The organism is Kutzneria sp. NPDC051319 (genome assembly GCF_040682195.1).
GTDB lineage: Bacteria > Actinomycetota > Actinomycetes > Mycobacteriales > Pseudonocardiaceae > Kutzneria.
Genome location: NZ_JBFBAM010000019.1, coordinates 1 through 57671 on the forward strand (window position 1 = coordinate 1; position 57671 = coordinate 57671).

Consider the following 57671-nt stretch of genomic DNA (forward strand, 5'->3'; position numbering starts at 1 on the left):
GGGAAGGACGCCTTACCCGCGTTCAACGAGGGTAAGGCGTCCTTCCCTGCATCAAGGTTAGTCGGGCAGGGACTGCTTGCTCTGGCTGTCGATGAGCAGCTGGCCGTCCTGCACCACCAGCGTGAAGACGTCGGCTTCCTTGGTGGTGTTGCCGGCCTTGTCCTTGTACGTGACCACCGCGCTGACCTTGTCCTTGCCGGCCGCGGTCACCTTCGTGGCCTTGACCTCGTCGACGCCGGCCCAGAACTGGCGGTAACCGTCGGCCCCGCCGGAGGCCTGCTGCATGTTCGGCGTCAGGTGCTGGAACGCCTCGGCCGAGTTGTCCGGCAGCAGCTGGTAGTAGCCCTGGACGGCGTGCACCAGATCCGTGGGCGACGGGCCGTCCGGGGTGGTCGTGGTGTCTGTCGTCGTGGTGGTGGTGGTGGTGGTGGTCGTCTTTTTCGTCGACGTCGGCGCCGTGGAGACCTCGGTCGTCTGGTTGTCCGTGGTCAGCGAGGGCTGCGCGGGCGGGTTCTGCCCGTTGGTGTCGGCCCGGCTGTTGCCGCCGCCGGAGAGGGCGTTGGCCACGAGGATGCCGACGACAGCCGCCGCCACGACGGCCAGCGCGGCCAGCAGCACGGGGCGCTTGCTGGTCTTGCGCGGCGTGGGCGGCATGGACTGCTCACCCGGTCTGAGACCGGGCGGCCGCGTGTTCGGGCCGGAGCCGTTCATCCCGGCGCCCATGGGGCCGCCGCCGACACGGGTCGGCTGCCGGTCGAACGGGCGGGCGTCGAGGCGGGTCGGGCCGGGGCCCATCGGACCGGCGCCCATCGGCGCGGCGACGGTCGGCGGCGCGATCTGCCGGGTGGTGCCGGGCGCGGGCGGCGGGTTGACCCGCCACGTCGGCGCGCCCGGGGAGGCCAGCAGCGCCTGCGGCACCGGGCGGCCTGCCGCGACCGCTGACAGGCCCTCGTGGGCCTGCCGCATGGTCGGGCGCTCCTTGGGGTCGGCGGCCAGCAGGCGCATCAGCAGCGCGTGCAGGGGGCCGGCCTGCCGGGGCGGGTTGACCACGCCGGCCGCCACGAGGTGCAGCAGGGCCAGCGTGTTCTCGTTCAGGCCGAACGGCGGCTCGCCCTCGACGGCGGCGTACACCGTGGAGCCGAGCGAGAAGACGTCCGAGGGCGGCCCGGGGTCGTAGCCCTTGGCCACCTCGGGCGCGAGGTAGGCGGGGGTGCCGGCCAACATGCCGGTGGCCGTCACCGTCACGTCGCCGGTGGCCCGGGAGATGCCGAAGTCGGTGATCTTCACGACCCCGTCGTTGCCGATCAGGATGTTGCCGGGCTTGATGTCCCGGTGCACGATGCCGGCGGCGTGCGCGGCGTCCAGCGCCATCGCGGCCTGGGCCAGCACGCGGGCGGTCTCCTGGGGCGGCATGGTGCCCCGCTCGGCCAGGACGGCCGACAGGCTCCTGGACGGCAGGTACTCCATGATCAGCCAGGGATTGCCGTCTTCCTCGGCCACGTCGTACACGGCGATCGCGTGCGGGTGCTGCAGGCGGGCGGCGATCCGGCCCTCGCGCATCGCGCGCTGCTTGGCCTCGTGCGACTCCGCCGCGCTCATGCTGCTGTTGAGCAGCAGCTGCTTGACCGCGACCGTGCGCTGGAGCCGCTCGTCGCGGGCGGTCCACACCACGCCCATCGCGCCGCTGCCGATCCGGTTGGTCAGCCGGTACCGGCCAGCGACCAGACGACCGTCGTCAGTCACGGGTGCAGTCTCTCCTCGGTGCGCTGGTCGCGGCTGGCGTGCGCGGCCCGCCGTCCATCCGGCAGGACAGGTACCCAGGTTAGGGGGTGACCCTGTCAGTCCCCGGTCAATGCGACCGTGCGCTGTGACACGCCACTCAACTCGTCGGCCAGTATTCCACGGCTTCCGCGACGGTCACCCATGTGGAGGAACACCCGCTGGTCAGCCGCCGAGAAGGCCCGTGATCGGGTTGAGCAGGCCGCCGATGAGACCGGAGTCCGACGTCTGGGTGGGCGGGGCGCTGCTGTTCGGCTGCGACGACGAGGGCGACGGGTTGTTCGGCGTCTGCGAGGGCGGCGGCGGGTTCGTCGTCGGCGGGTCGCTCGGCGGGGTGTTCGACGGGCTGCTCGGCGGCGGGGTGCTCGTGGTCGTCGGCGTGGCCGAGGAGGACGAGGTGGCGCCGCCGTGCTGCTGCGCCTGCTGGCTGGCCGTCACGTACGGGGCGACACGCGGCGGCTTGGCCTGCTTGTCGGTCGTCGCGGACTTGCCGGCGGTGCTGTTGTCCGGGGTCACCTGCTCGGTGCCGCGGGGCGCCAGCGGGGCGTCGAGGGCCTGGCCGCGCGGGCCGCCGCCGTCGACGACGGTCAGCGGCACGCCGCTGCCGGAGGCGGTGTTCTGGTTGGTGTCCGCCTGCTGCACGTGGACGATGCTCGCGGCCACGGCGCCGCACAGGGCGGCCACACCGGCTGCCGCGGCGGCGATCTTCGGGGCCTGCTTGCGGCGCTGCTCACGGGGCAGCTTGCCCTCGCGGCGCAGCAGCTCGCGGATGTAGATCTCACGGCTGGGCGTGTCGTCGCAGGACGCCGACACGGTGGGCGCCTGGACCGTGGGGGCCTCCGCCGCGATCGCCTCGGCGGCCGCGCGCTCGGCGTCCATGGCCTCGACGTCGATCGGGGCGAGCAGCGTCTGCTCCTCCGGGGCGTGCGGGTTGTCCAGCACCGGCATCGGGAACTGGTCGGTGTCCGCGCTCACCGCCACGAACGGCCGCTCGTCCTCGGCGCGCTCCTCGACGTACTCGTACGCCTCGGAATAACCGGTGGAGGGATACGGCTCGTCCAGGTAATAGTCGTCCTGCACGGCCGGGATGACGTCCGTGGTCTCGCAGGGGGAGGGCTCCTCCCAGACCTGCCGGGTCGGGAACTGCTCGCCTCGATGGCGAGCGAGGAGCTCGGAAACGGGGATCTGCCGGGTGGCGGTGGTCGTGCCCACCCGTGTTGAGTCCTCGTACACCGTCGCGTCACCTCTCCGTCGGATCACTGACCGTGGTTTTGATACCGGATCAGAGGAGAGGCGTCACCAGTTTGGGTTAGAAGGTGCGCAGATTTGAGCTACTTAGTGCAGCCTTGATCCGCCGAATGGCCCAACGGTATGCGGGCGGTTGCCGTTTCGACGCTCACCTGTGACCTCAGGGCTGAAACGCCGGCACAGCCGCCGGACGCACGTGCACCTGTTGTCCCAGCGGCCTGGTTCAGTCGGCCGTTCGCCCTGGCCGCCATCCGCAGCAACGGCGTCTTCCGGACGGCGTCGCGAGCCCTTCGTACGGCTCGACCGGAGCGAAGTGGTCACCGCTGTCGTCGGTCAGCCCTGCTGGGCCGACAGCACCTGGGCTCCGATGATCTTGGGCTGGTTGCCGCCGTCGACCCGCAGCAGCTGCTCCACGTGCAGCCAGCTGCCATCGGCCTGCTGGATGCCGATCACGCCGAGCACCGTGCCGTCGGACATCGCCTCGACGCGTTCCGGCCGCACGGCCCGCACCGACGACCAGGACCGGACGAATCCGGTCGGGTCGAGGTCGGCAAGCGAGCCGCCCATCATGGCCAGCGCGTCCCGCGGGTTCTGCGCCACTGTGTTGTAGAAGTCGCGCACCACCTCGACCGGGTCCGCCGCCGCGTTGGCCGTCAGCGCCCGCTGGGCGGGGCCGGCGGAGCTCGTGGGCGTGGCGGCCGTGGCCGAGGGCCCGGTGGTCGTGGTGGCGGCGCTCAGCGGCTCGGCGGCGTTCTTCTTGCCGGCCACCTCGGTGGCCAGCACGTCCGGCCGCAGCGCGTCGGCCCCGGTGAGGGCCTGCGGCTGCGGGGAGGTCACCATCGCCGCCTTGGCCGGCTTGGGGTCGCCGGTGATCATGGACGCCGCCGCGATGGTGGCGGCCAGCGTGACCGCCCCCATGAGCACGCCCAACAGCTTCAGTGCCGTGCTGGTGCGCGGGTCGCTGTCGTCCGGCAGGCCCTTGCCACCCAGCAGATCGCCCAGCAGGCCGTCGGTGGCGGCCTCCTCGGGCGTCGGGATGCGCACGGAGCCCGGCTGCCGCCGGATCAGGTCGGCCACGCTGACCGAACCGCCTCGACTGTGCCGCCTGCCGCCAGCAGGACGCTCCACGGGCGTTCTCCTCGCCAGTGCCGTTCTTGGACGTGGGGTACCGGTGCACTCGTACCGGGATCGACCCGGTGCGGGCCAGTTCTGGCGCAGAGTTCACCGCTTCGAGGTCGCCCTGGCTAGACACCTTCACTCGAAGGAATGAATCTCGGTGCAGAGGTTTCAGACCGTCACCCGGCGACCGGGGTGTCCTCGCTGATCAGCGGCAACACCCCCGGCGTGAACGCCAGCACGTGCTGCTCGGTCGTCGTGGTGCCGTCCTTGCGGGTGACCAGCACCGTGTTGATGGTGATGCCCTTGCCCGGGTCGATCGTGATGCCCTGCACCTGCACCGAGGACACGTCCTGGTAGCGCTGCTGCAGCGCCGCCTCGCCGTCGGCCTTGAGCGTCCCGGAGGTCAGCTGGTAGGCCTCGCCGACATTGGACGCGACGGCGGCGAAGAAGTGCTGTGTCTGCTGCGCCACCTTGCCCGGGTCCACCACCGGGCTCGTCACGCCGGTGACGGTCGTGATGGTCGGCTGCGTGGTGTGCGTGGGCGCGCCGCCGCCGTGGGTGCCGCCCGACGATGAGCCGGTCGTCTCCGGCCGGGGGTCGGCGTCGGCGGGGCCCGTCTTGGCCACGGCGCTCGGCGCCCCCGGAGGCAACGGCCGCGGCGAAGCCGTGGTCGTCGGCAGCGGCACCTGGAGCGCGTTGCCCGGGAACGACTCGATCTGCGTGCGCATCCTCGACGGGCCGACCAGCAGCGCGCCGATGACCAGCAGCGCCACCAGCGCCGCCACCGAGGACCCCACGGAGAACCACGCCGCCCGGCGCCAGGTGCGCGGCGGCGTCACCGAGGCCGGGACCGTGCCGATGTCGAACTTGCGCAGCCCCACCGGATCCGTGTCCAGCACCGGGTCGATGTCGATGGGCGGCACCGCGGGCAGTCGCACGGTCGGCTCGTCGCACTGTCGCACCAGCACCGGCCGGGCGTGAGCCGGACGCAGGCCCGCGCGGGCAGCAGGCCCCGGCAGCGCCCCGGGTCCGGACGACGCCCGCCTGTGCCTGCCGTGGTCCGCCGGCCCCGCCTCGCTGCTCATACTTCCAAGACCCTCCCGGGGCTCCACCCTGACGCGGAATTCCGAGCTGGACCGCTCCAGTGGGCTTCACCCGTCAGAAGACCTCAGGGTAGGGCGTGAAACCGCGGCCGGGGCCGCCGATGCCACTGCCGGGCCGGGTTACACCCGGTCGAGTGAGAGCCGGCTACGGGTTGCTGCCGCTGTTCAGCTGCTTGCGCGCGTCCTGCAGCCCACGCAGCGCCGTGCCGCCCGCGCCCACCGCGACGATGATCGCGATGATCTCGAAGAACACGTTGCCGCTGGCCATCAGCAGCGCCAGCAGCGCCGCCACGGTGGTGATGCCGGCCTGCGGCCAGCGCGACCGCACCCACTGGGCGATCGTCTCGCCGCCCGCCCTGCGGCTGGCGGCCGACCCGAGCACGAACAGGTATCCGTCGTAGCCGACCGCGGCCACGAGACCGGCCAGGGCGATGATGACGGCGATGAACTCCATGTTCCCAGTGTGCGCGGTTCCTGGCCGTGGGGCATCGGTGACATCCCGGATGACCCCCGGGGGTGTCACCTTCCGAGCGGACCGCGACCCATCCTGAGCAGGATCAGTGCGATGTCCTTGCCCTCCGGGCCGAGGCCCTCGCGGTAGCGGGCCAGGATGTCGATCTCCCGGTTGTGCACGATCTTCGTGCCGCCGTTGGCCATCCGCGTCTTGCCGACGATGCCGGACACCTCGGCCCGCCGCCCGATCAGCCGGATGATCTCGGCGTCGAGGTGGTCGATCTCCTCACGCAGCGAGGGGATGTCCGGGGTGGGCTGGTCGCTGACTGGCGTGCTCACTGATCTGTCCTCCGTGCTCGGGTCGGAGATCCGGTGGCCCCGGCAGCACAGAAGCCCCGGGTCCGAGGACTCCGGGGCTTCTGCGGTGGTCGTCTGGCGCTACGCGACCACGGGAGCCGGAGTCCGGATCCCGTAGAAAAACTCGTAGTGGCGCGCGCGCATGCCGGGAGTCTCGCACAGCGGGCGGAGTCCAGTCGAGCCCAGGGCCCCGCCGACCCGGCGTGACGGAACTGTCGGTGCCGCCGGGTAGCGTGGTGGGCGATGAGCGCTCTGTTCGATCTGCCCACGAATCCCCCGGCGCGGGCGACCGGTCCCGACGCGTTGCTGGAGGGCCTCAACCCGCAGCAGCGCGACGCGGTCGTGCACGCGGGGTCCCCGCTGTTGGTCGTGGCCGGCGCCGGCTCCGGCAAGACCAAGGTGCTGACCAGCCGCATCGCCTATCTCCTGGCGGCGCGCGGCGTGCACCCCGGCGAGATCATGGCCATCACCTTCACCAACAAGGCCGCGGCCGAGATGAAGGAGCGGGTCTCCGGGCTGGTCGGGCGGCGCGCCAACGCGATGTGGGTGTCGACCTTCCACTCCATGTGCGTGCGGCTGCTGCGCCGCGAGGCCAAGACCCTGGGCATGTCGTCCAACTTCACCATCTACGACAGCGACGACTCGCGTCGGCTGATCACGTTGGTGGCGCGGGATCTCGACCTCGACCCCAAGCGCTATCCGGCGCGCACGCTGGCCGTGCACATCTCCAACCTCAAGAACGAGTTGGTGGACGCGGAGACGGCCAAGGACCGCGCGGCCAACGACCTGGAGCGCCGGGTCGCCGAGGTCTACGAGTCCTACCAGCAGCGGCTGGGGCTGGCCAACGCCATGGACTTCGACGACCTGATCATGCGCACGGTCGAGCTGCTGCAGGTGTTTCCGGCCGTGGCCGAGCACTACCGGCGGCGGTTCCGGCACGTGATGGTGGACGAGTACCAGGACACCAACCACGCCCAGTACACCCTGGTGCGCGAGCTGGTCGGCACCGGCGAGGACGGCGTCGCCCCGGGCGAGCTGTGCGTGGTCGGCGACGCGGACCAGTCCATCTACGCCTTCCGCGGCGCGACGATCCGCAACATCGTCGAGTTCGAGCGGGACTACCCGCAGGCGCGCACCATTCTGCTGGAGCAGAACTACCGCTCCACCCAGACCATTCTCAGCGCCGCCAACGCCGTCATCGCGCGCAACCCCGACCGCCGGGACAAGCGGCTGTGGACCGACTCCGGCGAGGGCGAGAAGATCGTCGGCTACGTCGGCGACAACGAGCACGACGAGGCCGGCTTCGTGGCCGGCGAGATCGACCGGCTGGTCGACGCCGGCACCTTCACCAACGGCGACATCGCGGTCTTCTACCGCACCAACAACCAGTCCCGGGTGTTCGAGGAGATCTTCATCCGGCTCGGGCTGCCGTACAAGGTCGTCGGCGGCGTGCGGTTCTACGAGCGCCGCGAGGTCCGGGATGCCTTGGCGTACCTGCGGGTGCTGGCCAATCCCGACGACGCCGTGAGCCTGCGACGGATCCTCAACGTGCCCAAGCGCGGCATCGGCGACCGGGCCGAGGCCTGCGTGTCGGCCCACGCCGAGCAGCAGCGCATCGGCTTCGCCACCGCGCTGCGTGACGCCGCCGCCGGCAAGGTCGCGCTGCTCAATCCGCGCTCCCGCAACGCCATCTCCGGTTTTGTCATCATGCTGGACGAGCTGCACAAGGCCGTCGAGCGCGGCGACGACGTCGGCGACATCCTGGACCAGGTGCTCGACGTCACCGGCTATCGCGGCGAGCTCGAGGCCAGCGACGACCCGCAGGACGCCTCCCGGCTGGACAACCTGACCGAGCTCATCACCGTGGCTCGGGAGTTCACCCAGTTCAACCTGCCCGAGCAGGAAGAGGACGACCCGGTCCCGGTCAACAGCCTCGACGCCTTCCTGGAGCGCGTCTCCCTGGTGGCCGACTCCGACTCCGTGCCCGAGTCCGACGACGGCGTGGTCACCCTGATGACCTTGCACACCGCCAAGGGCCTCGAGTTCCCCGTTGTGTTCTCCACCGGCTGGGAGGACGGCGTCTTCCCGCACTCCCGGGCCCTCGGCGATCCCGCCGAGCTGGCCGAGGAGCGTCGGCTGGCCTACGTCGGCATCACCCGCGCCCGGGAGCGCCTGTACCTGTCGCGGGCCCTCATCCGGTCCGCGTGGGGCCAGCCCGCCGCCAACCCCGAGTCCCGTTTCCTCGGCGAGATCCCCTCCGACCTCGTCGAGTGGCGCCGCGTCGAGCCCGAGCGGGCCGCCCCCACCGTCACCACCACCTGGGGCCGCCGCTCCTCCTCCTTCGGCGAGGGCTCCTCCCGTGGCACCCCCGCCTTCGCCAAGGGCTGGCAGAACGCCCCCGCCCTCGAGCTTGAGGTCGGCGACCGCGTCACCCACGACAAGTACGGCCTCGGCACCGTCGTCGCCGCCGACGGCTCCGGCCCCCGCGCCACCGCCACCATCGACTTCGGCTCCGCCGGCACCGTCCGCCTCATGCTCATCGGCGGCGTCCCCCTGACCAAGCTCTGACGCCCGGGTGATACCGAAGACATCTTCGGTATCACCCACCGCCCCCCGGTGCTACTGAACTATCACTGGATCGAGCGATGTGCTACCTAACTCTCTTTAGGTATCATTGCGATACTGATTTCGGGAGTTGGTATCAATGGATGTCGGTGCGTTCGGTGCCCACCAACGCCAGCACGTGGTGCGCAGCGAGCGCGGCTACCAGTCGTTTGTGCCGCCCCAGCTGCCGCCCGACGTCGTCTACGACACCGCGATGGTGCGGCGGCTGTCCGTCGCCGACCGGGCGCTGGGCCAGCTCGCCGGCGTCGGCAGCACGCTGCCCGATCCGTACCTGTTGGCCCAGACCATGGTCCGGCGCGAGGCCGTGCTGTCGAGCCGGATCGAGGGCACCGTGGCGACCCTGTCCGATCTGGTGCGCTACGAGGTCGAGCCGGCCGCGGTCCAGGCCGACGACGTCGCCGAGGTCTACAACTACGTGTCCGCGATGGAGCATGTGCTCAAGCCGGATCGGCGGTTGCCGTTGAGCCTGCCGCTACTGCGCGAGGCTCACGAGATCCTGCTGTCCGGGGTGCGTGGCGGCTATGCCACGCCGGGCGAGTTCCGCCGTTCCCAGAACTGGATCGGCCCGCCCGGCTGCGTGCTGGACACCGCCACCTATGTGCCGCCGCCACCGGACCGGATGTGGGAGTGCCTCGACGCGTTCGAGAAGCACCTGCACGCCGAGCACGAGTTGCCGCCGCTGATCACCATCGCCTGCCTGCACTACCAGTTCGAGGCCATCCATCCGTTCATCGACGGCAACGGCCGCGTCGGTCGGCTGTTGGTCGTGCTGCTGCTCGTGGAGTGGGGTCTGCTGCCCGCGCCGCTGCTCGACCTGTCCGCCTACCTGGAGCCGCGGCGCGACGAGTACTACGCGCGGCTGCTCGCCGTGAGCATCGACGGTGACTGGTCCGGATGGATCTCCTTCTTCCTCGACGTCGTCGCCAACCAGGCCGCCGACGCCCTGCACCGCGCCAAGGCCTTGCAGACACTGCGCGAGGAGCTCCGCGGGCGGGTCACCAACGTGCGCTCGTCCAGCCTCGCCCCGCGCCTCGTCGACGCCCTCTTCGAGTCGCCCGCCATGACCATCAACCGCGCCGCCGCCATGCTCGGTGTGACCCATCGCGGCGCCACCCTCAACGTCGAGCGGCTCGTCGAGTCCGGCGTGCTGACCGAGGTCTCCAGCACCGGCCGGTCCCGCCTCTTCCTCGCCGACGAGATCCTCCGCGTGCTCGGCGAGGACGTAACGGCGGCCTGATCGCAGTTTGGTGGCGAGTTGCGCCGAAAACTGTGGCAAACCGAGTCTCGATTGCGGGCACGGCGCGGTGGATCGGACCTGGGCTCGAGGTCAGCGCAGGGCGTGGCGGGCGTAGGCGCGGACGTCGGCGTCGGGGTCGGCCAGGGCTTCGGTGAGGAGGGTGACCGACTCGGCCGAGGGGGGTAGCTGGCCCAGGGCGCGGACGGCGGCGCGGCGGACGTTGGGGTGGGGGTCGGCTACGGCGGCGAGGAGCTGGGCGGTGGTGGCTACGGCGGTGGCGGCCTCGCGGACCTGCCAGGCGGGGTCGGCCAGGGCGTCGGCGGCGAGGTGGTGGAGGGTGTCGGCGCCGGAGGCGAGGGCGGCGGCGCGGACGAGGGGTTCGGGGTCCGCGGCCAGCGGCAGCAGGGCGGCCCTGGCGGCCACGTCGGCGATCGACCCCAGGCCCTGGGCCAGCGCCACCCGGACCTCGCGCGACGGGTCGGCGGCGGCGGAGGCCAAGGGGGCGGAGGCGTCGAGGGAGACCAGGCCGTGGACGGCCTCGATGCGGACCTCGGGCTCGGCATCGGCCAACGCGCCGGAGAAGGCGGCCGAGGAGCCGAGGCGCAGGGAGCGCAGGAGGTAGAGCGCGGCGGAGCGGACGGCGGGCTCGGCGTTGTGGACGGCACGGAGAAGACGAGCGGTGAAGGGGGCGGTCGCCGACGTGGCCGGGGCCGGCGGCCGACCGGACGGGGTGGCGTTGTCGGCGGAGCCGTGCGCGGGAGCTGATTCGGCGAGGTCCCGCCGATCGGTGCCTGACACGTCGATTACCTCCACCAATTCCCGCAGACCGGCCGCGGCGGCCTGGCGGACGGCGGGGGCGGGGTCGTCGAAGGACTCGGCGAAGGCCGAGGCGAAGCCGGTGGGGGTGGTCTCGGTAAGCGTGGTGACGGCGGTGAGCCGGACGGCCTCGACGGGGCTCGCGAGGTAGGGGCGGAGGTCGTCGAGGGAGGGGGAAGCCTCCGCGAGGGCCAACAACGCCACGAGGTCGGGGGAGCCGTCGACGGAGGGGGAAGCCTTGGGGGACAACGACACAGTCTCGGCAGCGGTGGGGAAGTAGCGGGCGATGACGGCGGCGGGGCCGCCGGTGGGGGCGGGGAACTCGGGGACGGGGACGAGGTACGGCGCTACGGGGCGGCGGACGAACTCCATGGCGCCGTCGGGGGCGCGGCGGAGGTTGAGGTGGGCGAACCAGGCGGAGTCGTCGCGGTCGGGGTGGTCCATGCGGTCGTGGTAGAGGCCCCAACGCGACTCGGTGCGCACAAGGGAAGACCGGGCGGCCATCTCGGCGCAGTCGCGGATGAAGGAGACCTCGGCGCAGCGCATGAGCTCGTGCGGGGTCCGAGCGCCCATGCCGGCGATCTCGGAGCGCATGCGTTCGAAGTGCTCGACGGCGATCTCGAGACGGTTGGAGCTCTTGGGCGGCGCCACGTAGTCGTTGACGAGGCGGCGGAGCTTGTACTCGACCTGGGGCTGGGGAGGACCGTCCGGATTGGACAGTGGACGGTAGATGAGCTCGTGGGCGGCGGAGATCTGGTCCTCGGGAAGGGAAACCAGAGGCGCGTCAACGGAAGCGGCATGGGTGCCGGCGAGGTCGCCGAAGACGAAGGCGCCGATCATGTAGTTGTGGGGCACGCAAGCGAGGTCGCCGGCGGCGTAGAGGCCGGGAACGGTCGTCTGACCGTGCTCGTCGACCCAGACGCCGGAGGCGGAATGCCCGCCGCACAAGCCGATCTCGGAGATGTGCATCTCCACGTCATGGGTGCGGTAGTCGTGCCCACGCCCGGCATGGAAGGTGCCACGGGTGGGCCGCTCGGTGGTGTGGAGGATACCCTCCAGGGCCCGCACGGACTCCTCGGGCAGGTGGGAAAGCCGGAGGTAGATGGGGCCCCGCTCGGAATGGATCTCCCGCGCGACCTCGGCCATCATCTGACCGGACCAGTAGTCGCAGTCGACGAAACGATCGCCGGCAGCGTTGGACTGGTAGCCTCCGAAGGGATTGGCGACGTAGGCGCAGGCGGGGCCGTTGTAGTCCTTGATGAGCGGGTTGATCTGGAAGCACTCGATGCCGGACAGCTCGGCCCCGGCGTGGTAGGCCATGGAGTAACCGTCGCCGGCGTTGGTGGGATTCTCGTACGTGCCATAGAGATAACCGCTGGCCGGCAGGCCCAACCGTCCACAAGGGCCGGTGGCGAGCACAACAGCCTTGGCCGACACGGTGACGAAGTCGCCGCTGCGGGTGTCGAAGCCGACGGCCCCGACGGCCCGGCCGTCAGAAGTGAGAACCCGCACGGGCATGACCCGGTTGGTGATGGTGACCAGGGACCGCATGCGCTTCTCGCGCAACACCCGGTACAGGACCTTCTTGACGTCCTTGCCCTCGGGCATCGGCAACACGTAGCTGCCGGACCGGTGGACTCGCCGTACCGCGTACTCGCCGTAGGAGTCCTTCTCGAACTTGACGCCGTAGCCCTCCAACCGCCGCACCATGTCGTAGCCACGGGTGGCGGTCTGCATGATGGTGCGCTGGTCGACGATCCCGTCATTGGCCCGGGTGATCTCGGCGACGTAGTCCTCGGGGGTGGCCTTGCCGGGGATCACGGCGTTGTTGACGCCGTCCATGCCCATGGCCAACGCCCCGGAGTGCCGCACATGGGCCTTCTCCAGCAACAGCACGGAGGCCCCGCGCTCGGCGGCGGAGATCGCGGCCATGGTGCCGGCGGTGCCGCCGCCGATCACCAGCACGTCACAGCTCAGCTCACGGCGTTTGGTCACTGCGTGCTCCCCAGTGCGGCAAGGATCTCGGCGCGGGCGGCGGAGTTGTCGCCGTCGCCGCGCGGGAACGGTACGTCCACAATGGACCTGATCGAGGTCGGGCGGCCGCCGAGCACGGCGACCCGGTCGCCGAGGAAGACGGCCTCGTCGACGTCGTGGGTGACAAAAACGATGGTGGTCGGTTGCTGGGACCAGACGTCGACCAGCAGTAACTGCATGGCCCGCCGGGTCTGGGCGTCCAGGGCGCCGAAGGGCTCGTCGGCCAGGATCACCCGAGGTCCGGACGCCAGGGTCCGGGCCAGCTGAACCCGCTGCCGCATGCCGCCGGACAGCTCACGCGGCAGGTGGTCGGCGTAGCCGTCGAGACCGACACGCTCGATCCACGACAGGGCCTGGGAACGGCGGGAAGTCCTTGGCACGCCGCGAATCGCCAGCGGCAGCTCGACATTGCGGCGGACGCTGCGCCAGGGCAGCAGGCCGTCCTCCTGGAACACCAGGGCCCGCTCGGCCGAGGTTCGCACGATTGGTCGGCCGTCCAGGGTGATGGCGCCGCCGGAGGGCCGGTGCAGACCGGCCAGAGTGCGCAGCACGGTCGACTTGCCGCAGCCGGAACCGCCGACCAGCACCAGGATCTCGCCGGCGTCGATCTTGAGGTCGATCCCTTGCAGCACAGAGGTTTCTCGGTAGCCAACGCTGAGGTCCTCGATGAGCATCATCGTGCGATCTCCGCTTCGCGAGGCAGCCAACGGGTCACGCGGCGGCCGACCAGTTCCACCGCGGCGGCGCTGCCGAAGCCCAGTAGGCCGATGCTGAGCATGCCGACGATCACGCCGGGGTAGTCGACCACCGTATACGCCTGCCAGGTCCGGTAGCCGACGCCGTACTGGCCGGAGATCATCTCGGCCGAGATCACGCAGATCCACGCCACGCCCATGCCCACCGACAGCCCGGAGAACACGCCCGGCAGCGCGCCGGGAAGCACGACGCTCCACAGCACCCGCCGCCGGTTGCCGCCCATGGTCAGCACGGCTTCCTCCCAGACCACCGGCAGCGCGGTCACGGCGTGCCGGGTGGACACCATGATCGGGAAGAACGCGGCCAGGAACGTGATGAACACGATTCCCTGCTCGTTGCTGGGAAACAGCAGGATGGCGATCGGCACCATCGCGATGGCCGGGATCGGCCGCAGCACCTCCAGCGGCGGCGACACGATGTCGCCGGTCAGCGCCGACCGCCCCACGGCCACGCCGATCGCCACGCCGGCCAGCGCCGCCAGCGCGAAACCCATCAGGATCCGGCCGAGGCTGTCGCCCAGATCCCGGTAGTACAAAGGAGTCTGTAGCTGGTAGCCCAGATCACGGGCCACGTCCACGACCGTCGGCAGCCGGTCGAAGTGCAGCCAGAAGTCCACGCGCAGGCTCGTCAGCAGTTGCCATAACAACAGGGCGGTGACCAGGGAACCGCCGCGCAGCAGGTGTTTTCTCATGCCAGCCTCACTGCGGTGGGATAGTCGACGATTCGCGAGCCGGGATGGGAGTTCACGTACGACCGCGCCTCGGTCTCGACGTCGAACGGGCGCAGTCCCTTGTCGTACACCCAGTACGACTTGTCGGCGAACCAACGGGTGCCGGTGACGGCGTCGTCGACGTACGCGGCGCGGACCTTCTTACCGCTGTCACGGATCAGCCGCAGCAAGGCATCCGGCGACACGGCGGGCGTGGTCGAAGCATCACCGGCGAACCACACCTCGCCGGCGTTCACCGGCCGCTGAACCGAAGGCACCTTGAGCGAAGCGAGCCGAGATCCGTCCACAAAGGAGGAAAGATCCAGGCCCTTGATGCCGCCGATCGACCGGAGAAACGGAATGTCCTTCTGCAAGGCGGAAATCAGGTCCGGTCGCAGCGTCGGATCGAAGGTGACCAGGCCGTTGGGCCCGTTGTAGAGGTACACCACCTCCGGCGCCAGCCCGGTGGCGGCGGCGACCTTCGACGCCGCCTCCATGGGATGCGCGTTCAGAAAGGACGTGGCGTCCAGCTGGGCCTGGAGAAACGCCTGCACCACATCGGGATTGGCCGCCGCGTACTTCTGGCGCACGACAACTCCGTGCCAGGTGGGCAGATTCAGCGCGGCCCCGTCGTACAGCAGCCGCGCCTGCCCGGCGAACACCAGCTGCCCCGGCCACGCCACGAACTGCCCCAACGCGTCCACGGCCCCGGCTCGCAGCGCCGACGCCCCGACCGACGGGTCCTGGTTGACCATCTGCACGTCGTTGTCGGGATCGATGCCCAGGCCGGACAGGGCCCGCACGGTGGTGCCGTTGCCGGCCGACCCGATGCTCGACGAGATGCGCTTGCCCCGCAGGTCGCTCAGAGAACGAGCCGGCGACGACGGCGGCACGACCACCATGTTCAGGGCCCCGCGCAGGTTGTAGCCGGTGGCCGAGATCAGCGAGGTGCGCCCGTCGCCGAACTCCTGCGTGCGGGATCCGTTGATGAGCATGGGAAAGTCGCCCATCGACCCGATGTCGATCTTCCCTGCCACCATCTGCGCGGTGATCGGCGCGCCGGTGGAGTAGTCCTGCCACTCCACCCGATACGTCCGACCGGTCCGCCGGCCCAGGGCCGAGAGCCGCTGCTCCAGGTAGCCCTGGGCGCGCAGCAGCGTGCCGGCGGTGACGGTGTTGATGGTCTTGGACTGGTAGCCGACGACGAGCGTCACCACAGTGGACGTCGCGCCGGACGCCACCGAGCAGCCGGTCAGAAGGGCCAGCAGCAGTGCCGGCCACGCCCGTCTCATCGGATCAGGAAGGGCATGTTGACGGTGACCGCGCCGGTGGGGCAGCGCGCGGCGCAAGGCCCGCAGTACCAGCACTCGTCCACGTGCATGTAGGCCACGTCGGTCTCGGGGTTGATGGCCAGCGAGTCCAGCGGGCACACGTCGACGCAGAGCCGGCAGCCCTTCACGCACAACGACTCGTCGATCACGACCGGGACGTCCACCCGGTTGGGCACCAAAGCCATGGGAACAGCCCCTCTATCGGTCCAGTACGGCGCGCATGGTGAGCCGGTCCCCACGGAACCGGATGAACTCCAGGTCGACCGGGCGGCCGTCGGCCAGGTGGGTGAGCCGCTCCACGAGCAGCAGCGCCCCGCCGCGCGGCAGGTCGAGCACCGAGGCCACGTGCGGGTCGGCGTTGACGGCCTCCATGCCGACCTCGGCCCGCCCCAGCGGCTGCCCGCAGATGCGCTCCAGCAGCGTGAAGACGTCGTTGTTGACGAGGTCCTCGGCCAGCAGCGGCTCGCCGACATCGGCCGGCAGGTAGGTCAGGTCCAGCGACAGCGGCAGGCCGTTGAGCCGGCGCAGCCGCTCGACGCACACGATTGCCGCGCCGACCTCGACACCGAGCCGCTCGGCCAGCACCCCGGAAGCCGTGACGACTCCCGAGGTCCGCACCTCGTTGCTGACCACGCCGTGCTCGTGCAGCGTCTCGGCCAGCCCCATCAGCCGGTTCAGCCCGTGTGGGTACTTCCGCGCCACGACCACCGTGCCGATGCCCGGCGACCGCTCGATCAGCCCGTCGGCCCGCAGCAGCTCCAGCGCCTCCCGCACGGCGTTGCGGGTGGCGCCGAACTCACGGCCGAGAAGTCGCTCGTCCGGCAGCACGCCGTCCGTGAAGTCGCCGTCGAGCACCTGCCGGCGCAGCGCGTCGGCGATCTGCCTCGCCCGGTCCGCCCGGGGCCGTCGCGGTTGCGGGTCCATGACGCCGAACGGTCCGGAGGAGCCATTTCCGGCGGATGACAGCCGTGTTTCGCCGGCGTTACGCCACCTGGTCAGGGCCCCTGACCGGCGGCCGGTCGGGGTTTTCGCCACTGCGGGCCGTGTAACCCCGGTTCATATATTGGGATGTTTCTGTCGGAGTTCGATGTATGTGCCACCCCCGTCGCTACACGCTGATTGGCCCCCTGACAAGGGGGCATCGGGCAGCACTTCACGGCATGGAGTCACCGTGAAGAGTTCGAGAAGTGGGGCCCGACACACTCAGCGACAGGAGGGATCACGGGGGTCATCCCAGTAGGAGGAGCAACGGTGGAGCGAGTTCGGGTAGGGGTTCACGCGGGAGACCCGATCACCCTGGCGGGAGTGGCCAGCCACCTGCGCGCACGTCCGGAGTTCCAGCTGGTGGGGGAGCGCCAGTTCGGTGAGGCGGCCGTGCTCGTGGTGTGTGCCGACGTGGTCACGTCGGACGTGATGTCGGCGCTGCGCCGGTTCACCGAGAACTCCTCGGCGCGCTGCGTGCTGGTGACCAACGAGCTGCGCCAGGCTGACCTGCTCGCCGCGGTGGAGTGCCGGGTGGTGAGTGTGCTGCCCCGGGCGGACGCGACCGGCGACCGGCTGGCCGGCGCGGTGGTCGCCGCGGCGAGGGGCCGTGGCGACCTGCCGCCGGATCTGCTGGGCGAGCTGCTGTCGCAGGTGGAGCGGTTGCAGCGGGACGTGCTGGGCCCGCGCGGCCTGACCACGTCGGGGCTGGCGCCGCGCGAGGTGGACGTGCTGCGGCTGATGGCCGAGGGCTGGGACACCGCGGAGATCGCGGAGAAGCTGTCCTATTCGGAGCGGACTGTGAAGAATGTCGTGTATGCCGTGATGAGTCGGCTCGGCTTGCGCAACCGTCCGCACGCGGTCGCCTACGCGTTGCGAGCAGGCGTTATCTGAGCGGTTGCTTGGGCCGATCGGTGGTCACCTGATCACGATGTTTGGCCCTGGGGGTGTCCGGCGGCCACAATCGCTGCGTGCCGAGTACCTCGACCACGAGCGAGCCCCTGCGGTTCACGCTGCTCGGACCGGTCCGGGTGTGGCGTGGCGACCGTGAGCTGACGCTGGGTCCGCCGCAGCGCAAGGCCATCCTCGCGACTCTGCTGCTGCGGGCTGACCAGGTGGTTTCCGCATCCGAGCTCGTCGACGCCGTCTGGGGTGAGTCGGCGCCGGCGAGCGTGCATGGGGTCGTGCAGACGCACGTGTCGATGCTCAGGAGCGTGCTGGAGCCGGAGCGGCCCCGCCGCGGCCAGGCCAGCGTGCTCCGTTCGGTCGGCAACGGCTACTCGGTGGCCGTCGGCGCCGCGACCTACGACCTGCGCGAGTTCGAGAAGACCCTGGAACTGGCCCGCCAGCAGCGGGAAGAGGGCAACGCCCGCGACGCCGTGGAGTGGTACGCCAAGGCGCTGGCCATGTGGCAGGGCGAGCCGCTGTCGGCCATCCCGGGCCCGGGCGCGGTGATCGAACGGGCCCGGCTCAACGAGATCGTGCTCGGCGTCCAGGAGGAACGCCTGGAGCTGATGGTCGCGCTCGGCCGGCACACGGCCGCCGTCACGGAGCTGTCCGCCCTGACCTCGGCCCATCCCGTCCGCGAACGTTTGCGGGCCCTGCACATGAAGGCCCTGTCCCGCTCCGGCCGGCGGGCCGACGCGCTCCAGGTCTACACCGACACCCGCCGGGTGATGGTGGACGAGCTGGGCATCGAACCCGGCTCCGAGCTGCGGGAGCTACACCACCGCCTGCTGGCCGTGGACGAGCCGCGGCCCGCACAGCCACAGCCGCCGGCCCAGCCCAGCCGCAGGCCGGTCGTGCCGTTCATGGACGAACCGCTGCCGGCCCCGGTCTCGCCCGCACAGCTCCCGGCCGACGTCGCCGACTTCACGGGGCGCACGGCGCTCGTGAAGAAGCTCACGGCCATGCTGACGCCCCGCACGCACCGAACCGCGCCGCCGCGGGCGCTGGTCGCCGGCATCGGCGGCGTGGGCAAGACGGCGTTAGCGGTGCACGCGGCGCACCAGGTGCGCCAGGACTACCCCGACGGCCAGCTCTACGTGAACCTCCGTGGTGCCGGCCCAGACGCCGCGGACCCGCTCAACGTGCTCAGCGCCTTCCTGCGGGCCTTCGGCGTCTCTCCGAACTCCACACCGGCCGACCTGGACGAGCGGGCCGCCATGTACCGCTCGGTCCTCGCGCAGCGGCGGGTTCTGGTCGTGCTGGACGACGCCGCCGACGCGCGCCAGATCCAGCACCTGCTGCCCGGCTCCGCCACCTGCGCGGTGCTGGTGACCAGCCGTCGCCGCCTGCCCGAGATGCAGTGGGACGAGCAGGCCGAGCTGGAGGGCATGTCCCGCGAGGAAGCCCTGACCCTGTTCAGCCGCACCATCGGCGCGGAGCGGGCCGGCAAGGAGACCGAGGCCGTCGCCGAGGTGGTGGACGCCTGCGGGCGGCTGCCGCTGGCGCTGCGCATCACCGCGGCCAAGCTGGTCGACCGGCCGCAGTGGACGGTTCGTTCGCTGGCCGACAAGCTCGCACGGGAAAGGGGCAGGCTGTCGGAGTTACGGGTGGGGAGCCTTGAGGTCGAGGCCACCTTTCACCTGGGCTACGGGCAGCTCGACGCCACCTCCGCCCGCGCCTTCCGGCTGATGTCGCTGGCCGACGGGCCGGGCCTGTCGCTGCCGGCCGCCGCCGCGGTCGTCGGGGAGCCGGAGCCCAGCGCGGAGCCGGTGGTGGAGCGGCTGGTCGACCTGAACATGGTGGCCAGCCCCGCGCCGGATCACTACGCGTACCACGACCTGCTGCGTCTTTTCGCACGCCAGCGGGCCGCGCAGACCGACTCCACACAGGACCGGATCGACGCCATGGTCCGCCTCGGCGACCACTACCTCGGCACGGCGGCGACCGCGGGCTGGCTGATCCAGGCCCCGGCCCAGCCGCGCGAGAAGTTCTGCGTGAAGCCGTACGCGGGCGGCATTCACCTCGCTGACCTGAAGTCGGCCTTCACGTGGTTCGAGGACCAGCAGCCGGCGCTGTTGGCGTCGGCGCGGCAGTTCCTCACCGACCCCGAACTGCCCTCGGAATACGTGGTCGACCTGATCACGTTCCTTGAGCTGTATCTGGCCAACGGCACGCACTTCGGCGAGATCGGGCAGATCGGCGAGCTGGCCGTGCGGGACGCGGAGCGCACCGGGGACCTCAGGGTGGAGGCGTGGGGACGACGCAAGGTGGGCGAGGCGCACCTGCGGCGGTTCCAGCTGCCCGAGGCCCAGGAGCAGCTGAGCCGGTCCATCGCCGCCGCCGAGAAGGCCGGCGACGCCGTGGCGTTGGCCACAGCGATGGATCTGCTGGGCAGCGTGGAGTTCCGGCTGGGCAATGCCGAGCAGTCGCTGGCGCACCTGGACCAGGCGCTGGCCGTGGCCCACGACGCCGGCGACGTCGTGCGCGAGGCGTACGTGCTGGGCACGATCGGCCGCACCCAGTCCGAGCGCGGCGAGTTCGAGCTGGCCATGATCGCCTGCGAGCGCAGCCGTGAACTGCACGAACAGCTGGGCAACGAGACCGGGCTGGCCCGCACCCTGTTCATGATGGGCCTGGTCTACCAGCGCTTCCGCCGTCTCGTGGAGTCGATCGACCCGCTGGAGGAGTCGCTGGCCGTCTGCCTCGGCATCGAGCAGACCTTCGGCGAGGGCCACAACCTGGTCATGCTGTCGAGGGGCTATCTGGCTGACGGCCGGGCCGAGCAGGCCGCGGCCGCGGCGTCGCGGGCCCGAGAGCTGGGCGAGGCCATCGGCGACGCCCACATGCACGCCATGGCCGTGGCCGAACTGGGCAAGGCCCTGCACGCCCTGGGCAAGCACGAACTGGGCGACGAGCACCTGCAGAGCGCCCAGACCCTCTTGACAGAGCTGAACTCGCCCCAGGCGGCGGCGGTTTCTGCCCTCTTGAACAAGAAGTGACGTACCGCAAGCCACCCAATGGGGTGCCAGATTCCCTCGGATGCGGCAGTGTGACGGTGTGCCGATCAGCGACGGGCCCGATGCGGGGGGCGAAGTCATCGAGTTCGACTGCCGTCAGGTGGGATCCGCGCTCGTCGTGTGCTCCCCCAACGGCGCGAGCAAGGCGGCCCGGGTGCTGGCCAACGCCCTGCCCGGGGACCCCGACCGCACGGTCGTGGTGGCCGACTTCCCGCCCGACTCCGGCCCCGAGGTGTGGACCGCGCTGGTGGCCGCGTTGCGCAAACGCGGGCCGATCCGGCTGGCGGTCTCCCGTGCCGGCAGCGGGGAGCTGGGCTCGCCCGCGCAGTGGCTTTCCGACCAGCTGAAGGTCGAGGTCGTAGCGCCGGACGGCGTGCTGCTGCCGGTGCCCGGCGGCTCCGCCTTCGTGATCGACTCGCACGGCGCCGGATGCTGGTACCGATTCCGGCCCGGACATCCGCCGGACCCGATGGGCAGCCGGTTCCCGGCCCCCGAGTGGGAGCCGATGACGCCGGGCAAACCGTGGGCCTCCGGCCGGGCCGGTGTCGCCGAGCCCATCCCCGCCGGCCTGTGGATGCACGCCATGCCGTCGGTGACCGAGGGCCCGAGCCGTGAGCACGCCCGTCCGGTGTTCGCGCTGCCGTGCCGGCCCGATGTGCTGACGATCGTGCTCGGCGGGCCGGAGGAGCGACCGGTGCCGCCGGAGGAGATCCGCGCGCTGCTGACCGCCCTGCCGATGCCGGCCCGCACCAAGGTCCGCATCGCGCCGTACGGGGTCGCGCCGCTGGGCACCGCCTACGCCGGCGAGCCGATCGGGCAGATCATCGCCGACCTGGTCGGCGAGCGGATCGCCGTCTACTCGGGGCTACCGGTGCTGGGCGCGGACGGCATCGACGTCGTGGCCTACGACTCGGCCGGGCAGCCGTCCTGGCGGCCGTTCACCACCGAGCTCGGCTACTGGCCGCGGACCACGCCGAACGCCATGCCCCCCAGCGTGATCGAGCACCGGCCGCCGGTCGGCGGCCTGGTGGCCCTGCGTCCGGGCGTCTACGAGCTGGCCGAGGGCGCGGTCGTGGAGCTGGTCAACAGCGGCCTGTGGATCCGGGATCCGGCGGAGCCGCCGCAGAACAGCCCCGTCCGCACGCTGCCGATGGACCCGCTGTGGGCGCGGATCACGGTGGGCGTGCCGGGCATGCCGACCTCGCCGGAGCTGTTCGCCGCCGCCACCGAGCTGTACTCGCGGCTGGACCCGGACACCCAGCGGGCCGTGCGCTTCGTCTTCAGCGACGCCTCGCAGCTGGTCGAGGACTCCCCGGCCGAGCCGGCGCCCGCCCCGCGGCCGCTGGCCGTGGTGGCGTCGGCCAAGACCGTGCCGCCGACGATTGAGGACACCGACGTCGAGATGGCGCCGGTCATCGACGACGAGGACCTCGAATACGACGACGAGTACGACGACGAGCACGGCAAGCACTCCGACGACGGGCCGACGGCGATCGTGCCGCAACACCTGGTCGCGATGGCCACGCCGCGGGAGGAACCCGAGACAGAGGTGGAGATCACCGCCGTCATCGAGGAGCACTTCGACACAGCGCATAATCCTTCTGGCGCGCCCTTCGACGAGGTCGACCCGGCCGTGGACCTGGGCGCGCCCGAACCGGTGGCCGAGCCCGAGCCGGAGCCGGAACCCGAGCCGATCTGGCACCTGCGCAGCACCCAGGCCGAGCGGGACTGGGTGCGGCACACCCTGGGCGAGAACTACGAGGGGCACGCGGCCGCGGTGCTCCGCCTGATCGCCAAGCAGCCGGGCCTGCGCACGGCCGAGGACGCGACGCTGGAGGCGGTGGTCACCGATCTCGTTGCGGCGCAGATGTATCTGGTCGCCTCCGACCAGATGCTCAACTCGGCGCTGCGCTCCGGCGAGCTGGGCCAGCTCATGCCGTTCGTGCGCTGCGTGGTCTCCGGGCTGCGCCGGATGCCGCCGTTCGAGGGCGCGGTTCTCTGCTACGGCAAGGAAACCCTGGACATCGGGGACATCTTCACCGAGAAGTCGTTCCTCAACACGGCATCCAAACTGGACGCCGAGCTGCCCGGTCCGGTGGAGTACGTGGTGTGGTCGGTCAACGGCCGCAAGGTCGACGGCATCGGCGATGCCGTCGACCGCGTGGTCTTCCTGCCGGACACCAGGTTCCGCGTGGTGTACGCCAGCAAGACCCGGCTGCTGCTGGTCGAGGACGACGTGGCCGAGCAGTCACTCGGCCGGCTGGAGCGGGCGGTCGCCGACCGGGAAAGCATGTCCACAGTGGACTATCCCGGCGTCGAGTCGCTGGAGTGGCCGCTAGGCTTCGGCGCGTAGCTTGGCGAAGTCCTTGAACACCTGCGCGGCGCTCTCCCGGCCGATCCGGCCGTTCTCGCAGCTCTGCCGCTCGTAGCCGGCGAGCGCGCCGAGCTTGTCCTCGTGGCCGTCGCGCACGGCGATCAGCTTGTCCGCCAACAGTTCCGCGTCGATCACGGCCAGATTGGCGCCGAGGCCGCCGGGCGGCGCGGGGTGCGCGGAGTCGCCGAGCAGCGTGACGGCCCGGGTCGGCCACGGCTCGATCGGGTCGCCCTCCTTGATCGGGGAGACGCCGCTGTTGTTGACGTCGGCGTGGGCGATCAGGGCCTTGAGGTCCGGGTGCCAGTCCGCCATCAGGTCGAGAACCGGTTGCAGGTCAAGGGTTTCCGGCGTGCCCGGCAGCAGTAGCACCCAGCGGATGTAGCTGGGCGTGTCCGGCAGCGTCACGTCCGGGGCCAGCTCGGCCGCCGCCTGCACCGGCGGTCGCTGGAACTTCATCTTGCCCAGCATCAGCTGCACGTTCCTGGCGCTGACCATCGTGCTCCAGCCCGGGATCAGGTGCTCGAAGCCGTCGATCGGGGTGCGGCCGATCGCGCCGTACACCGGGAGATCGTGGATGCCGATGTGTGGCAGCAGTTGCCGGCGAACCGTCGAGCCCGCTCCGTCCGCCCCGACCAGCACGTCGGCGTCGTCCGTGGTGCCGTCGGCGAAGTGGGCCCGGACCCGGCCGTCGGGCAGTTCCTCGTAGCGGTCCAGCTTCATGTCGTACCGCAGGTGCTCTTCGAGGCCGGCGATCAGCAGGTGCCGCAGCACGTTCCGGTCGTACATGCGGCCCTCGTCGTCGTCCCGCTCCTTCTCGCCGAGCACGTTGAGCTGGGAGTCGACCACGCGGCCGGTGTTCTCGACCAGGCCGCTGACCGCCTCCAGCAGCGGGTAGAGCCGGGGCTGGACCGCGCCGTAGAGGGCCTTGAGCCCCTCGGCGCCGAAACCGATCCGGTAGCCCTGGAAGCGGGCCTCGATCGCGCTGTCCCGCTCGTAGACCCGCACGTCGATGCCCGCGTCGAGCAGCCGCTGGGCCAGCGCCAGGCCGCCCAGTCCGGCGCCGATGACCACGACCTTCATGACCGTTCCCCCTCCGAACCATGTGAACTAAGTTCACGTGAACTTAGTTCACGTCGACCGGGATGGCAAGCTGTTCCGCGTGACATCGCGACGGGACGAGGTGCTGGCGGCCGCGCTTGACCTGCTGGACGAGGTGGGTCTGGACGCGCTGACCACGCGCAAGCTGGCCGAGAAGCTCGGCGTGCAGCCCGGTGCGCTGTACCGGCACTTCGACAGCAAGCGCTCGCTGCTGCACGCCATGGTGGCCCGGCTGACGCTCGACGCCGGCATCGAGGGAGATGTGCCCGAGGACTGGGCCGGGATGCTCCGGTACGCGGCCGTCGGCGCACGGGCCACCGTGCTGACCCGTCGCGACGGGGCCCGGCTGATGGCCACCTACCTGGTGCCGGCCGACGAGACCGCGCAGATGTTCTGGCGCCGCCTCGTCGGCGCGCTGTCCGCCGCCGGGTTCGCCGAGTCCGACGCCCTGGTCGCCGTGGACACGACCTTCGCCTACGTAAACGGCTTCGCCATCGAGGAGCAGTCACGCGACGGCCACCCCGCCGAGCCGGGTCAGCGGGCGTTGCGGGACAAGGCTTTCGAGGCCGGCCTCGACCTGATCATCGCCGGCATCACAGCCAGCCGGAGCTGACCGAGGAGGTGCGGCGCACCGCCGCCACCACCGCCTGCCACGGCGGCAGCGGCCTGTGCGGCACCGGTCGGTTGATCCAGCGGGCCGTGCCGAGATTGTCGTTGCACGGCAAGGCGATCAGCGACCCCATCGGGAACAGCCCAACCCCAAGCCGGACCAGGTCGGCCAGCACCGTGTTCGAGGTCGACGTGGCCGACGCCGTCAGGAAGACCCAGCGCTCCGGCGTGCCCGCGTAGGCCACGACCGGCCCGGACAGCATCGCCATCGACAGCATCGAGTTGACCTCCGCGCCCAACCCGGCCCGCATCCCGATCGCCTCGACCGGATCTCCCACGGTCAACACGGATACCGACCAGTCGAGCACAGTCATGGGGTGCGTCCTTCCGCCGAGACGGTACGAGGGCCGGGCAGCACGGTGGGGGGCGTGGAGGAGTCGCACCACCCGGCCGTCGTACCGGCGGTGGATTACCACCGCCCGACCACCACGACGCACTCCGGAACCGTGTGGTTCAGCGTCTTTTGGCGCCGCCTTCGGCGTCGCGGGCTCGGCCCCTTTTGGAGGGCCGAGCCGTTCCTTGGGTTGGCGGCCAACGGACACGATGCGGGGAAGGACGCCTTACCCTCGTCCAACGCGGGTAAGGCGTCCTTCCCTGCATGAGCCGGGAGCTAGGCGAAGGCGACCGGGGGCCGGGTCTGGGCGCGCCCGGGATTGTCGGGGGCACGGCAGAAAACCGGGTTTCGGTGTGACGCTGGGCGGGACTCGCGGGGGTGGGCCTGAAACCGGCGTTCGGTGGGTCTGAGGGTGTGACTCGCGGGGGTCAGGCGGCGAGGAGGGCGGCTATCTCGGTGGCGCGGGGGTCGCCGAGCTGGGCGAAGATGGCGGCGGCGGCCAGATAGGTCTCGCGGGCCGCGGGCAGCTCGCCCCTGGCCTGCAGGGCGGTGCCGCAGACGTGCAGGGCGCAGGCCTCGCCGTGCCGGTCGCCGAGCTCACGGAACACGCTGCACGCCCAGCGGGCGTTGCTGAGGGTCTCGCCGTAGTTGCCCAGATCGAAGTGGATGCGGGCCAGTTCCGACCGCCCGAACGCCTCGCAGCGCCGGTCGCCGAGCTCGTGCACGATCTCCAGCGACTGGCGCAGGTGTTCCAGCGCCTGTTCGACCTCGCCGCGGTTGCGGTGGGTGCGGGCCAGCTTGACCAGGGTCATGCCCTCGTAGCGCCGGTCCCCGAGGCCGCTGAAGATCTCCAGCGCCTGTCTCAGGTGCCGCAGCGACTCGTCGCCGAGCCGGGAGGCGGCGCCGATGTCGTACAGCAGGGTCGCGGTGCCCTGCTGGTCGCCGAGCCGCTGGGTGATGCCCAGGCCCTCCTGGAAGCAGCCGATGGCCTCGTCGTACCGGTTGCGCCGCCAGTACGCGTTGCCCAGGCTGCGCAGCGCCAACGCCTCGATCTCGGCGACGTCGAGCGACCGGGCGGCGGCCACGGCCACCTGCTGGGTGGCGATCCAGTCCTCCCAGTACGAGCGCAGCTCCAGGAAGTACACCAGCGCGGTGGGCAGCTTCCAGCCCGTCTCGTGATCGCCGATGCGGCCGGCCTCCAGGCAGGCGGCGACGAGATTGACCCGTTCCTGCTCCAGCCAGGCCAAAGCGTGGTGGTACGCCTCGAAGGCCAGCGGCTCGCAGTGCTCCAGCACCGGCTCCAGCGGAATCGGCCGGTTCTGCGGCATCAGCACGCGATCGGCGGCGGCCGAAGTGTGCAGGTACCAGGACATCAGCCGCCCGGTCGCCGCCGCACGCTCGGCCGGCGGCTCCTCGGTCAGCGCCCGCTCGGTGGCGTACACGCGCAGCAGGTCGTGCAGCCGGTAGCGGTCGCGACCGATGGCCTCGACGAGGTGACAGCTGCTCAGGCCGTCCAGCATCCGCCGGGTGGCCACCAGCGGGGCCTCGCTCAGGGCGGCCACGGCCGCGGTGCCGATCTCCGGCCCGGGATGCAGGCCCAGCAGCCGGAACGTGCGCGCCGCCTCGGGCTTCAAGGCGTGGTACGACCACGAGAACACCGCTCGCACCGCGGTCGTCTCGTCGTCGGGGGAGGACAGCACGTCGAGCCGGTCCTGCTCGTGGCACAGGGCCTCGGCCAGGTCGTTCACGGTCATGTGCGGCCGGGCCGCGAGGTTGGCGGCGATGATCCGCAGGGCCAGGGGCAGGTGCCCGCAGCGGTCGGCCAGCGTGGCCAGCGCGTCGGGGCAGCCGGTCAGCCGCTCCTCGCCGACGCTGCGCACCAGCAGCTCCCGGGACTCGTCGGCGGACAGCACGTCCAGCGTGATCCGGTACGCCCCGTCCCGCGCCACCAGGCCGCCCAGCCGGTTGCGGCTGGTGACCAGCACCATGCACGTCTGCGAGCCGGGCAGCAGCGAGCGCAGCTGATCGGTGCTGGCCGCATTGTCCAGAACGACCAGAATGCGCTTTCCCGCTATCAGGCTGCGATACATGCTGGCCTGTTCCTCGGCCGCCGACGGCACCTGGTGCGCCTCGACGCCGAGGCCTCGCAGCAGCTGGCCCAGCGCGTCGATGGCCGACAGCGGGGGCTGGTTGGGGTCGAAGCCGCGCAGGTTCACGTACAGCTGGCCGTCGGGGAAACGCCCGGCGATGGTGTGCGCGAAATGCACGGCCAGCGCGGTCTTGCCGATGCCCGCGATGCCGTCGATGGCCGCGATCAGCACGCCGCGCTCAGTGGTGTCCAGATGCCGGCGCAGCAGCGCGAGTTCCGTGTCGCGGCCGGTGAAGGTGTTGATGTCGTGGGGCAGCTGCGCCGGCACGACGGGCCCGCCGAGCGGCGCCGCCGGGGCGGCGGCCGGGCGGGGCGCGCGGTCGGCGAGATCGGGGTCGTTGGCCAGGATTCGGGCGTGCAGACGGCGAAGCTCCGGCCCGGGCTGGACGCCGAGCTCGTCGGCCAGCGTCCGGCGCGTCTCCGCGTACACCTCAAGGGCCTCGGCCTGCCGCCCGCAGCGGTACAGGCCGCTCATCAGCAGCCCGCGCAGCTTCTCCCGCAACGGATGCTCGTGCACCACCCGCGACAGCTCGGCCACCACGTCGGTGGCCCGGCCGGTGTGCAACATGAGCGAGGCTCGGTGCTCCACGGCGGTCAGGTACAGCTCGGCCAGCCGCGTCCGCTCCAGCTCCGAGAACGGGCCGGGAATGCCCGACAGCGGCGCGCCCCGCCACAGCGAGATGGCGCTTTCCACGTGGGACAGCGCGCATTGCGTGTCGGTCCCGGCCTGGCGCATGGCCGCGATGTGCGTCTCGAACGCCGTCAGGTCGACCTGGTCCTCGGACAGCCGCAGCAGGTAGCCGGAGCCGGCGCTGGCCAGCACCTGGGACGGCGCCCGGTTGGTGCGGTCCGGCTCAAGGGCCCGCCGCAGGCCGGCGATGTAGGTGTGGACGCTGCCCTCGGCGCTGGCCGGCGGGTGCTCGCCCCAGACGGAGTCGATCAGCTCGGTGCGGGACACCGCGCGGCCGGCGTTGCTGGCCAGCACCGCGAGCACTGCTCTCTGTCGGGGCGCGCCGAGATCGATCTCCACGTCCCCGCGCCAGGCGCGCACCGGTCCCAGCACCTCGACCCTGATGGTCGAGCCGGGATCGGTCTCGGGGACGGGCATCTGACCTCCTGTTCGCGCGACCAGTGTGGGCTCGGCCGCTCCGCACTGCCAGTTCCGGGGCGGTCAACGCGACGGACGGGGTGTCTTGTTCCCACTTACCGAGGCGTTTCCCCGCTCGTCGTATCACACCGCGCCCCACGGGGGGAACGGGCCGATCGTAGCGACAACAGGATCGCCACAACCAGAACCGTTGGCGGGTCAGGAAAAGGTGAAAGAGATTCGTACCAGTGGGAATGGCGAAGGGGGCTTTTCTCCACGCTGTGGAGAAAAGCCCCCTTCACAGGAAACTCTGAGACAGTCAGGCGGGGATGGTGGGGTACAACGGGAAGCGCTCGGTCAACGCCACCACCCGGGCCCGCAGCGCCGCCGCGTCGAAGTCCGGCGTGAGCGCCCGCGCGACGATGTCGGCCACCTCCCGGAAGGCCTCGTCGTCAAATCCGCGCGCGGCCAGCGCCGGGGTCCCGATCCGCAGACCCGATGTCACCATCGGCGGCCGCGGGTCGAACGGCACCGCGTTGCGGTTGACCGTGATCCCGATGTCGTGCAGGCGGTCCTCGGCCTGCTGCCCGTCCAGTTCGGACTTGCGCAGATCGACCAGCACCAGGTGCACCTGCGTGCCGCCGGTGAGCACGGTCGCGCCCGCCGCCACCACATCGTCACCGAGCAACCGCTCGGCCAGGATGCGAGCGCCGGTCAGGGTGCGCAGCTGCCGCTCCCGGAACGACTCGGACGCCGCCACCTTGAACGCGACCGCTTTCGCGGCGATCACGTGCTCAAGCGGACCGCCCTGCTGGCCGGGAAACACCGCTGAATTGATCTTCTTGGCCAGCGCCTGCTCGCAGAAGATCACGCCGCCGCGCGGGCCGCCCAGCGTCTTGTGCGTGGTCGTGGTGACCACGTGCGCGTGCGGCACGGGGCTCGGGTGCAGTCCGGCGGCCACCAGCCCGGCGAAGTGCGCCATGTCCACCATCAGGTACGCGCCCACGGAGTCGGCGATCCGCCGGAACTCGGCGAAGTCCAGCTGCCGCGGGTACGCCGACCAGCCGGCGATGATCAGCTTGGGGCGGTGCTCCTGCGCCAGGCGCTCCACCTCGGCCATGTCCACGTGGTAGTCGGACTCGCTCACGTGATAGGCCACGACGTTGTACAGCTTGCCGGAGAAGTTCAGCCGCATGCCGTGCGTCAGGTGCCCGCCGTGGGCCAGGTCCAGGCCCAGGATGGTGTCGCCCGGGCTCAGCAGCGCCATCATGGCCGCCGCGTTGGCCTGCGCGCCCGAGTGCGGCTGCACGTTGGCGTGCTCGGCCCCGAACAGCGCCTTCACGCGGTCGATGGCCAGCTGCTCGATGACGTCCACGTGCTCGCAGCCGCCGTAGTAGCGCCGGCCCGGGTAGCCCTCGGCGTACTTGTTGGTCAGCACGGAGCCCTGCGCCTCCAGCACCGCCAGCGGCGCGAAGTTCTCGGAGGCGATCATCTCCAGCGTGCCGCGCTGCCGGCCCAGCTCCGCGTCGACCGCCGCCGCGACCTCCGGGTCGAGCTCGTGCAGCGACGCCGTCAGCTCGACCGGCGTCACTCGCCCTCCTTGATCAGGGCGGCGTAGGCATCGGAGTCCAACAGGTCGTCGGGGTCGCCGTCGACGCGCACGGAGAACAGCCAGCCGTCGCCGTACGGGTCCGAGTTGACGGTCTCCGGGCTTTCCTTGACCGCGTCGTTGACCGCCACGACCTCGCCGCTGACCGGCGAGAACAGGTCACTGACCGACTTGGTGGACTCCAGCTCGCCGCACGGCTCGCCCGCCGTCACGGCGTCACCCTCGTTGGGCAGCTCCGCGTAGACGATGTCGCCGAGCTGCTCGGCGGCGTACTCGGTGATGCCGATGCGGGCGACGCCGTCGGAGACCGCCACCCACTCGTGCTCGGCGCTGTACCTAAGGTGGTCGGGGATGGTGCTCATGTCGAAGCCTTTCAGGATGAACGACGGTAGAAGGGCAGCTCGACGACGTCGACCGGGGTGATCGTGCCCCGGATGTCGACGGCGAGCGCGGAACCGGGAACGGCCCGGTCGGCGTCGACGTAGGCCATCGCGATCGCGTGGCCCAGCGTCGGCGACGGCGCGCCGCTGGTGACCTCGCCGATCCTCGCACCGTCGGCCGGATCCACCACCGGGTACCCATGCCTCGGCCCGCGCCGGCCGTCGGTGACCAGGCCGACCAGCTTGCGGGCCGGCGTCTCGGCCGAGGCCTTGGCCAGCGCGGCGCGGCCGACGAAGTCGCTGGGCTTGTCCAGCTTCACCACGCGGCCGAGGCCCGCGGCGTACGGCGTGAGTTCGGTGGTCAGCTCGTTGCCGTAGAGCGGCATGCCGGCCTCCAGACGCAGCGTGTCGCGGCACGACAGTCCACACGGGAGGATCTCGCCCGAGTCGGCGACCGCCTTCCACACGGCCTCGGCGTCCGCCGGCGCCACGAACAGCTCGAAGCCGTCCTCGCCGGTGTAGCCGGTGCGGGCCAGCAGCGCGGGCCGGTCGGCGACGGTGGTGGGGTAGGAGGCGTAGTACTTCACGGTCGACAGGTCGGTCGGCGTGAGCGGGGCCAGCAGCGACACCGCGCGCGGGCCCTGCACGGCGATCAGCGCGTACTCGGTGGAGGCGTCGCGGACCTCTGTCTCGAAGTCCTCGGCCCGGTCGAGCAGCTCGCCGGCCACCAGGGCGGCGTTGCTGGCGTTGGCGACGACCATGTAGTCCTGCTCGCCGGTGCGGTAGACGATCAGGTCGTCCAGGATGCCGCCGTCGTCGCCGCAGATCATGGTGTACCGGGCGCGGCCGACGCCGATCGCGGAGGCGTTGCCGACCAGGGCGTAGTCGAGGGCCTGGCCCGCCTGCGGGCCGGAGAGCACGATCTCGCCCATGTGCGTGAGATCGAAGAGGCCGGCGCCGGTGCGCACGGCATTGTGCTCGGCGACGTCACCGGTGTAGCGCAGGGGCATCTGCCAGCCCGCGAAATCGGTGAACTTGGCGCCGAGGCGCTCGTGCACGTCGTGCAGCGGCGTGCGGCGTGGATCGGTGCCCATCAGGAGACCCCTCGTGTGGTGGAGTGAGCCTCCCCCTCTGTCATGGGCCTGAGAGTTTCACCGGCGAACCGGCTTTCCCCTTGGGCGAGGCGCGATGGGCACGCCTGCTTTTCAGAGTCGCCTGTCCCGAGCGGTAGGGGTGCCTGAGAGATTCCGGGGAGGATTTGCTCCTTCGGCGCCTGCCCGACCTCGACAGGACTCTCCCGCTCGGTGTGAGCAGCGAAGATGTACTTGTGCCGGCCACCGTATTTGGAGGTGGCCGGCACGGTCAAGATTCAAGCGTCGTACCCCTTCAGATCACACCCGAGCGCATGGCGTACGCGACGGCGTGCGGACGGTTGCGCAGGCCGAGACGGTTCATCACGGCGTAGACGACGTTCTTCACGGTGCGCTCCGAGTAGGAGAGCTTGGTGGCGATCTGGGCGGTGTCCCAGCCCTCGGCCATCAGCCGCAGCACGTCGATCTCCCGCGGGGCGAGCCCGGAGGCGGTGAGGCCGTTGGGCCGCAGCACCTCCTTGTGCAGGCGCTCCACCTGCGCGAGCAGCGAGCCGAGCAGCGTGGGAGGCATGTCCCCCATGCCCCGCTTGGCCGCCAGCACCGCGTGCACGAGACGCTCGCCGCTGGCCGCCGCCTTCGGCAGCACCGCGACCACGCCGCACTCCACGGCCGCCAGCAGGTCGGCGTCGTGGAACCGGTCGGTGACGAGCACGATCTTCACGGGCGTGGACTCGGCGGTCCGCCGCAGCAACCCCATCACATCGGCGTTGACCGCGTCGGCGCACACCACGAACACCTGAGCCTCGGACAGTCTGCGCTCCGGCACAACCTGGAGCTCGGCCCGCGCCCGCAGGCAGCTGATCGCGCCGGCCAGGGTGATCGGATCGCCCGCGTGGACGGCTACCCACACTCTGTCCATGGTGTGTCCTCCTCGCTGTGTACCCCCAGGAACACACTGTGCAACGACCTTCTTCAGAGGATCTTCACGCCGCCTCCATGTCGTAGAGAAAGTCCTGACCAGCGGTTTTGGCGAAGTCCACTCGATCGGGCGATCGCGACAAGGTAAAAACGGGCACCGGAACGTCGTGTTCGGGCACACTCTCGGGCCGATGGCCTGGGAAGTTCCTGGTTGACCTGGGATCGTCTCCAGTAGGCTGACCGCAGTCCCCCGCGCGAGCAGGAGGAGCCTGTTGGTCGTCGAGGATGCCGCCGCCACGCTGTCCCGGACCACCGCCGAACGGGCGCGATTGCCCGAACTCGCCGAGGTTCTCGCCGCCTGCGCCGGCCATCTCACCGATGAACTGCTCACCGCCGCCCGGTTCTGGCTGGCCGAGGGCCGCTGTCTGGACGTGGCCCGAGCAGTCGCCTTCGCCGTTGTCCATCTACACGTTCCGGTGACGGCGCACCATCACCGGACCTTGGTCGACGCCTTGGTGACGGGCGGTCATGATCCTGTCGCAGTCCGTGGCGTGGAGCCGGCCCGGTGGCCGGCCGCGCTGCCCTTCACGTTCGTGGACGGCGGCTGGTCCGGCGACGACCGCATGGACGAGGCCGCCGTCGCCGCCGTGGCCGACTATCCCGGCGGGCACGGCGTCTGGCGGGCGTGGCGGATGCCGCTCGACGGCTCGCCGTGGCCGGCGCCCAAGCGCGTCTATCTCATCCAGGCCGGCGAGCAGGTCGACGTGGTCGCGCTGACCGCCCGGACCCAGCAGTCGCTGGCCGCCGCCGGCGAGCCCGCGCCTCAGGTCGAGGCCTACACGGTCGGGTCGCGGCTGGCCGCATATCAGCTGACGGTGCGGCGCAACGGCACGCTGCTGTGGACCTGTCAGTCGCCAAATGTGGACCAAATCACACCTTGACGCGCTGCGTCTGTTCCTTCTCGCGCGTGTACCAGGAAGAATGACGGCGGGGGTACGACCCCGGTCGGACAACCGCCTGGCCGGGCTGGGGAGGAAGCTGGATGTCCGACAACGATGTCCTTGGTTCTGCCCTCCGGGTCGCCCTCCTGGGCCCGGTGCGGGGCTGGGCCGGGGATCGCGAGTTGGAGTTGGGCGCGCCGATGCAGCGCGCGCTGTTCGGCCTGCTCGCACTCAGCCCGAACCGGATGGTCGGTCGGTCGGAGCTCATCACCGCGCTGTGGGGCGAGGCCGCCCCGGCCAGCGCCGAGGGCAGCGTGCACACCTACGTGGCCGGTCTGCGCCGCGCCCTGGAGCCGAACCGGACGCATCGGGCGCCGTCCACGGTGCTCGTCAACGCCGGCCCCGGTTATCTGCTGCGGATGGAACCCGACAATCTCGATGTCACCGCCCTCAACGGACAGCGTGAGCGGGCTCGGCTGCTGCGCGGCGAAGGACATCCCGAACAGGCCGCGGCCGAGCTGGACTCGGCACTGGCGCTGTTCCGCGGCACCCCGTTCGACGGCCTGTCCTGTCCTTACGTGGAGCAGGAACGGCCGCGGCTGAACGAGCTGCGGCTGCTGGTGATCGAGGAGCGGGCCAGCCTGATGCTGGACCTCGGCCGGCACAACGACCTCGCCGCCGAGCTGCCCGCCCTGGTCCGCGAGCATCCGCTGTGGGAGCGGTTGCGTGGACTGCTCATGATCACCCTCTACCGCTGCGGCCGGCAGGCCGACGCGCTGGAGGCGTACCAGGACGCCCGCCGGGTGCTGGCCGAGGAGCTGGCCATCGAGCCGTCGCCCGAGCTGCGCCGGCTGCACGGCAAGATCCTGCGCAACGACCCCGAGCTGGCCGCGCCGCAGCCCGTCCGCTCGGTCGCCGAACCGCCCGCCGGTCCCGTACCAGCACAACTGCCGCACGACGTGCCCGGCTTCACCGGCCGGGCCGCCGAGATCGCCGAGCTGGACCGCTTCCTCGACGAGACCTGCAACTCCGTGCTGATCTCCGCCATCGACGGCGCCGGCGGCATCGGCAAGACCGCGCTGGCCGTGCACTACGCGCACCGCATCACCGATCGTTTCCCCGACGGGCAGCTGTACGTCAACCTGCGTGGCTTCGACCCCAAGCTGCCGCCGCTGATGCCAGTGGACGCACTGGGTTACCTGCTCCGTGGCCTCGGCGTGCCGGCCCGGCAGGTGCCCGCCGACCTTGACGACCAGGCCGGCATGTACCGCAGCCTCGTGGCGGGAAAGCGCATTCTGGTCGTGCTGGACAACGCCGCGAGCACCGATCAGGTTCGGCCGCTGCTGCCCGGATCCCCGTCCTGCGCCGTGATCGTCACCAGCCGCAACCGGCTGTCCGGTTTGGTCGCCCGGGACGGCGCCCGCCGCATCACCCTGGACGTGTTGAGCACCGACGACGCCGTCCGGCTCATGGTCGGCATGCTCGGTCGTCCGCGCGTCGACGCCGAGCCCCAGGCCGTGCAGGACCTCGTCCGGCTGTGCGGCAACCTGCCGCTGGCGCTGCGCATCGCCGGCGACCGCGCCGCCACCCATCCGCACCTGATGATGTCCGACCTGGCCGGCGACCTGTCCAACGAGCGCGACCGGTTGGACGTGCTCGCGCCCGACGACGACGAGTCCACCGCGGTTCGGGCCGTGTTCTCGTGGTCGTACCACGCCTTGAAGCCCGACGCCGCCCGTGTCTTCCGGCTGCTCGGCCTGCACCCCGGCCCCGAGTTCAGCACCCCGGCTGCCGCTGCCCTCACCGGCCTGCCCGTGCCCATGACCCGGCGGCTGCTCACCGACCTGACCGACCGTCACCTCCTCGGCGAGGTCGACCGCGACCGCTACCGTCTGCACGACCTGCTGCGCGTGTACGCCGCTGAGGAAGTCGAGCAGGGCGAGGACGAGCGGGACCGGTCGTTGGCCATGGAGCGCATGACCGACTGGTACCTCTACACCGCCAGCAACGCCGACAACGGTTTGCGGGGGCAGGCCAACGACATGCCCATCGGCACCCCGCCCCGGGAATGCGCCCCCCTGCCCTTCGCCGGCTACCTCCAGGCTTTGCAGTGGTTCGACACCGAGAACGAGAACCTCGGCGCCCTCGACCGCGTCGCCGGCGAGAACGGCCGCCACCTCACCGCCTGGCGGCTCGGCGTCGTCGTATGGGAGTTCCACCGCCTGCGCCGCGACTTCGACCAGCTCATCGCCTTCTCCCGCGTCTCCGCCCGCGCCGCCCGGGCCATGGCCGACCCCATCGGCGAGGCCCTGTCGCTGAGCTGCATCGCCGCCGCCAGCGCGCATCTGGGCCGCCAGGCCGATGCTGTGGTGGCGTTGCGTCAGATGCCTTCCGTCGAATACGGGCCTGGGGACACTCATCGGGAGATGAGCACCCTGTCCAATCTGGCCGAGGCGTATCGGGGCAGCGGGATGATCGGGGACGCGCTGGCGCACTACCGGCGTGCGCTGGGGTTGGCGCGTATCGCCGGGAGTCGTTGGCACGAAGGCGATCTGCTTCGGGGGCTTGGGGAGACGTACCTGGAGTTGGGGGAGCTCCAGCATGCGTTGGACTGCTGCCGCTCGGCGTTGACGATCTTCCGTCAGCTCGGGGATCTGTACGCGCAGAACACCGTGCTGCAGGATCTCGGTGGGACGCTGTTGGCCATGGGGCGGCAGGATGAGTCCGTCGCCGCCTTTGCCGACGCTGTGGCGATTGCTCGGCGTATCGGGCATCGGCACGCTGTCGACCAAGGGCTGCAAGGGTTGGCTGCCGCAAAGGCCGTCGCGTCCTGAGTGGACGGAACGGCAATCGCCGTGCTCCTAACCGGACCGCTCGGCGTTGGCGACGATGGCGTCGTGGACGTACTGGGACAAGCCCGGAACCATGGCATCGTAGTTCTGGCCACTGCGCTCGTTGTTGCGGTAGTGCACGGCCAGCTCGCGGTGGGTGGCGTGGTCGCAGTCGTGGAACCAACGGGCGGTGTGCTCGCGGTGCTGCTCGGCGAGGTCCATGGCGAGCGGGGACGTCGGCGGGGTGCCGGAGAGCATGGCCTCGGCCCAGGCGCGGTTGATGGCGGCGAGTTCGGCGCGGAGTTTTTCCCAATCCTGCTGGGAATAGCGGGCGGTGCGCTGTTGGCGCTGGACGAACTCCTTGCTGTCGCCCCACTTCTGGACGGCGGACGTGGCATGGGCGACGAAGTCCTGGCCGAAGACGGCGCGGCGCTGCTGGGGTGTCAGGCCGATGCCGGCGGCGCGGGCGGACAGCTCGTGGTCGATGACGGAGACCATGGCGGTGAAATGCGAGATGCGCTCGGTCAAGAGTTTTCGTTGGCGCTGAAGATGATGCTCGTCGGTGATGTCCCTGTCGGCCAACAGCGAGGCGATCTCACCGAGTTCGAGACCGAGCTCGCGGTAGAAGACGACCCGGGTCAAAGCCTGCACGTCGGTGTCGGAATACAGGCGGTAGCCGGCGGTGCTGCGCTTACTGGGCTGAACCAAGCCGATCTGGTCGTAGTGGTGCAGGGTGCGGATGGACACTCCGGCCAACTCCGCCGCCGCGCCCACGGTGTACTTGTCGTCTGCCATGAGATCACTGTGGGCCCTGACGTCACGTGAGGGTCAAATCGTTTGCCACGGGTGCTGACAATGGGCCCATGACCACGCTGACGAAGCCGACGCTGTGCCCCTCCGCTGACGCGGGGCGGGGCCAGCAGCAGCGGCGTGGTCGGGGAGGGTCGACGCCGCCCCGCACGTGAGCGGGGCCCTGGTCGCCGGGCTCGTCGCGGGCTTTGGCATTGCCATACCGGTGGGAGCGGTCGGGACCTACCTCATGGCACTCACGGCCCGGACCTCGCTGCGCACGGGCGCAGCGGCGGCCCTGGGAGTGGCGACGGCGGACGGCCTGTACGCACTGATCTCCACCCTCGGCGGCGCGGTGTTAGTGCCGGTGATCCAACCGATCACGGAGCCGCTGCGCTGGGTCTCGGCGGCGGTCCTGACGGCGCTGGCGCTGCGGGGAGCGGTCAAGGCGGTCCGGGACCACGGAAGGCCGCAGGAAGCCGGCACGGGGGAACTGACGGGGCCGGGCCGGGCCTACGTGGCCCTGCTCGGCATCACGCTGGTGAACCCGATGACCCTGATCTACTTCACCGCGCTGGTGCTCGGCGGCCCGACGGCCACGGACGGACCGGTGTTCGTCCTGGCGGCCTTCGCCGCCTCGGCCAGCTGGCAACTGCTGCTGGCCGGCGGCGGCGCGCTGCTGGGCCGGGCACTGTCGGGGCCGCGAGGGCGGCTGGCGACGGCGCTGGTGTCCAGCGCGGTGATCGTGGGCCTGGCGGTTGGCCTGCTTAAAGGGTGATGCCGCGAGCGTTGAGCCACGGCAGGGGGTTGATCTTCTTGCCGGACGGGTCCCACACCTCGAAGTGCAGGTGCACGCCGGTGGACTCGCCGCGGTCGCCCATCCTGGCGATCTGCTCGCCGGCCTGGACGTGCTGGCCGACGTGGACGGAGAAGGTGTCCATGTGGCCGTAGACGTTGATGCTGCCGTCGGCCAGGCGGACGCGGACCCACAGGCCGAAGCCGGAGGCGGGACCGGCGTCGATGACGACGCCGTCGGCGGCGGCCACGATGGGGGTGTCCATGACGTTGGCGATGTCGATGCCGTAGTGGAACGCGCCCCAACGGCCGCCGAAGCCGGAGCTCAGCACGCCCTGGGCCGGCTTGACGAACAGCGGGCGGTGGTCGGCCTGCCACTTGGCGGCGGCCTGGGCGGCGAGGTCGGCGGTGACCTTCTCGGTCGCGGTGAGCTTCTGCGCCTCGGCGGCGGCGTCGCCACCGCGCTGGATGGGCAGCACCTCGGGGGCGCCGACGGTGTCGCCGCCGATGCCGAAGGCGTTGGCGGCCTCACGGGCGTCGGCGAGCGGCTTGATGCCGTCGGTGGTGTGTTGCGCGGGGGTCAGCGTGCCGCCGTACGCGGCAGCGGTGAACGCGCCGAGTGCGACGGCGGCCACGGCGACGCGGCCACGGAGCGCGGACGGGGGAGGGGGTAGCCGGTGGGAGCCACGGGTACGCGTGGCATCGGCTTGCTCGATGCGCCTCGGGGTTGGCGCGGTGGAACGTTTCGAGCCGCCGGGGGAGCGGTACTGCGTCAAAGCCTGCCCTTCCGCCTCGGGGAGCCGGACCACTGCGAGCCGGGACGGGGTTCCCGGGCCGCCGCATTCGGGGTAGCGGCAGCGTGTCGCGTACGTGATCAGACCGTGACAACGGACCGCGAGAAGGTAACGAAGTCGATCCCCTAGGGGCAAGCCCTGGGAGGGGGCCTCCCTCGAACGGGTTTCAGCTGGAAAGCTCGGACGAGGCGCTATGACCGTGCGTGATCGGTGATGTGCGCAGGGGGTCGTACTGGCTGGTAGCCCGTTCGGACGGACGGTCGTGCCCGCGAACGAGGCAGCCCGCGACGAGCCGTGATGCACGTGAATCCACGGGCAGTGCCCAGTGACCGACATCACGCAGGCAGTGCTCCTCGATGTCCAGGTCCGGGTGGCTCAGCCGGGCGTTGGACTGCGGCAGCACGATCTGGTCGGCGGGCGTCCACACCGACACGAACCGGGTGCGGCAACCCGGCGCGGGCTCGTCCAGCTCGGCCAGCAACTGCGACCCCGGCCGCAGCTGACGCGCGAGCCCGGTGGGCATCAGGTACGCGGCGACGGTGCCCCGGTGCGGCGTGCCCAACGTGACCAGCGTGTCGATCCGCTCGTCGCCGCCGCGGCGCTGCACGTAGTAGCGCGCGATCAGGCCCCCGAGCGAGTGCCCGACCACGTGCACGCGGTCGGCCCCGGTCAGCTCGCAGACCTGCTCGACCTGCTCCCCGAACATCGACGCGGCCGTCCGCACGTCCCCGGTCACGGCGGTCAGCACGCTGTAGTTCACCGCGTGCACCACCCCGAATCCCCGACGGCGCAGCGCGGCTCCCAACACCGCGAACACGGACCGGTTGTCCCCTATTCCGTGCAGCAGCAGGATCGGGGTGCCCGCCGCGTCCATGGCCGAAACCAACAGTCCGCGGGCTCTTGGGGACATGGCGTCGGTCCGGTAGTGGGCGTACGGCCCGTCCGGGTGGAGGCGTTCCGCCGTTGCCCCCCACGGGTAGAGTGCGGCGTGCGCGGCCAGCCATGCCGATTCGACGGCAACACCCCGGAGGGTGCTGGCCAGTCGACCGAGCACGCCGTTACCCATACGAGTGACGGTAAATTAACTGTGCAACTTTTGCGATACGTATCAGTTCACGATTAGTCATCTCCTCGCTACAGCGTGCCCTTCCGTGTCGCGTTGTAGGGTCGCCCCCGTGAGTGAGCGGCCGAGGTCAACACACCCCCGTCTCGCCGATCGGCGGGCCGCCCGGAGCGGCGAGCCCGAAGTCGATCCAGAACCGCTGGACACGAGCCTGCGACCGGCCATCGCCGTCGCGGCGGCCGGGGCCGTGCTGCAGATCGTGGGGCTGGTCGTCGGCGTGGTCGACGCCCCGGCGGGCTACACGTCCTGGCCGCTGGCCGCCGTGCTGGCCCTGCTGCCGCCGATCGCCGCCGCGATCTTCGTGGGCAACCGCAGACCGGCCGCTGCCGGCGCGCTGCTGATGGTGTTCGCCGCCGTGTCGGTGGGCCGCGCCATTGCCGACGTGCAGCTGGCCGTCGATGCCAGCCGCGTGTCGCGGCCGGATCTGGTCGCGGTGGACGGCACGGTCCCGCCCAACGCCTCCTTCGGGTTGTGGCTGCTCATCGTGGGATTTGTCGTCACGGTGGCGGCCGGTGTGCTGGCCCGCGACCGTGATCGCCCGACCGACGAGGAGCCGCGCCGCGGCCTGGTCGTCGGCGTGGCCGGCCTCGGCCTGCTGATCGCGGTCGGCCTGGTGATGGCCCCCTTCGCGTCCGACAACCCGCTGCTGCCGGCCGACGGCGTGTTCGACTCGCCGGCGCTGGCCCTGGTCGGCGGCCTGCTGGTGGCCCTGGTGATGCCGGCGGGAGCAGCCGTCGCGGCGACCTCCGGCGACGCCGACTCGGTCCGTGGCGGCATCGTCGGCGTCGGGCTGGCCGCGCTGGTCGTGGGCCTGCCGCCGGCCGTCGCCGGCTTCGTGATCGACGACCTGCACCCGTCGGCCGGGCCGTGGATCGCCCTGGTCGGCGTCGCGCTGCTGGTGCCGTTCGCCTTCGTCTCGGTGGGGCGGCGGGAGCAGTCCCTCGACGAGGACGTCGACCTGCCGGGGCGGGGCAACCTGCACATCGGGGCCGGCGTCGTCGGCCTGGTCGCCGCCGCGTCCGGTCTGGTCGCCGTGGCGCTGCCGCTGCTGTCCCTGCCGGAAGGGGCCGCGGTGCCGGAGAACTACGCGATCCGGCTGCTCACGCCGGCCAGCGTCCTGGTGGGCGTGCTCGCCGTCGGGCTGCTGGTGCCGGCCTGGGCGGCGCTGGTGCGGCCGGCGTTCACGGTCGCCTGCGCCGGCATCGCGCTGGCCGTGGCCAGCGGCTTCGACAACGTGCTGTCGGCGACCGGCGTGATCACCAGCAAGGCCACCCCCGGCGCCGGCGTGTGGTTCGGGGCGCTGGCCGTGCTGCTGGCCCTGGTCGCCGTGATCATCGCGACGCTGGCCGGCGCGCTGGAGCGGGAGGACGTAGACCTGTCCGAACTGGCGGCTCGTCCCGTGCTCGGCTGGATCGCCGGCGTCGCGTCGCTGCTGGCCATCGGCGCCTTCGGGTTTCCGGCCGTCACCGGGCCGGAGTACGAGTCCGCCGGCCTGTGGACGTTCCGCATCGCCTCGACCGGCGCGGTCGTCGCCGTGCTCGCGGTGATCGCCGCCGCCGCGCTGGCCGCCCGATCCCGGCCCTCACGGGGCGCCGCACTGCTGTTCGGCGCCGCCGGCGTCGCCGTCGTCCGGGCCTTGGAGTTCGTGTTCACGGGCGCTCGCGCCGCCGGCTCCGCCCCGTCGCTGGGCACCTGGCTGGCCGTCGCCTGCGCTCTGGTCCTGGTTGTAGGCGGCGTGTTGGCTGTGTCCGCAAAGGGTGAATCAGCGGGCCTGGACTAGGGAGTCGCGAGGCCGCGCCGGTGCCTGGAGTGGTTGGCGGATTTCGACCGCCGCCACCCGACGCACCCCGCCACCCGAGCCGACGCGGCGGGCTAAATCCGGCAAGCGAAGGCACCGGATCTTCAGCGGCCTCGCCCCGCGCGGAACGCGCGGAGACAAGCACCGTGACTGACCTCACCCTCGTTGTAAGGCACCTCACCGGCCCCAGGGGGCGGAGACGTTCCGCAGGCCGATAGGGTCGGGCGAGGCCGTTGTCCAGTGGTTTTCCTCGGGTGTTACCGCCCCATTGACCTAGCGCGCGGCCACGTCCGACACCGACGTCGCAGGAGACCCGAGTGGACCTGTACGAGTACCAGGCGAAGGATCTCTTCGCCGCCCACGGAGTACCGGTGCTGCCGGGCTCCGTGGCCGCCACCCCCGCCGAAGCCCGCGAGATCGCGGCCCAGCTCGGTCAGACCGTCGTCGTCAAGGCGCAGGTCAAGACCGGCGGCCGCGGCAAGGCCGGCGGCGTGAAGCTCGCCGACACCCCCGATGACGCCGAGGCCAAGGCCGAGGCCATCCTGGGCCTGGACATCAAGGGCCACATCACCCGCAAGGTGCTGGTGACGCCCGCCTCGGACATCGCCGAGGAGTACTACGTCTCCTTCCTGCTCGACCGGGCCAACCGCACCTTCCTGGCGATGGCGTCGGCCGAGGGCGGCATGGAGATCGAGCAGCTCGCCGTCGAGCGCCCCGACGCGCTGGCCAAGATCCCGGTCGACGCCATCAAGGGCGTCGACCGGGCCAAGGCCGACGAGATCGTCGCCGCCGGCAAGTTCCCGGCCGAGGTCGCCGACCAGGTGGCCGACGTGCTGGTGCAGCTGTGGCAGACCTTCGTCGGCGAGGACGCCACCCTCGTCGAGGTCAACCCGCTGGTGCGCGACCCCGAGGGCAAGATCGTCGCCCTCGACGGCAAGGTCACCCTCGACGAGAACGCGGCCTTCCGCCACGGCACCCACGCCGAGCTGGTCGACCACGCGGCCGAGGACCCGCTGGAGGCCAAGGCCAAGGCCAAGCACCTCAACTACGTGAAGCTGGACGGCCAGGTCGGCATCATCGGCAACGGCGCCGGTCTGGTCATGTCCACGCTGGACGTCGTCGCCTACGCGGGCGAGAAGCACAAGGGCGTCAAGCCGGCCAACTTCCTGGACATCGGCGGCGGCGCCTCGGCCGAGGTCATGGCCAACGGCCTGGAGATCATCCTGGGCGACCCGGACGTGCGTTCGGTGTTCGTCAACGTCTTCGGCGGCATCACCGCCTGCGACGCGGTCGCCAACGGCATCGTCAAGGCGCTGGAGATCCTCGGCGACGAGGCCAGCAAGCCGCTGGTCGTCCGGCTGGACGGCAACAACGTGGACGAGGGTCGTCGCATCCTCGCCGAGGCGAACCACCCGCTCGTGACCGTGGTGGACACGATGGACAACGCGGCCGACAAGGCCGCCGAGCTCGCGGCTGCGGGGGTCTGACCGATGGCTATCTTCCTCACCGCGGACAGCAAGGTCATCGTCCAGGGCATGACCGGCTCCGAGGGCATGAAGCACACGCGGCGCATGCTCGCCTCGGGCACCAACATCGTCGGCGGCGTGAACCCGCGCAAGGCCGGCGAGAAGGTCGACTTCGACGGCCAGGTCGTGCCGGTGTTCGGCACCGTCGCCGAGGCCATCGAGGCCACCGGCGCGGACGTCACCGTCGTGTTCGTGCCGCCGGCCTTCACCAAGGCCGCCGTGATCGAGGCGATCGACGCCCAGATCGGCCTGGCCGTGGTCATCACCGAGGGCATCCCGGTGCACGACACCGCCGCGTTCTGGGCGCACGCCGTGGCCACCGGCAACAAGACCCGGGTCATCGGCCCGAACTGCCCGGGCATCATCAGCCCCGGCAAGTCCAACGCCGGCATCATCCCGGCCGACATCGCCGGGCCCGGCAAGATCGGCCTGGTGTCCAAGTCGGGCACGCTGACCTACCAGATGATGTACGAGCTGCGGGAGTTCGGCTTCTCCAGCGCCATCGGCATCGGCGGCGACCCGGTCATCGGCACCACGCACATCGACGCGCTCGAGGCGTTCCAGAACGACCCCGAGACCGCGGCGATCGTGATGATCGGCGAGATCGGCGGCGACGCCGAGGAGCGGGCCGCGGCCTACATCAAGGCCAATGTCACCAAGCCGGTCGTCGGCTACGTGGCCGGCTTCACCGCGCCCGAGGGCAAGACCATGGGCCACGCGGGCGCGATCGTGTCCGGCTCCGCCGGCACCGCGGCCGCCAAGAAGGAGGCCCTCGAGGCCGCGGGCGTCAAGGTCGGCAAGACGCCGTCCGAGACCGCCCAGCTCATGCGGGAGATCATCGCCGCGCTCTGAGTCGTCGTTCGGGTGAGGCGGTCCGCTGCTGGCGGGCCGCCTCGCTGCTTGTCGGGGCTTGTCCTTCCACAGTGTGTTCTCAGCCGATCAGGAGAACCGGGCATGGTCGGCGTACGTCCTACCGAGTGAATCCGATAGCGTTTTCGTCGACGCGCTGTCCAGACCAAGGGAGAGCACACCCATGACCTTCCCCTCCGGTGGTCCGGCACCGACCCCGGCCGCCAGGCCGGCGGCGACCCAGGAGCTCGACAAGCTCCTGCACATGGCCGCCGCGGGGCTGTCGGTGCTCGTCCTCGTGGCCGGCTTCTTCTCGTTCGCCCCGGCGGCGTCCGCATACGCCGTGGGCCTGGGTTGGATCCCGGCGCTCTACCTGATCGCCGGCGGCCTGTCGGCCCAGGTGCTGCTGCCCGGCAAGCCGGCCAAGCCCGGCTTCCTGCCCGGCCTCGTCGCCGTCGCGGTCACGCTGCCGCTGCTGTTCACGGTGTTCACCGCCGGCGCCACGGCGTTCGGCGCCTACCTGGTCCTCATCCTCGGCGTGCTGACCGCCGTCGCGGCCGTCGGCGGCTACCTGGTCGAGGCCGGCATCATCAGCGCCCCGGCGCCCAAGCCGCAGCAGCCGCAGCAGCCCGGCCAGTGGAGCCCGCAGACCGGCGGCTTCCCGCAGCCCCAGCCCGGCCAGCCCGGCGGCCCGTTCGCCCAGCCCGGCTACGGCCAGGCCACCCAGGTCGTGCCGCAGCCCCAGCAGCAGCCCGGCGGCCAGTACGGCGCCCCGCAGCAGCCCCAGCAGCAACAGGCTCCCGCGCCGCAGCCGACCCAGTTCATGTCCCACCCGGGCCAGTTCAGCCAGCCCGCGCCGCCGCCGTCCGCCCCCGGCGGCCAGCAGCCGCAGCAGCCCGGCACCCCGCCCGGCGGCTTCACCGCCCCGCCGCAGGGCTGACGCTCCCTTCTTCATGCAGGGAAGGACGCCTTACCCTCGTTGACCGCGGGTAAGGCGTCCTTCCCTGCATCAGGGGGCACCGCTCTGCGTGGCGCACGCGCGGACGGCTCGAAGGGATGCCAGAGTGTGACCGTGCCGGTCCTCCAGTCCACGCAACGCCGGCCTGCCGCGCCGCCCGCGCGGCGTCCGGCCCGGTCCCGCCAGGCACGGGTGCGCGTGCTGGCCTACGCCGCGATCGCCCCGATCGTCGGCGGCTACGCGATGGTCGCCACGGTGCTCGCGGTGGTCGTTGCCTCGGCGTCCAACATCCAGCTGACGGTGCCGGGCGTGCTGCTGGCGGCGATCCCCGGCTGGCTGGCGGCGCATCACGTGCCGCTCGGCCTGGGCACGCACTCGTTCGCGGTGCTGCCGCTGCTGCCGACGGCGCTGCTGATGGTGCTGGTCGCCCGCTCGGCGTCGCGCGCGGCCGGACGGCTGCACCTGCATGAGCCCTCGCAGGCCCGGCTGGTGGTGTTCCCCATCGCGGGCGCGCACGCCGTCGTGGGCCTGACGATCGCGCTGGTGCTGCGGAGCGGTCCCGTGACGGTGAGCCCGCCGGCGGCGTTCTTCGGCTGTGGGGCGGTGGCCGCGCTGGCGGCCACGATCGGCGTGGTGCGGCGCTGCTGCCTGCTGGACGTGGCGTTCTCGCGGGTGGATCCCGTGGTCGTGCGTGGCCTGCGGGCCGGGGCCATGGGCGTCGCCGGGATGGCCGCGGCCGGCGCGCTGGTGCTGGCCTTCGGCCTGATCACGCACTGGACGACGGCGACCGCGATCTTCGAGCAGAGCGGCTCCGAACTGGGCAGCGAGTTCGGCATGTTCCTGCTGACCGTGGCCTACCTGCCCAACGCCATCGTGGCGGCGCTGTCCTTCGCCATGGGGCCCGGCTTCACCATGGGCACCTTCTCCGTCACCCCGCTGCACCTGGCGATCGCCAAGCTGCCGGCGGTGCCGCTGTTCGCCGCGGTCCCCGCCAACCAGAGCCGCACGCTGCTGGGCCTGATGATCGCGCCGCTGGTCGTGGGCCTGTTCCTGGGCTGGACGTGCCGACGGATCGCGCCCCGGCCGCTGGCCCGGCTGCGCGGCGTCGCCGTCGCGGCGGCCGTGGTCGGGGGGACGGCGTTCCTGCTGGCCGCGCTGACCGGTGGACGGCTCGGCGGCGGCGTGTTCAGCCCCGTCACGGTGCCGGCCGGCCTGGTCGGGGCGGTGGCGCTGGGCTGGGTGCTCATCCCGGCCGGGTTGGTGGCCTTCTTCGCCGGCCCGAAGCAGGCCCGCAACGTGCGCCCGGTGCCGGTGGCCGTCGTACCCGAGGCCGTCGAACCCGAGCCCGTCGCCGAGGCCGAGCCCGTCATCGAGGCCGACGACCTCGAGGCCGACGGGGAGGCCGAGGACATCGAGGCGGACGACCTCGAGGAAGACGTCGAGGACGAGGACTTCGAGGACGAGCCCGAGAGCTACGAGTACGACCCCGGCGAAGAAGACCAAGAAGAGGACGAGCGGGACTACGAGGAGCTCGACGAGGCCGAGGAAGAGGCCGAGTTCGAGGATGACGTGATGGCCGAGCTGGAGGCCGAGGCCGACGCCGAATTGGCCGCCGAGGACGAGGCCGCCGAGAGCACGGTGGACGAGGCCGACGGCGATGAGGATCACTCGACGGCGCGGCCCGACGACAAGTAGCCGGACCTGGGCGTGAGCCCGTGGACCCGACCACTTACGCTGGTCATGACCGTGACCCGGCTCGCCAGGAGTTGACCCTGAGCACTCTGCACCGCGCCCGCGTCGTCGTGTTCGTCTCCGGTTCCGGCACCCTGTTGCAGGCCCTGCTGGACGCCGCCGCGACCGACGGCTACCCGGCGGACATCGTCGCCGTCGTCGCCGACCGGGACGGCATCGAGGGGCTGGCCCGCGCCGAGCGCGCCGGCGTGCCCACGCACGTCGTGAAGCTGCGCGACCACGCCGACCGGGCCGCCTGGGACCAGGCCCTGGCCGACCTGGTCGAGTCGCTGCGCCCGGACCTGATCGTGCTGGCCGGCTTCATGAAGCTGCTCGGCCAGCCGTTCATGGACCGCTTCGGCGACCGGGTGATCAACTCCCACCCCGCGCTGTCGCCCGCCTTCCCCGGCGCGCACGCGGTGCGGGACGCGCTGGCCTACGGCGTGCGGGTCACCGGCTGCACGGTGTTCCTGGTGGACAAGGGCGTGGACACCGGGCCGATCCTGGTCCAGGAGGCCGTGCCGGTCGACGTCGGCGACGACGAGGCCGTGCTGCACGAACGCATCAAAAAGGTGGAGCGGCGACTGCTGGTCGACGTGGTCGCCCGACTGGCCCGCGAGGGCTGGACCCTTCACGGACGAAAGGTGAGCATCCCGTGACCGAGGCAGGAACCGCGGCACGCCGTCCCGTGCGCCGCGCGCTGATCGGCGTTTCGGACAAGGCCGGACTGCTGGAGCTGGCCACCGGGTTGCACGAGGCCGGCGTGGAGATCGTCTCCACCGGCGGCACCGCCAAGGCGATCGCCGACGCGGGCGTGCCTGTGGTGCCGGTCGAGCAGGTCACCGGCTTCCCGGAGTCGCTGGAGGGCCGGGTCAAGACGCTGCACCCGAGCGTGCACGCCGGCCTGCTGGCCGACACCCGCAAGCCCGACCACCTCCGGCAGCTCGACGAGCTCGGCATCGCCGCGTTCGACCTGCTCGTGGTGAACCTGTACCCGTTCACCCAGACCGTGGCCTCGGGCGCGAGCCCGGACGAGTGCGTGGAGCAGATCGACATCGGCGGGCCGGCCATGGTGCGGGCCGCCGCCAAGAACCACCCCAGCGTCGCCGTCGTGGTCGACCCCGCCCGCTACGGGTGGGTGCTGGAGAACGTGCGGGCCGGCGGCTTCACGCTGCCCGACCGCCAGCGGCTGGCCGCCGCCGCGTACCGCCACACCGCGTCGTACGACGTGGCCGTGGCGTCCTGGATGGGCAACGTGCTCGCCTCCGACGATGAGGGTTCGGGCTTCCCCGGCTGGGTCGGCGCCACCTGGGAGCGGTCCAACGTGCTGCGGTACGGCGAGAACCCGCACCAGAAGGCCGCGCTGTACGTCTCCGGCGACGGCCGTGGTGGCCTGGCCACCGCGCAGCAGTTGCACGGCAAGGAGATGTCGTACAACAACTACGTGGACGCCGACGCCGCGTGGCGCGCCGCCCACGACCACACCGCCGCGTGCGTGGCGATCATCAAGCACGCCAACCCGTGCGGCATCGCCGTCTCCGGCGACATCGCCGACGCCCACCGCAAGGCCCATGCCTGTGACCCGGTCAGCGCCTTCGGCGGCGTGATCGCGGCCAACCGCGAGGTCACCGTGGAGATGGCCGAGCAGGTGGCGGAGATCTTCACCGAGGTCATCGTCGCACCGTCCTATGCGGACGGTGCGGTGGACGTGTTGGCGCGCAAGAAGAATGTCCGGATCCTGGTCGCTCAGCCGCCCGTGCGCGGCGGGGCGGAGTTCCGGGCCGTGTCCGGCGGCCTGCTCATGCAGACCGTCGACACCATCGAGGCCGACGGCGACGACCCGGCCAAGTGGACCCTGGCCACCGGCCCGGCCGTGGACGAGGACACCCTGACCGACCTGCACTTCGCGTGGCGGGCCTGCCGGGCCGTGAAGTCCAACGCCATCCTGCTGGCCCACGACGGCGCCACCGTCGGCGCCGGCATGGGCCAGGTCAACCGCGTCGACGCCGCCCGCCTCGCGGTGGCCCGCGCCGGTGACCGCGCCAAGGGCTCGGTGGCCGCCTCCGACGCCTTCTTCCCCTTCCCCGACGGCCTCCAGGTGCTGCTCGACGCCGGCGTGAAGGCCGTCGTCCAGCCCGGCGGCTCCGTGCGCGACGCCGAGGTCATCGCCGCCGCCGAAGCGGCCGGCGTCTCCCTCTACCTGACTGGGACGCGCCACTTCGCCCACTGAGGGCTGCTGTATGCAGGGAAGGACGCCTTACCCTCGTTCAACGCGGGTAAGGCGTCCTTCCCTGCATCAGGGGGTGTCGCGGAGTTCCAGCACGAATTCGGCGGCGCAGGCCGCCGTGCACGGCCACTGCTGGCCGCAGACCACGCAGCCGGCGTCCGTGCACTGGTGTGTGGTGAGCACCTCGGCCGCGTGGCGCCGGTAGCGCGCCAGCGAGTCGTTCCAGGCCTTCCCCGGCGTCGTCGGTGTTGGCTCCATTGCCATCACGACCTCCCACTCAGATGTACTGCGACCAGTGTGCTCCGGGTCACTCCAGGGTGAGTGGATGATCACTCCATAGGCGTGTCCCCGCCGCTTGACGACCTCAGTCGCGGTGGTGTCTACTTAGCCCATCGGTTCGAACGTGAGTTCGAACCAGGAGGTGGACCGGATCGGGGTCCGGCCAGCTCCGAAACCGCCGTCTTCCCCACGGCGGCCCGCAGGTGCAGGGGTGCGCACGCGGCCGTGAAGTGGGTGAGGAGGTGGCTGGTGTCCGGGTCGGCAACGGCGTCGTTGACCGCGCTCAACGGGGTGAGCGCAGCCAACGAGCTGACCCAAACACCAGTAGGGAAGGCGCTGCCGGTCCTCGACGGACTGGCCGGCCTGTTGCCGTGGGGCGGCCTGCGGCGCGGAAGCACCGTGGTGGTGCGCGGGTCCACCACGCTGTTGTTCGCGCTGCTGGCCGCTGCCACGGCCGAAGGTTCCTGGGCGGCCGTGGTGGGCATGCCCGATCTCGGCCTGGTGGCCGCGGACGAGCTGGGTGTGGTGGTGCACCGCCTGGCCCTCGTGCCCGCGCCCGGCCCCGAACTCGTCGCCGTGACCGCGGCCCTGCTGGACGGCCTCGACCTGGTCGCTGTGGCCCGGCAGCCGGCGCCGGCCGAGGCACGACGCCTGTCGGCCCGGGCCCGCAACCGTGGCTCGGTGCTCATCCCCCTCGGCAGCTGGCCCGGCGCGGACCTCGAACTCGACGGCAGCGGCCGTTGGCAGGGCCTCGGCGACGGCCACGGCCGGCTGCGCGGCCGGGAGCTGACCGTGCGATCCCGTGGTCGCGGCGCGGCCGCCCGCGGCAACCAGGTGCGGCTCACGCTGCCCGGCGGCTGGCCGGTCGACCTGCCCACGGACCGGCCGAACGTGGCCGCCGAGCCGGCCCGGCTTCGGTCGGTGACCTCGTGACGGCCGTGCGCACGCTCGTGGCCTGGTGCCCGGACTGGCCGGTGCTGGCCGCGACCAAGTCGGCCGGTCTGGCCCCGCACGTGCCGGCGGCGGTGTTGGCCAACAACCGGGTCGTCGCCTGCTCGGCGGTGGCCCGCACGGAGGGCATCCGGCGCGGCGACCGCAAGCGCAGCGCCCAGGGCCGCTGCCCCGAGCTGGTCGTGTTCGAGGAGGACCTCGACCGTGACGCCCGGGTGTTCGAGCCGGTCGCCGCGGCGGTGGAGAGGCTGGCCACCGGCATCGAGGTGGTGCGCCCCGGCATCGTGGCCCTGCCGGTGCGCGGTCCCGCCCGCTACTACGGCTCCGAGGCGGCCGTCGCCGAGCGTCTGATCGACCAGGTGGCGTCCGAATGCGACCTGGAGTGCCAGATCGGCGTGGCCGACGGCCTGTTCGCCGCCACCCTGGCCGCCCGGCGCGGGCTGGTCGTGCCGCCCGGTGGCAGCGCCGAGTTCCTGGCCCCGCTGAGCGCCATGGAGCTCAGCCCGCCCGGCGGCCCCGACCGCACCGACTTCGTCGACCTGTTGCGCCGGCTGGGGTTGCGCACCCTCGGCGCGTACGCCGCGCTGAGCGAACGCGACGTTGCCTCCCGTTTCGGCGCCGACGCCGTGGCCACCCACCGGCTCGCCCGTGGTCTAGAGGAACGGCCGCCGGCCAGGAGACGAACGCCACCGGAGCTTTCGGTAACGCATTCCCCCGATCCGCCGCTAGACCGCGTGGACGCCGCTGCGTTCGCCGGGCGCGCGCTCGCGGAGCAGCTGCACGAGAAACTCGCGGCTCGGGGGCTGGCCTGCACCCGTCTCGGCGTCCACGCGAGCACGGACAACGGTGAGGAGCTGGGGCGGGTGTGGCGTTGCGCCGAGCCGCTCACCCCCACCGGCATCGCCGACCGGGTGCGCTGGCAGCTCGACGGCTGGCTGCGGGCCGCGCCCGGCAGCAGGCCCAGCGCCGGCATCACCAGGTTGTGGCTCGACCCCGTCGAGGTGGTCGACGCCACCGCGCTGCAGCTCGGGCTGTGGCACGGGGGCAGTGAGGATCCGGGAACCGGGGCCGAGCGGGCCGGCCGGGCCTTGGTCAGGGTGCAGGGGCTGCTCGGTCCCGATGGCGTTGTCACCGGCGTGCTCGGTGGCGGACGCGGGCCATCGGACCGGGTCCGGTTCGTGCCGTGGGGCGAGGAACGCCTCCCCGGCGCCGATCCGGATGCACCGTGGCCGGGCCGGCTGCCGTCGCCGTCCCCGGCGACCGTGCCGGCCGAACCGGTGGCCGCCGTGGTGCTCGACGCCGCGGCGGCCCCGGTCGGCGTCAGCGGGCGGCACCGCCTCACCGGCGTCCCCGCCGCCGTGTCCCTGGCCGGCGGGCCCGCGCGGTCCGTGGTGGCCTGGGCCGGTCCGTGGGCGGCCGAGGAGGCCTGGTGGGAGCCGTCCGGCGGTCGTCGCCGGGCCCGGCTCCAGGTGCTGCTGGACGGAGTCGAACAGACCGCGCTGCTGTTGGTCCGGGAGGGCCGAACGTGGGCGGTGGAAGGGGTGTACGACTAGATGAGCGACGATCAGTGGGAGACCACCGCCTGGGAGTCCCAGGGCGACCCGTGGTTCACCGAGCCCTCATGGCCCACCCGGCAGCCTTCCCTGCCCGCGTGGTCCGCCCTCGAATTCACCCAGCTCATCCCCGCCCCACGCCGCTCGACAGAATACGACCGCCCCTAACCGCCCCCGCGAGTCACGCTCTCCGACACACCGAAATACGGTTTCGGGCAGAGCCGGATGTCAGACGGGACAGGAGGACTGGAAGGCCAGGCGGGCGTCGGCGGTGGCGGCGATGCGGGTGAGCTCGTCGTCCAGCGCCATGAACACCTGCCAGGGCTCACCGGGCAGGCGGGCCACGACCAGCTGCTCCAGGTCCGGCACGCGCTTGGCCTTCCAGGCCTTGTCGGCCAGGCTGACGACCAGGTCCTCGGCGGTGATGTCCGGCGCCGTCCACGAGGCGTGGGTGGCGGCGAAGCGGGCCAGCTCGGCCGGAATTCCTTGCGACAGCAGGAGATCGCGGCCGGCCGGCTCGTGGCGGTGGCCGGGGCCGGACAGCTCGTCGACGTGGATGGTCTTGCCGATGTCGTGGGTGGCCGCTCCAAAGAGGACGGCGTCGGCGTCGAGCGGCAGCCGGCCGTCGAACCAGTCGACGAGCTGAGCCGCGACATCGTGCACGGCGCGAAGGTGGGCGGCCAGTCGGGGCGGGGCATCGAGTCGGAGCAGCAGATCCTCGACGGGGGACGGTAGCGGGCGGAGGTCCGATTCGGTCAGGGCGCGGCGCAGCACACCCTCGAAGATAACCATCCACCCGCCACAATCGGGCGATTGTTCGCGGCGGCGGCGAATGCCAGCCTGGACGCCATGTCGAGCGACTTCCAACGCCGGAAGATCGTCGCCGTCTTCAGCGCCATGGACGTCGACGGTGACGGGTTCCTGACCGAAGGGGACTTCCAGGCCCTGACCGACCGCTGGAACGGGATCCGGGGCTGGCTGCCGGGCACCGAGGGGCACGAGAAGCTGACCGGGATCATGATGGGCTGGTGGCAGACGCTGCTGGCGGCGTCCGACCGCGACCGGGACGGCAAGGTCTCGCTGGACGAGGTGCTGCTCGTGGTGGACGAGCTGCACGAGGAGCCGTCGGCGGTCGGCGGCACCGCCAACGCGATGTTCGACGCCGTCGACGAGAACGGCGACGGCGAGATCTCGGCGGCCGAGTACCGGCAGGCCATCGAGGCCTGGACCGGCCGGGCCACGGACACCGACAACATCTTCCCGATCCTGGACGGAAACGGCGACGGCCACCTGTCCCGCGAGGAGTTCGTGCAGCTGTGGACGGAGTTCTGGGCCGGCAACGACCCGAGCGCCGCCGGCAGCCTGGTGTTCGGCTGGGTCGCCGCCCACTGATCCTTGGCGTGCCAGGGTTTCTACGGCGTGGCCTCTTCGGACAGCGAGGCCGACTGCCAGCCGTAGTCCTGGCGCCATGCCTCACGATGGGCCCAGCTCACGAACAGCGCCGCGACGTCGGCGGGCTCGTCGAGCTCGGTCCACACGTCCTCGCCGTCGCGCCGCTCGATCAGGAACGGGCTGTCCGCCTCGCGCCAGGTCTGGAGGTACACGCCGGGTTCCCGCTCCGCCACCGCGAACCGGTCGCCGACGCCGCCGATCCGCTCCAGCAGGGCGTGCAGCTCGGGCTCGGTGAGACCGGACAGCACGGCGCCGTCCTCGGTGGCCACGGTGATCGGCAGGGGGTCGTTCGCTCGTTCCACCGCCCCATTTTCCCAGCCCTGCGGCCAAAAATCGCCCCTTCCCGGCAAAAAGACCGCTGACCTGCGGTGATCATCCACCGCGCTGGCCCGTCTACTGCACCTGATCGGTCGGGCGCAGCAGGATCTCGTTCACGGAGACGTGGGCGGGCTGGTCTACGGCGTAGAGGACGGCGGCGGCCACGTCGGCGGCGTCGAGGGTGCGCAGGGAGCCGTAGAGGGACGTGGCCATGGAGCGCATGGCGGGGTCGGAGATGTGGGAGGGGAGCTCGGTGTCGACCATGCCGGGCTCGATGGTGACGACGCGGACGCCCCGGGCGGTGACCTCCTGGCGGAGGGACTCGGTGAAGGCGTTGAGGCCGAACTTGGTGGCGGCGTAGACGCCGCCCATGGCCGACGCCGTGCGGCCGGAGGTGGACGAGATCTGCACGAGGGTTCCCTTGCGTGCCAACAGGTGTGGCAGGGCGGCGTGGGTGACGTAGAGGGCGCCGAGCAGGTTGGTTCGCACCATGCGGTCCCACTCGGCGGTGTCGGCGTCGAGGATGGGGCCGGTGAGCATGATGCCGGCGCTGTTGACGACGAGATCCAGTCCGCCGAACTCGGCGACCGTGCGGGAGACGGCGTCCTGAACGGACTCCCGCGAGGTGACGTCGAGCTCCAGCGGGAAGAAGTCGCCGAGGCGGGAAACCCGGCGGGCGCCGGCGGCCACGTGCCAGCCGGCGGCGGAGAGCGCGGCGGCGGTGGCGGCGCCGATGCCCGATGAAGCCCCGGTGACCAGGGCGATCTTGTCTGACATGAAGAGCCTCCGAGAGTAAGCGGACCGAGCGGTCACCTTACGAACCGTAGCAGCTAAGCGGACCGAACGGTCAGGTTATGCTGGTCACATGAGAGCGGACGCGGTGCGCACCCGGAAGCAGCTGCTGGACGCGGCGGCGGAGCTGTTCGCCGCGGGTGGCGCGGAGGTCTCGGTGGCGGAGATCGCGGAGCGGGCCGGCATCGGCAAGGGCACGGTGTTCCGGCACTTCGCCACCAAGGAGGACCTGATCGCGGCGATCGTCGGGGACCTGCTCGACGACCTGGTCGACGCGGCCGAAAAACGGGACAGCCTCAGGGAGTTCATGGTCTACGGCGTCGGGCGGCTGGCCGACAACCGGGCGCTGTGCGAGGTGGCGAGCGGTTCGGTGCGGCACCCGGACGTGCAGGCGGGTATGGAAAGGCTCAACGAAGCGGCGCAGCGGCTCGTCGACCGGGCGGAAACCCGCGAGGGTGTCACCGGTCGGGATGTGGTCCTGCTGATGACCGGTGTGCACCAGGCGGCCGCCCCGCTGCGCGATGCCGAACCCGAGCTGTGGCGGCGCTACCTGGGCTTTCTCCTCGACGGCCTCCTTGACACAGGGAGCTCAGCACCGCATAGTCGAACGTAGGTTCTAAGGAGGTCGGCGCATGGGCTGGAACAATCCACCGATCCGCTGGCGCGACCTCGAACGCACGCTGTCCGGCCGTCCCGGCGTGATCCCGGACGGCGGCGACGCCCCCGGCTACAGCCGCAAGCGCGACGGCTACGAGAAGCCGACGGACATGCCGTCGCAGCTGTCGCCGGAAACCACGGTGTACGGCGAACGCAAGCGCGTGCCGTACGCGGAACTGCACTGCCACTCCAACTTCAGCTTCCTCGACGGCGCGAGCCACCCGGAGGAGCTGATCGAGGCGGCCGGCCGGATGCGGCTGGACGCCATCGCCATCACCGACCACGACGGCATGTACGGCGTGATCCGCTTTGCCGAGGCGGCCAAGGAAGTCGGCATCCGGACCATCTTCGGTTCGGAGCTCAGCCTCGGGCTTTCCATGCCACAGAACGGGATCGCCGACCCGGAGGGCAACCACCTGCTGGTATTGGCCCGCAACCCGGAGGGCTACGCGGCGCTGTGCCGGGCGATCACCAAGGCGCAGCTGGACGGCAAGGAGAAGGGCCGGCCGGTCTACGACCTCGACGAGGTGGCGGCCGAGGCCGACGACAACTGGGCCGTGCTCACCGGCTGCCGCAAGGGAACCGTGCGCACGGCGCTGGCCGCCGAGGGTCCTGAGGGCGCCGAGCGGGAGATTCGAAGACTGATTTCCTTGTTCAGCAAGAGAAACGTGTTCGTGGAGCTGACCGATCACGGCCTGCCGGAGGACACCGACCGCAACGACGTGCTGGTGGAACTGGCCCGCAAGTGCGAAGTCCAGTACGTGGCCACGAACAACGCGCACTTCGCGACGCCGGCCCGCAGCCACCTGGCCGGCGCGCTGGCGGCGGTGCGGGCCCGGCGCAGCCTGGACGAGATGGCCGGCTGGCTGCCGGCGTCGAGCGCGGCGCATCTGCGCACCGGCGAGGAGATGATGCATCGCTTCCATCGCTACCCGGAAGCCGTGCACAACGCGGCCATCCTGGGGGTGCAGTGCGCCTTCGACCTCGACCTGCTGGCGCCGAAGCTGCCGCCGTTCCCGGTGCAGCCCGGGCACAGCGAGGACAGCTACCTGCGGCTGCTGACCATGCGCGGGGCCCGCAAGAAGTACGGGTCGCCCACCACGAACCCCAAGGCGTACAAGCAGATCGAGCACGAGCTCAAGGTGATCAGGGACCTGAAGTTCCCGGGCTACTTCCTGATCGTCTGGCAGATCGTGGAGTTCTGCCGGCAGGCCGACATCCTCTGCCAGGGCAGGGGATCGGCCGCCAATTCGGCGGTCTGCTACGCGCTGGGCATCACCAATGTCGATGCGGTCAAACACAATCTGCTGTTCGAGCGCTTCCTCGCGCCGGCACGGGACGGGCCGCCGGACATCGACCTGGACATCGAGTCCGACCGCCGCGAGGAGGCCATCCAGTTCGTCTACAGGACCTACGGCCGCACCTGCGCGGCGCAGGTGGCCAACGTGATCTCCTACCGGGCCAAGTTCGCCGTCCGCGACATGGCTCGCGCGCTGGGCTACTCCGCCGGCCAGCAGGACGCGTGGACCAAGCAGATCGACCGCTGGGGTCCGTTGAAGACCACGGAGGAGGAGCGCGACCACGACATCCCGGACCTGGTGGTGAACCTGGCCAACCAGCTGGAGGGTTTCCCGCGGCACCTGGGCATCCACTCCGGCGGCATGGTCATCTGCGACCGGCCGGTGAGCGAGGTGTGCCCGGTGGAGTGGGCCCGCATGGAGAACCGGTCGGTGCTCCAGTGGGACAAGGACGACTGCGCGCTGGCCGGCCTGGTCAAGTTCGACCTGCTGGGCCTGGGCATGCTGTCGGCGCTGCACTACGCCGTGGACCTGGTGCAGGACTTCGAGGACGTCACGGTCAATCTGTCCACACTGGACCTGGATGACCAGAAGGTCTACGACATGCTGTGCAAGGCCGACACCGTGGGCGTGTTCCAGGTGGAGAGCCGGGCGCAGATGGCGACGCTGCCCCGGTTGAAGCCGCGCGAGTTCTACGACCTGGTGGTGGAGGTGGCGTTGATCCGCCCCGGCCCGATCCAGGGCGGCTCGGTGCACCCGTACATCCGGCGGCGCAACGGGTTGGAGCCGGTGAAGATCGACCATCCGCTGCTGGAGAAGTCGCTGCGCCGCACCCTTGGCGTGCCGCTGTTCCAGGAGCAGCTGATGCAGATGGCGGTGGACGTGGCCGACTTCAGCCCGGCCGAGGCCGACGAGCTGCGTCGGGCCATGGGGGCCAAGCGGTCCACGCACCGGATGGAGCGGCTGCGGGAGCGCTTCTACGCCGGCACGGCGGCCAACGGCATCACCGGCGAGCTGGCCGACGACATCTTCCGGAAGCTGTTGGCCTTCGCCAACTTCGGCTTTCCGGAGAGTCACGCGCTCAGCTTCGCGCACCTGGTCTTCGCGTCGGCCTACCTGAAGCTGAACCACCCGGCGGCGTTCTGCGCGGCGCTGTTGCGGGCGCAGCCGATGGGCTTCTACTCGCCGCAATCGCTGGTCGCCGACGCCCGCCGGCACGGCGTCACCGTGCACGGGCCGGACATCAACGTCAGCCTGCCGCACGCCACCCTGGAGCTGCCCGGCCCGGCGATCCGGCTCGGCATCGGCACGATCCGCACCATCGGCGACAAGCTGGCCGAGCGGATAGTGGACGAACGTGAGGAGAACGGGCCGTACCGCGGCATGGTCGACCTGGCCGGCCGGATCGGGCTGACCACGCCGCAGCTGGAGGCCTTTGCCACCGCTGGTGCGTTCAAGAGCCTTGGCCTGGAACGCCGCGAGGCGTTGTGGGCCGCCGGTGCCGCCGCGCGGGAACGTGCGGGCCGCCTGCCCGGGACCGTGACCGGCACCGACGCGCCGATGCTGCCCGGCATGGACGAGGTGGAGGTCGCCGCCGCGGACGTGTGGGCTACGGGCATCTCACCCGACAGCTACCCGATCCAGTTCGTACGGGGAAAGCTGCGGCAGATGGGCGCGATCGCGGTGGCCGATCTGTCCAAAGTGGACGACAAGACCCGGGTGCTGGTCGGTGGCGCGATCACCCACCGGCAGCGGCCGGCGACCGCCGGCGGGGTCACGTTCCTCAA

Annotated in this window: 48 protein-coding genes and 1 riboswitch (1 of these 49 running past the window's edge); of the genes, 22 read left to right on the plus strand and 26 right to left on the minus strand. The window is 71.3% G+C overall.

Features of this window, described 5'->3' with window-relative positions; all coding sequences use genetic code 11:
• Positions 1-57: 57 nt before the first annotated feature.
• From AB0M73_RS20915 to AB0M73_RS20940, 6 genes are all read right to left on the minus strand, one after another.
• Positions 58-1743 carry a protein kinase gene (locus AB0M73_RS20915; protein ID WP_363892726.1) on the minus strand — a complete coding sequence of 562 codons (1686 nt, stop codon included), beginning with the start codon at positions 1741-1743 and terminating at the stop codon, positions 58-60.
• Positions 1744-1944: 201 nt separating this feature from the next.
• Positions 1945-2991: a hypothetical protein gene (locus tag AB0M73_RS20920; protein WP_363892728.1), complete on the minus strand. Its 1047-nt coding sequence runs from the start codon at positions 2989-2991 to the stop codon at positions 1945-1947.
• Between the two features lie 369 nt (positions 2992-3360).
• Positions 3361-4155, minus strand: a complete 795-nt coding sequence (locus tag AB0M73_RS20925; protein WP_363892730.1) for a hypothetical protein — start codon at positions 4153-4155, stop codon at positions 3361-3363.
• Between the two features lie 167 nt (positions 4156-4322).
• On the minus strand, positions 4323-5114 hold the full coding sequence (locus AB0M73_RS20930) for a hypothetical protein (protein ID WP_363892732.1): 792 nt from the start codon (positions 5112-5114) through the stop codon (positions 4323-4325).
• Between the two features lie 280 nt (positions 5115-5394).
• A complete protein-coding gene (locus AB0M73_RS20935; RefSeq protein WP_043721672.1) occupies positions 5395-5703 on the minus strand; it encodes a hypothetical protein in 309 nt (102 codons plus the stop codon).
• Between the two features lie 65 nt (positions 5704-5768).
• Positions 5769-6041, minus strand: coding sequence for a chorismate mutase (locus AB0M73_RS20940; RefSeq protein ID WP_043721674.1), 273 nt, complete (start codon positions 6039-6041; stop codon positions 5769-5771).
• Positions 6042-6302: 261 nt separating this feature from the next.
• Between AB0M73_RS20940 and pcrA the strand changes: the two genes are divergently transcribed.
• Both pcrA and AB0M73_RS20950 read left to right on the plus strand, forming a co-directional pair.
• The gene (pcrA, locus tag AB0M73_RS20945; protein WP_363892735.1) at positions 6303-8627 is read left to right on the plus strand and encodes a DNA helicase PcrA; all 2325 of its coding nucleotides are present in this window, start codon (positions 6303-6305) and stop codon (positions 8625-8627) included.
• Positions 8628-8763: 136 nt separating this feature from the next.
• Positions 8764-9921: a Fic/DOC family N-terminal domain-containing protein gene (locus tag AB0M73_RS20950; RefSeq protein WP_363892737.1), complete on the plus strand. Its 1158-nt coding sequence runs from the start codon at positions 8764-8766 to the stop codon at positions 9919-9921.
• A 90-nt stretch (positions 9922-10011) separates the two neighbouring features.
• On the opposite strand, the gene AB0M73_RS20955 is transcribed toward AB0M73_RS20950, so the two are convergent.
• Genes AB0M73_RS20955 through AB0M73_RS20980 form a run of 6 tightly spaced genes read right to left on the minus strand, consistent with a single transcriptional unit; the run spans position 10012 to position 16491 of the window.
• Entirely contained in the window at positions 10012-12732 is a 2721-nt protein-coding gene (locus AB0M73_RS20955) for a fumarate reductase/succinate dehydrogenase flavoprotein subunit (RefSeq protein WP_363892739.1), read from the minus strand.
• Positions 12729-13448 carry an ABC transporter ATP-binding protein gene (locus AB0M73_RS20960; RefSeq protein ID WP_363892741.1) on the minus strand — a complete coding sequence of 240 codons (720 nt, stop codon included), beginning with the start codon at positions 13446-13448 and terminating at the stop codon, positions 12729-12731. Before AB0M73_RS20960 ends, AB0M73_RS20955 begins: the two co-directional genes overlap by 4 nt.
• Positions 13445-14218, minus strand: coding sequence for an ABC transporter permease (locus tag AB0M73_RS20965; protein ID WP_363892743.1), 774 nt, complete (start codon positions 14216-14218; stop codon positions 13445-13447). Before AB0M73_RS20965 ends, AB0M73_RS20960 begins: the two co-directional genes overlap by 4 nt.
• A complete protein-coding gene (locus AB0M73_RS20970; protein WP_363892745.1) occupies positions 14215-15528 on the minus strand; it encodes an ABC transporter substrate-binding protein in 1314 nt (437 codons plus the stop codon). The genes AB0M73_RS20965 and AB0M73_RS20970 overlap by 4 nt, the downstream gene beginning before the upstream one ends.
• Complete coding sequence (locus AB0M73_RS20975; RefSeq protein WP_043721683.1) at positions 15525-15752, minus strand: ferredoxin family protein; 228 nt, start codon at positions 15750-15752, stop codon at positions 15525-15527. The genes AB0M73_RS20970 and AB0M73_RS20975 overlap by 4 nt, the downstream gene beginning before the upstream one ends.
• Positions 15753-15765: 13 nt before the next feature.
• A complete protein-coding gene (locus AB0M73_RS20980) occupies positions 15766-16491 on the minus strand; it encodes a GntR family transcriptional regulator (RefSeq protein WP_363892748.1) in 726 nt (241 codons plus the stop codon).
• A gap of 381 nt (positions 16492-16872) precedes the next feature.
• On the opposite strand from AB0M73_RS20980, the gene AB0M73_RS20985 reads away from it, so the two are divergent.
• From AB0M73_RS20985 to AB0M73_RS20995, 3 genes are all read left to right on the plus strand, one after another.
• Positions 16873-17442, plus strand: a complete 570-nt coding sequence (locus tag AB0M73_RS20985; RefSeq protein ID WP_363892750.1) for a response regulator transcription factor — start codon at positions 16873-16875, stop codon at positions 17440-17442.
• Between the two features lie 77 nt (positions 17443-17519).
• Complete coding sequence (locus tag AB0M73_RS20990) at positions 17520-20495, plus strand: BTAD domain-containing putative transcriptional regulator (RefSeq protein WP_363892752.1); 2976 nt, start codon at positions 17520-17522, stop codon at positions 20493-20495.
• Positions 20496-20535: 40 nt separating this feature from the next.
• Positions 20536-22866, plus strand: a complete 2331-nt coding sequence (locus AB0M73_RS20995; RefSeq protein WP_363892754.1) for a hypothetical protein — start codon at positions 20536-20538, stop codon at positions 22864-22866.
• Here AB0M73_RS20995 and AB0M73_RS21000 read toward each other — a convergent pair.
• The gene (locus AB0M73_RS21000) at positions 22849-23967 is read right to left on the minus strand and encodes an FAD-dependent monooxygenase (protein ID WP_363892756.1); all 1119 of its coding nucleotides are present in this window, start codon (positions 23965-23967) and stop codon (positions 22849-22851) included. The two genes, AB0M73_RS20995 and AB0M73_RS21000, sit on opposite strands and share 18 nt — an antisense overlap.
• 79 nt (positions 23968-24046) lie before the next feature.
• Here AB0M73_RS21000 and AB0M73_RS21005 point away from each other — a divergent pair, with 79 nt between their 5' ends.
• Positions 24047-24598, plus strand: a complete 552-nt coding sequence (locus tag AB0M73_RS21005) for a TetR family transcriptional regulator (protein WP_363892758.1) — start codon at positions 24047-24049, stop codon at positions 24596-24598.
• Here the strand turns inward: AB0M73_RS21005 and AB0M73_RS21010 are convergent.
• The 6 genes from AB0M73_RS21010 to AB0M73_RS21035 form a co-directional block, all read right to left on the minus strand.
• Positions 24579-24968 carry a hypothetical protein gene (locus AB0M73_RS21010; RefSeq protein WP_363892760.1) on the minus strand — a complete coding sequence of 130 codons (390 nt, stop codon included), beginning with the start codon at positions 24966-24968 and terminating at the stop codon, positions 24579-24581. The two genes, AB0M73_RS21005 and AB0M73_RS21010, sit on opposite strands and share 20 nt — an antisense overlap.
• Positions 24969-25416: 448 nt before the next feature.
• Positions 25417-28245 carry a BTAD domain-containing putative transcriptional regulator gene (locus tag AB0M73_RS21015; protein WP_363892762.1) on the minus strand — a complete coding sequence of 943 codons (2829 nt, stop codon included), beginning with the start codon at positions 28243-28245 and terminating at the stop codon, positions 25417-25419.
• Between the two features lie 298 nt (positions 28246-28543).
• Positions 28544-29815, minus strand: coding sequence for a serine hydroxymethyltransferase (glyA, locus tag AB0M73_RS21020; protein WP_304413671.1), 1272 nt, complete (start codon positions 29813-29815; stop codon positions 28544-28546).
• A complete protein-coding gene (gene gcvH, locus AB0M73_RS21025) occupies positions 29812-30195 on the minus strand; it encodes a glycine cleavage system protein GcvH (protein WP_043721688.1) in 384 nt (127 codons plus the stop codon). The genes glyA and gcvH overlap by 4 nt, the downstream gene beginning before the upstream one ends.
• Before the next feature lie 11 nt (positions 30196-30206).
• Positions 30207-31307 carry a glycine cleavage system aminomethyltransferase GcvT gene (gene gcvT, locus AB0M73_RS21030; protein WP_363892765.1) on the minus strand — a complete coding sequence of 367 codons (1101 nt, stop codon included), beginning with the start codon at positions 31305-31307 and terminating at the stop codon, positions 30207-30209.
• 121 nt (positions 31308-31428) lie between these two features.
• Positions 31429-31523, minus strand: a riboswitch (glycine riboswitch).
• Between the two features lie 76 nt (positions 31524-31599).
• Positions 31600-32223: a response regulator transcription factor gene (locus AB0M73_RS21035; RefSeq protein ID WP_043721691.1), complete on the minus strand. Its 624-nt coding sequence runs from the start codon at positions 32221-32223 to the stop codon at positions 31600-31602.
• 271 nt (positions 32224-32494) lie between these two features.
• Here AB0M73_RS21035 and AB0M73_RS21040 point away from each other — a divergent pair, with 271 nt between their 5' ends.
• Positions 32495-33163 carry a hypothetical protein gene (locus AB0M73_RS21040; protein ID WP_363892768.1) on the plus strand — a complete coding sequence of 223 codons (669 nt, stop codon included), beginning with the start codon at positions 32495-32497 and terminating at the stop codon, positions 33161-33163.
• Between the two features lie 101 nt (positions 33164-33264).
• On the plus strand, positions 33265-35997 hold the full coding sequence (locus AB0M73_RS21045) for a BTAD domain-containing putative transcriptional regulator (protein WP_363892770.1): 2733 nt from the start codon (positions 33265-33267) through the stop codon (positions 35995-35997).
• Positions 35998-36024: 27 nt separating this feature from the next.
• Here the strand turns inward: AB0M73_RS21045 and AB0M73_RS21050 are convergent, their stop codons facing one another.
• Positions 36025-36789 carry a MerR family transcriptional regulator gene (locus tag AB0M73_RS21050; RefSeq protein WP_363892772.1) on the minus strand — a complete coding sequence of 255 codons (765 nt, stop codon included), beginning with the start codon at positions 36787-36789 and terminating at the stop codon, positions 36025-36027.
• Positions 36790-36955: 166 nt separating this feature from the next.
• Between AB0M73_RS21050 and AB0M73_RS21055 the strand changes: the two genes are divergently transcribed.
• Complete coding sequence (locus tag AB0M73_RS21055; protein ID WP_363892774.1) at positions 36956-37561, plus strand: LysE family transporter; 606 nt, start codon at positions 36956-36958, stop codon at positions 37559-37561.
• On the opposite strand, the gene AB0M73_RS21060 is transcribed toward AB0M73_RS21055, so the two are convergent.
• The gene (locus AB0M73_RS21060; RefSeq protein ID WP_363892776.1) at positions 37551-38213 is read right to left on the minus strand and encodes a M23 family metallopeptidase; all 663 of its coding nucleotides are present in this window, start codon (positions 38211-38213) and stop codon (positions 37551-37553) included. The two genes, AB0M73_RS21055 and AB0M73_RS21060, sit on opposite strands and share 11 nt — an antisense overlap.
• A gap of 325 nt (positions 38214-38538) precedes the next feature.
• Positions 38539-39438 (minus strand): alpha/beta fold hydrolase, encoded by a 900-nt coding sequence (locus AB0M73_RS21065; RefSeq protein ID WP_363892778.1) that lies wholly within the window; start codon positions 39436-39438, stop codon positions 38539-38541.
• Between the two features lie 109 nt (positions 39439-39547).
• Between AB0M73_RS21065 and AB0M73_RS21070 the strand changes: the two genes are divergently transcribed.
• The 7 genes from AB0M73_RS21070 (at position 39548) to purH (ending at position 48587) form a co-directional block, all read left to right on the plus strand.
• Complete coding sequence (locus AB0M73_RS21070; protein ID WP_363892780.1) at positions 39548-41275, plus strand: hypothetical protein; 1728 nt, start codon at positions 39548-39550, stop codon at positions 41273-41275.
• Positions 41276-41610: 335 nt separating this feature from the next.
• Complete coding sequence (gene sucC, locus AB0M73_RS21075; protein ID WP_363892782.1) at positions 41611-42780, plus strand: ADP-forming succinate--CoA ligase subunit beta; 1170 nt, start codon at positions 41611-41613, stop codon at positions 42778-42780.
• Positions 42781-42783: 3 nt separating this feature from the next.
• Positions 42784-43671 (plus strand): succinate--CoA ligase subunit alpha, encoded by an 888-nt coding sequence (sucD, locus tag AB0M73_RS21080; protein ID WP_043721699.1) that lies wholly within the window; start codon positions 42784-42786, stop codon positions 43669-43671.
• 181 nt (positions 43672-43852) lie between these two features.
• Positions 43853-44608, plus strand: coding sequence for a DUF5336 domain-containing protein (locus AB0M73_RS21085; RefSeq protein WP_363892785.1), 756 nt, complete (start codon positions 43853-43855; stop codon positions 44606-44608).
• Positions 44609-44734: 126 nt separating this feature from the next.
• The gene (locus AB0M73_RS21090) at positions 44735-46321 is read left to right on the plus strand and encodes a DUF6350 family protein (protein WP_363892787.1); all 1587 of its coding nucleotides are present in this window, start codon (positions 44735-44737) and stop codon (positions 46319-46321) included.
• Positions 46322-46392: 71 nt separating this feature from the next.
• Complete coding sequence (gene purN, locus AB0M73_RS21095; RefSeq protein ID WP_363892789.1) at positions 46393-47016, plus strand: phosphoribosylglycinamide formyltransferase; 624 nt, start codon at positions 46393-46395, stop codon at positions 47014-47016.
• Positions 47013-48587, plus strand: a complete 1575-nt coding sequence (purH, locus tag AB0M73_RS21100) for a bifunctional phosphoribosylaminoimidazolecarboxamide formyltransferase/IMP cyclohydrolase (protein WP_363892791.1) — start codon at positions 47013-47015, stop codon at positions 48585-48587. Before purN ends, purH begins: the two co-directional genes overlap by 4 nt.
• A 66-nt stretch (positions 48588-48653) precedes the next feature.
• Here purH and AB0M73_RS21105 read toward each other — a convergent pair whose 3' ends face one another.
• Positions 48654-48848 carry a hypothetical protein gene (locus AB0M73_RS21105; RefSeq protein WP_363892793.1) on the minus strand — a complete coding sequence of 65 codons (195 nt, stop codon included), beginning with the start codon at positions 48846-48848 and terminating at the stop codon, positions 48654-48656.
• A gap of 264 nt (positions 48849-49112) precedes the next feature.
• Between AB0M73_RS21105 and AB0M73_RS21110 the strand changes: the two genes are divergently transcribed.
• From AB0M73_RS21110 to AB0M73_RS21120, 3 genes are read left to right on the plus strand one after another with little or no spacing between them, the layout of a single operon-like run.
• The gene (locus AB0M73_RS21110) at positions 49113-49796 is read left to right on the plus strand and encodes a hypothetical protein (RefSeq protein ID WP_363892795.1); all 684 of its coding nucleotides are present in this window, start codon (positions 49113-49115) and stop codon (positions 49794-49796) included.
• Entirely contained in the window at positions 49793-51367 is a 1575-nt protein-coding gene (locus AB0M73_RS21115; protein ID WP_363892797.1) for a DNA polymerase Y family protein, read from the plus strand. Before AB0M73_RS21110 ends, AB0M73_RS21115 begins: the two co-directional genes overlap by 4 nt.
• Positions 51368-51535: a hypothetical protein gene (locus tag AB0M73_RS21120; protein ID WP_157494879.1), complete on the plus strand. Its 168-nt coding sequence runs from the start codon at positions 51368-51370 to the stop codon at positions 51533-51535.
• A gap of 60 nt (positions 51536-51595) precedes the next feature.
• On the opposite strand, the gene AB0M73_RS21125 is transcribed toward AB0M73_RS21120, so the two are convergent.
• Entirely contained in the window at positions 51596-52159 is a 564-nt protein-coding gene (locus tag AB0M73_RS21125; RefSeq protein ID WP_363892799.1) for an HD domain-containing protein, read from the minus strand.
• Between the two features lie 57 nt (positions 52160-52216).
• Between AB0M73_RS21125 and AB0M73_RS21130 the strand changes: the two genes are divergently transcribed.
• Positions 52217-52759: an EF-hand domain-containing protein gene (locus AB0M73_RS21130; RefSeq protein ID WP_363892801.1), complete on the plus strand. Its 543-nt coding sequence runs from the start codon at positions 52217-52219 to the stop codon at positions 52757-52759.
• 20 nt (positions 52760-52779) lie between these two features.
• On the opposite strand, the gene AB0M73_RS21135 is transcribed toward AB0M73_RS21130, so the two are convergent.
• Together AB0M73_RS21135 and AB0M73_RS21140 are read right to left on the minus strand one after the other, a co-directional pair.
• Positions 52780-53121, minus strand: coding sequence for a hypothetical protein (locus tag AB0M73_RS21135; RefSeq protein ID WP_363892803.1), 342 nt, complete (start codon positions 53119-53121; stop codon positions 52780-52782).
• Positions 53122-53212: 91 nt separating this feature from the next.
• Positions 53213-53914, minus strand: coding sequence for an SDR family NAD(P)-dependent oxidoreductase (locus AB0M73_RS21140; protein WP_363892805.1), 702 nt, complete (start codon positions 53912-53914; stop codon positions 53213-53215).
• An 88-nt stretch (positions 53915-54002) separates the two neighbouring features.
• Between AB0M73_RS21140 and AB0M73_RS21145 the strand changes: the two genes are divergently transcribed.
• Together AB0M73_RS21145 and AB0M73_RS21150 are read left to right on the plus strand one after the other, a co-directional pair.
• Complete coding sequence (locus tag AB0M73_RS21145) at positions 54003-54542, plus strand: helix-turn-helix domain-containing protein (protein WP_363892807.1); 540 nt, start codon at positions 54003-54005, stop codon at positions 54540-54542.
• Between the two features lie 19 nt (positions 54543-54561).
• Positions 54562-57671: the 5' portion of an error-prone DNA polymerase gene (locus tag AB0M73_RS21150; RefSeq protein WP_363892809.1), read on the plus strand. Its footprint extends 199 nt past the window's final position; 3110 of the gene's 3309 nt are visible here — the first part of the coding sequence; the start codon lies at positions 54562-54564; its stop codon lies off the right edge, out of view.

Coding starts and splice junctions, on each gene's coding strand:
- sucD (WP_043721699.1), top strand. CDS start 42,784: ATGGCTATCTTCCTCACCGCGGACAGCAAGGTCATCGTCCAGGGCATG.
- AB0M73_RS20960 (WP_363892741.1), bottom strand. CDS start 13,448: ATGATGCTCATCGAGGACCTCAGCGTTGGCTACCGAGAAACCTCTGTG.
- AB0M73_RS20975 (WP_043721683.1), bottom strand. CDS start 15,752: ATGGCTTTGGTGCCCAACCGGGTGGACGTCCCGGTCGTGATCGACGAG.
- AB0M73_RS20935 (WP_043721672.1), bottom strand. CDS start 5,703: ATGGAGTTCATCGCCGTCATCATCGCCCTGGCCGGTCTCGTGGCCGCG.
- AB0M73_RS21015 (WP_363892762.1), bottom strand. CDS start 28,245: ATGCCCGTCCCCGAGACCGATCCCGGCTCGACCATCAGGGTCGAGGTG.
- AB0M73_RS20970 (WP_363892745.1), bottom strand. CDS start 15,528: ATGAGACGGGCGTGGCCGGCACTGCTGCTGGCCCTTCTGACCGGCTGC.
- AB0M73_RS21085 (WP_363892785.1), top strand. CDS start 43,853: ATGACCTTCCCCTCCGGTGGTCCGGCACCGACCCCGGCCGCCAGGCCG.
- AB0M73_RS21045 (WP_363892770.1), top strand. CDS start 33,265: ATGTCCGACAACGATGTCCTTGGTTCTGCCCTCCGGGTCGCCCTCCTG.
- gcvT (WP_363892765.1), bottom strand. CDS start 31,307: ATGGGCACCGATCCACGCCGCACGCCGCTGCACGACGTGCACGAGCGC.
- AB0M73_RS20965 (WP_363892743.1), bottom strand. CDS start 14,218: ATGAGAAAACACCTGCTGCGCGGCGGTTCCCTGGTCACCGCCCTGTTG.
- AB0M73_RS21125 (WP_363892799.1), bottom strand. CDS start 52,159: ATGGTTATCTTCGAGGGTGTGCTGCGCCGCGCCCTGACCGAATCGGAC.
- AB0M73_RS21010 (WP_363892760.1), bottom strand. CDS start 24,968: ATGACTGTGCTCGACTGGTCGGTATCCGTGTTGACCGTGGGAGATCCG.
- AB0M73_RS20950 (WP_363892737.1), top strand. CDS start 8,764: ATGGATGTCGGTGCGTTCGGTGCCCACCAACGCCAGCACGTGGTGCGC.
- AB0M73_RS21130 (WP_363892801.1), top strand. CDS start 52,217: ATGTCGAGCGACTTCCAACGCCGGAAGATCGTCGCCGTCTTCAGCGCC.
- AB0M73_RS21050 (WP_363892772.1), bottom strand. CDS start 36,789: ATGGCAGACGACAAGTACACCGTGGGCGCGGCGGCGGAGTTGGCCGGA.
- AB0M73_RS21035 (WP_043721691.1), bottom strand. CDS start 32,223: ATGGACAGAGTGTGGGTAGCCGTCCACGCGGGCGATCCGATCACCCTG.
- AB0M73_RS21105 (WP_363892793.1), bottom strand. CDS start 48,848: ATGGCAATGGAGCCAACACCGACGACGCCGGGGAAGGCCTGGAACGAC.
- pcrA (WP_363892735.1), top strand. CDS start 6,303: ATGAGCGCTCTGTTCGATCTGCCCACGAATCCCCCGGCGCGGGCGACC.
- AB0M73_RS20980 (WP_363892748.1), bottom strand. CDS start 16,491: ATGGACCCGCAACCGCGACGGCCCCGGGCGGACCGGGCGAGGCAGATC.
- gcvH (WP_043721688.1), bottom strand. CDS start 30,195: ATGAGCACCATCCCCGACCACCTTAGGTACAGCGCCGAGCACGAGTGG.
- AB0M73_RS21140 (WP_363892805.1), bottom strand. CDS start 53,914: ATGTCAGACAAGATCGCCCTGGTCACCGGGGCTTCATCGGGCATCGGC.
- AB0M73_RS21120 (WP_157494879.1), top strand. CDS start 51,368: ATGAGCGACGATCAGTGGGAGACCACCGCCTGGGAGTCCCAGGGCGAC.
- AB0M73_RS21145 (WP_363892807.1), top strand. CDS start 54,003: ATGAGAGCGGACGCGGTGCGCACCCGGAAGCAGCTGCTGGACGCGGCG.
- AB0M73_RS20995 (WP_363892754.1), top strand. CDS start 20,536: ATGCGGCAGTGTGACGGTGTGCCGATCAGCGACGGGCCCGATGCGGGG.
- AB0M73_RS21065 (WP_363892778.1), bottom strand. CDS start 39,438: ATGGGTAACGGCGTGCTCGGTCGACTGGCCAGCACCCTCCGGGGTGTT.
- AB0M73_RS21000 (WP_363892756.1), bottom strand. CDS start 23,967: ATGAAGGTCGTGGTCATCGGCGCCGGACTGGGCGGCCTGGCGCTGGCC.